Consider the following 57,671-nt stretch of genomic DNA (forward strand, 5'->3'; position numbering starts at 1 on the left):
TCTGGGTAAGCTGGACGCCGGTGGTAGAGCTGGCGGTGACCTGGTACTGGTAGGTGCCCGGTGGGGTGACGAGGACGTCGAGCTGGGTCTTGGTGCCGCCGCAGCCTGATGCCGCGGTGAGCAGGAGCGCGCAAAGGATCGTGCGGATGCGGCGGGTCTTTCTAAAGAAGAGGAGCGAGGCGGGCAGGAGGCCGAGAAGAACTCTGTCGAGCGTGTTGCTCGCTGTCGTGACGGGCGGCGTGGTGATGGTGTTGATGGTGGCGACTGCGTTCTGCGGCGCTCCGTTGAGAGGAATGCTTGAGGGTAGGAGAGAGCAGGCGGCGTTGGGGCCAGCGGTGATGGGGGTGCAGTTGAGGACGACGGTTCCGATGTAGTTGTACTGCGGGGTGAGCAGGAGGGTGTAGCTGGCGGGGCTCGCGCTGGGAACGGTGGCGGTGGCGGAGGAGGCTCCGTCGACGGTGAGGAGGAAGGTGCCGTTGGGGACGCCGTTGCCGGTGAGCGGGACTTGGATGGGTGCGGCGCTGTCGGAGCTGGCGATGGTGAGGGTGCCGTTGCGTGCGCCGAGTGCGGTGGGTGTGAAGGCGACGGTGAGTTGGCAGGAGGTGTTGGGTGCGAGCAGGGTAACGGGGCAGGGAACGGTGATGTCGTAGTCCCCGGCGATGGCGAAGTTGAGGCCGGTGACCGAGGCGGTGCCGGTGTTGGTGAGGGTGAGCGTCTGGGTGGATGAGGCTCCTACGGCGATGCTGCCGAAGTTCAGGCTACCGGGGACGATCTGAAGGTGCGACTGGATGCCGATGCCGGTGAGTGTGGCGATGAGTCCGGCGGGTGAGGCTGAGGTGGAGACGGTGACGGTGCCGGGGATCGCGCCGGTCTGGGTGGGGGTGAAGGCGACCTGGAGGGTACAGCTGGTGGAGGCAGTGATGGGGGTGCCGGGAGCGGGGCAGTCGCCGGTGGTGAGATAGCCGGAGGTGGTGGTGATGCTGTTGAAGGTGATGGGGGTGGGGCTGGTGTTGGTGATCTGGAGTGGGAGCGTGGCGGTGCTGCCGACCTGGACGCTGCCGAAGTTGAGCGAGAGCGGCGTGAGGGTGAGGGGCGATGGAGTGGCGGTGCCGAGGAGGCTGATGAAGTCGAGCGCGGTGCTGGCGTCGGAGGTGATCTGAAGGGCGCTGATGCGGGCGGAGGTGTCGTTGGCGGCGTCGGGCTGCGGGGTGAAGGTGATGTTGATGTTGCAGCTCTGCGAGGGCAGGAGGGTGCCGCAGTTGCTCTGGTAGGCGAAGTCGGGCGTGGTTTGGAGGGTGGTGATGTGGATGGTGGTGGTGCCGGTGTTGGCGAGGGTGACGGTCTGGGGTGGGGAGCTATTGCCTGCCTGGATGGCGGGGAAGGTGAGGGAGCTCTGCGAGGCGGCGTAGGAGACGAGCGGGGCGGTGCCGGGTGCGGCGGAGACGGGGGCGGCTGAGCCGGTGAGGTCGACGAGGTCGGGACCGCTGAGGGCGTCGCTCTCGATGACGAGGGTGCCGGTGTCGGTGGTGGGCTGGGGCGAGGAGGTGCTGGTGGTCTGGTTGACGGCGGTGTAGGTGAGGGTTACGGTGCAGCTTTGGTTCGGGCTGAGGGTTGCGCCGCAGGTGGTGGAGGTGACGAGGAAGGGCCACTCGCTGGTGAGGCGGCGGACGGTGAGAGGAATGGCGCCTTTGTTGGTGAGGGTGAGGGTCTGCTGGGCGGTTTGGCCGGAGGCGATCTGGCCGAAGTTGAGGGCGGGCTGGTTGGGGATGAAGCTGCCGGTGATGGCTAGGGTGGCGCTGCCGTTGCCGTAGCCTTCGAGGTAGGCGAGACCGTTGAGGGTGGCGGAGCCGTCGGTGGGTGTGGCCTGGGCGAAGATGGTGCCGGTGAGGTCGCCGTTGGTGAGGGGGAGAAAGGTGACGGAGAAGGTGCAGGAGGCGTTGGGGGCGAGGGCGGCGCAGGTCTTGGTGTCTGCTGTGAGGACGAACTGGCGGGGGAGGGCGAGGTTGAGTGAGAGGGATTTGCTGGTGAGGTTGTTGATGGTGAACTGGCGGGTTGCGCCGAGGGTGGAGGTGGGCGCGGGGCCGAAGTTGGTTTCGGCGGGAAGGATCTGGAGGCCGGCGTTCTCGGTGGTGTAGGCGCCGCTGAGAGGGACGGTGTAGGTGGTGAGGCCAGTGGTGGAGCTGGTGACAGGGATCTGGAGGGTGTCGGTGACGAGGGCGGTGGTGGGAGTGTAGGTGACGGTGATGTTGCAGGTCTGCGTGGGGGTGAGGGTGGTGCAGTTGGTGGTGGAGGTGAAGTTGGGCGTCGCGGTAGTGGGGGCGGCGATCTGGAGCGTGGAGAAGCCGGTGTTGGTGAGGGTGATGGTCTGTTGGGTGGAGGTGGGACCGGGGACGTTGTTGAAGAGGAGCGCGGTGGGGTTCAGCGAGAGGCCGGGGTCGGGTGTGCCGAATCCTGTGAGCGCGGAGGTGACAGGCGTGGAGCCGGTGGGGAGGTTGAGGACGCCGGGGCGTTGGCCGGTGGCGGTGGGGGCGAAGACGATGTTGAGGAAGCAGGAGGCGTAGGGTGCGAGAGAGCCGCTGCAGGCTGGGCCTCCGGTGGGGGCTGAGGCTTCGGTGCTGATGGTGAAGTCGCCGGTGACGGTGGGGGTGGAGAGCGTGACGGTGGAGGTGGTGAGATTGGTGAGGGTAAAGAGAGTAGGGGCGCTGGAGCTGTGGACGGGGATGCTGCCGAAGTCTTGCGTGACGGGCGCGAGGATGAGGCCGGTGAGGGGAAGGCCGGTTCCCGTGAGGGTGAGCGGAGATGGGCTGCCGCTGGTGGAGGCGAGGGTAAGCGTAGCGGTTTGCGGGCCCGCGCTGGTGGGCGTCAACTGAACGCCGAGCCAGCAGTTGCGGCAGCTTCCGGTGAAGGAGCTGGTGAAGGCGGCGGAGGAGGGTTGGCCGTGGCCGAAGCCAACGTCTTCGACGAGGATGGCCTTGAAGTCTGGGACGGAGGTGGAGGCGGTGAGGGCGGCGAAGGACGAGGTGATCTTGTACCACTGGACGGAGGGCTGGTTGAGGATGACGTCGCCGAAGTCGAGGGTGTTGTTGGGCGCGGAGAGGATGCCGGTCGCGGTGCCGCTGAGCGTAACGTAGGTGGGGCTGGTGCCGGAGCCTGCGGTGACGGAGAGCAGGCCGCTACGGATGCCGGGCTGCGAGGGCGCGAAGGTGAGGAGAACGTTGCAGGCGGTGTTGTTGCCGGGGAGCAGGGCGGGGCAGTTGGTGGTGGAGGTGAAGTCTCCGGTGAGGGCGAGGCTGAGGGCGAAGGGCTGCGCACCGATGTTGGTGATGGTGACCGATTGCGTGGTGGCGGAGGTGTTGGTGACGAGGACGGGATCGGTGAAGGTGATGGCAGTAGGAGAGACGGTGAGGTTGGGGTTGACGGACTGGCCGGTGGCGAGTGGTGGTGGGAGGGTGGTCCCGGTGATGAGGACAGCCTCGCCTTGATCGAGCGTGAGGGTGGTGGAGTCGGCGGAGGGTGCGATGGAGGAGTTGTAGTTGATCTGGAGCTGGCAGACGGTGTGAGGGCCGAGGGTGGTGGGGCAGTCGTCGGCGAGGCTGAAGGGTGCGGCGAGGGCGACCGGGGTGTGGGTGATGGAGGTCGCGGAGTTGTTGGAGAGGTAGAGGAAGCGGGGTAGACGGAGGCCGGAGTTAGCGACGGTTCCGTACTGGGTGCCGAAGTCGATCTCGCTGGCAGAGAGGCTGAGCGAGGCGGCCTGCGTGTAGGCGGAGAGGAGGACGTTGCCGGTGCCGATAGTCCATGTTGATTGGGCGGGGCCGTCGTCGGTAGAGGTAGCTGAAGCGGCGAAGCTGAGGATTATGTGACAGGTGGCTCCGGCGGCGAGAGTCTTAGAGGTAATGGAGCCGTTGGTTGGGCAGTCGTTTGAGGATTCGGAAAAAGTGTATGGAGTGAGTTGGCTGCTGGCGATTATTGAGGTAAAGGTTTGGGGTTGTTGCGAGAGATTTGTAACCGTGACGGTGCGGGCGGTGGACGGGCTGGTGGAGGTGACGATGCCGAAGTCCAGCTCTTTGGGGGAGAAGGCGATTGGGCTGGGAACGGTGGTTATCGCGGGGATGTTGATGGTTTGGGTGGTGGCGTTCGAGGTTTCGGCGGTGAGGGTGCCGGGGCCTGAGCCGGTGAGGGCGATCTCGCACTCTGCGCCTGGGTTGAGGGTGGTGGGGCAGTCGGTGGCGAGGGCGAAGCTGGGCGAGTTGAGTTGCAGGTTGATGGCGGCGACGGTGCCGAGGTTGCGGAGGGTTACATTCGGAGCGTTGTCCGTCGAGAGAGCGAGGCTGGGAGCGGCGGTGGTGGGGCTGAGCTTCGCGAGGTAGGCGGCTGAACCGGCGCAGAGGCTTCCGCTGCAAGTGCCGGAGGGAAGCACGGCGGCGCGGAGGGTGGAGAGCAGCGCAGTGGTGGGGGTGTTGTAGAGCGGGAGGTCGTAGGTCTGGGTGGCGAGGAGATTTGCGGATGCGGTCGGACTGGCGCTTCCGGCAAAGATTGGCTGGCCGGTGGGGTCGGCAGTGACTGCGGTGAGGGTGACGGGGAGGCTGGCGAAGTTGGGGTTGGTGGAGGGAAGTCCGCCGAAGCGTATTGCCTGATCGATCTGTGGCTGGGCTGTGTTCTGCTGTGTGACGCGAAGGCCGTATGCGTTGCCGATGGTGGAGAGAGACGTGAGCGGCAGGAGCGAGGCGGGGGTGGTGAGGGTGCCGGTAATCCAGACTACGCCGTCGGGCGATGGAGTGAGGGTGGATTGGGTGCCGGGTGCGAGGAGGGTGGACGAGAGAACGGAGCTGCCGTCTATAGAGATGCGAAGCAGGGTCTGGTAGCTGGTGGCGGAGGCGATGGGTGCGAGGACGGTTGCGACAGGGAACTGACCGAGGGCGATGGAGCCGGAGAGTAGAAGCGTCTGCGTGGCGGGGTCTTGCGGGGAGGGTGCGAGGGCGATGGAGGTGATGCCTGCACCGGGAATAAAAGTGGAGAAGAGGATGCCGTCGGCGGCGGGGGTGAGTTTGGTGAGGAAGCCGGAGGTGGTTCCGGCCGTGTTGGGAATGATGTTGGGGACGAGGGCGTTGAGGGTCGGGTAGCCGGAGCTGGTGGTGTATCCGGCGATGTAGGTGTTGCCGGAGCTGTCGGCGGCGATGGCCGCGGGTGCGGTGTTCGCGGCTCCGTTGAGCGACTGGCCGCTGAGATAGGTTGCGTAGAGCAGCCCAGTGCCGGAGGTGTTGAAGGCTTCGACGAAGCCGTTCTGCAGACTGCCGAATGCGGGGGCCTGGATGATGGCCGACGGCGTGACGGGAAGCGTGGAGGAGAAGATGCTGCCGCTGATGTAGACCGCGTTCGCCGTGGCAGCGATGGCGGAGGCTGCGGTACGGCTGCTGCCCGCGTAGGTGAGAAAGATTGGATTCAAGTTCTGGTCGAACTTGCCGATGAAGCTATTAGTCGATGTATCGGCGGGGCTGGGAAAGGCTGCGGCGGAGGAGGTAGCGAGTGCGCCGGAGGTAGTGGTGCCGGTGATGTAGACGTTGCCCGCGGGATCGAGCGCCATGGCGAGGCCGACGTCTCCTGCTGCGCCTAGCTGTGCCTGGGCGAGAACGGTGGAGGCGGTGGGATCTGTCTTGAGCACGCGCACACCGTCGTGCTGGTCGAGGAGGAGATAGAGGTTGCCGCTGGCGTCGGACTGAACGGCGTTGAACTGGGCGTAGAAGGTATTGGGTGACGACGATGCGCGCAGGCCTGCGAAGAGAAGCTGCTGCGGTCCTGTGACTTGGGCGCAGACGGTGTAACTGCTGAGGAGCAGAGCCGCGAGGGCGCAGAGACCGGCAACGTAACGTCGGAGAGAGAGCGATGGTGGCATGGTTTTTGGCTGCGGGCAGAGCGCTGGTACAGCCTGACCTTAACTATCCGTGGGGACGAGGCGGTTGCGGTTGGAAGATGAGGAGAAAGACGTTACGGGGGTACTATATCTTCCCGTTTCGAGATTCCATACTACCCGCTAGTTGTAGAAGGTCGTCGAGGCCGCGCGTGTGCATCTCGCGCTCAAAGGTGGCGTGGTCGGTGTACTGGATGGCCTGCATCCCGGAGGCGAGTGCGGCGTCGATGTTTTCGATCTTGTCGTCGATGAAGAGGATGTTGGCGGGCGGGGTGCGCATGCCTTCGGCGGCGTGGCGGTAGATCGCAGGTTCGGGCTTGGCGAGGTTCACGGAGTGCGACCAGGTCTGATGGTCGAAGGCCTCGATCCATTGATGACGCGCGCGGAGGCCAAGCTCCATGGCGTCGGGCATGTTGGAGAGGATGCCGGTGCGGACGCCTGCGCGCTGGAGACGCTGAACCCAGTCGAGCATCGGCGGGTTGAGGGTGGACCAGTAGTCGGTGTCGGCGTCGATGAGGGCGGTGAGCTGGTCGGGCGTGAGGACGGTGCCTCCGCTGCTTGCGGCCTTGGTCCAGAAGGCTTCGGCGTTGAGGTCGCCGCGGTCGTAGGCGTGGCGATAGGCCCAGTAGCCGTGGTGGAGATGATCTTCGGTGAGGCCGGAGATGGTGCGCATGCGGACCCAGGCGGAGGCGTCGGGCGGACCGGAGAGAACCATGCCGTAGTCGAAGAGGACTGCTGTCACTGGAATCATATGGAGATAATTGTAAGTCGCCCTGAGCGGGCGGCGATCACTTCGTGACTTACATACCCCACCGGTCGTTGCTCCCGATGGTCGCATGGAGAATGTTTCCGCCGACCATCGGGAGGCCCACGCAAAGCGGTACACACCCCACGAAGTGGGCGCTGCCCGCGTAGGGCGCTTTATCGTTAAAGACCCAGCGTGCTGTTGACCGTAGCAAGCGCGGCCTTCTCTTCTTCCGAGACAAGCACGCCGCCGAAGCCCAGGAATCCGCCCTCTTTCGTCGCCTCTGCGGTTGTCTGCGCGGTCTTGGCAAGCCACTGCTTGACCTCCGCAGTCTCCTCCGGCGTAGCCTTCTGCGCGAGCAGATCGGAGGTCCGCTTGAGGATCTCGCCTGCCGCTGCCTGGATCGCCGCGGGGCTCGCTCCCGCAGGCGGCTTCGGGATCGCCATCTTCTCGGTCAGGTCGGTGGCGAGCTCTTTCAGCAGCGGAGTCTGCGCAGTCGCGGCAGTCTGGATGATCATCTTTCCGACGGCTGCCGACTCCTGGATGATGCCGATGGGGCCGCTGGGGCTGGCGGCAACGACGAGGATGCTCGCCATCAGGGGCGCGGAGCGGAGGAGATCCCATTCGTCGACGCTGAAGTCTGTTTTGCTGCTCATAGGGATCAGCTTTCTGCCCTCGCCGGCGTGAGACGCAGGCGATGAGGGCGATTGAGATTTTGGAGTGATGAAGATGGCCCGGCGTGCAGTCGTGCAGAAGCTGAGGGTATCGAGCGGGGTGACGGGTGTCAATCGGAGAAGATAAATTTTGGAAGAATCGCTTGTGCGTTGCGGGGTCTCGTTGGATTGTTGCTCGCTGCGTTATCTCTTCAGATACGCGATGCCTGCGGCTGGGAAGTAGCTGCTAGTCTAGCCTCACTGTTGCCCATCTTCGCCTCACGAGTAGCCCCTTTGAGCTCCGCCAAAATGTCTAGACTGCATGGGCTGGATACCTTGCGCGCCGTCGCAATTGTGGCGGTGATGATCTTCCATCTGCAGTCGTTCCTTCCCAGCGCTCTTGGGCGCATTGGAGATCTCGGTTGGATGGGGGTTGATCTCTTCTTTGTGCTCAGCGGATTTCTGATCGGGTCGCAGCTACTGAAGCCGTTCGCCGATGGGCAGCGCCTGCGTCTGCGCGACTTTTATATCCGGCGAGCGTATCGCATCCTGCCGGCGTATCTGGTGGTGCTGCTCCTCTACTTCGCCGTGCCTGCGTGGCGGGAGCATGAGAGAGTCGCAGCGGCGTGGAAGTTCCTGACGTTCACAGCGAATCTCGTGATGAACTATCCGGCGGAGCTTGCCTTCTCGCATGCGTGGTCGTTGTGCGTGGAGGAGCACTTCTACCTTCTGCTTCCATGCCTGGTGCTGTGGCAGATGCGAAGGCCGGCGGCGTGGAAGACAGTGAGCCTGATTCTGTCGGTGGTGCTTTTTGGCGTGCTGCTGCGACGATGGGAGCTGCTGCATGTGGTTCGCGCACCGGGCGTGAGCGATGACGAGATGTGGGCCTTGTTTATGAAGCGAATCTACTATCCGACGTACTGCCGTCTGGATGGCCTGGTGAGCGGCGTGGCGCTGGCGTGCATTCGAACGTTTCGGCCTGTGTGGTGGGCGAAGGTATCGCGCCGTGGGAGCTCGCTTGGCGTAGCGGGACTGCTGGTTTGTGCGGCGGCGATGTGGTCGTTTGGATGGGAGTACCCAACGCCGGATCGAGCCTTCGGTGTAGTCTACGGCTTCCCGCTGATCTCGCTTGGGTTCGGACTGCTGGTAGCATCGGCGGCTTCGAGCAGCGGACCGTTGCAGCTTCCGCTGCCGGGAGCGAAGACGCTGGCAACGCTTGCGTTCAGCCTCTATCTGACGCATAAGGAGATCGCCCATCTCGATCAAACGATCTTTCCGTGGCTCACGCACGAGTCAGGATGGCGCGCTGCGGGAATCTATGCGGTGAGCTGCCTTGGCTTCGCGGCTCTGCTGTATGCATGCGTGGAACGACCGTTTCTGATCCTGCGCGATCGCCAGATGCGGAGTGCGGTGGCTCGCACTCCGAGCGTCGAGGCACGGCTCGATCCGGCTCTATAGGTTTCGTCGCGGATTCACTCATCCGGCTACGGCATTAGCATGGAAGAGTGAGCTATCGGTTTTCGCAGCGGACGGGTTGGGATGTGGGAGAGAGCGGGTTTGCGGCGGCGATCCGTGAGGCGCGGGCGGCTGGACGCGATCTGATCGACCTCACGGTGTCGAACCCTACGGTGTGCGGGTTTGCGTACGACGCGGAGGCGATTCTGGCTCCTCTCTCCAGTGCGGGAGCGCTCACATACGATCCCGATCCGCGAGGGATGCGGTCGGCGCGAGAGGCGGTGGCTGTGTACTACGCAGATCATCGCGCCGAGGTGGACCCCGACAACGTCGTGCTGACGACGAGTACAAGCGAGGGGTACGGATATCTCTTTCGGCTGCTCTGCGACGCTGGGAACGAGGTGCTGGTGGCACAGCCCAGCTATCCGCTCTTCGACTTCCTGGCGGACCTGGAGGATGTGAGGCTGCGGCCTTATCCGCTCTTCTACGACTTCGGCTGGTGGATCGACTTCGCGGAGCTGGAGCGGAGGATCGGACCAAAGACGAAGGCAATCGTGGTGGTGCATCCGAACAACCCCACGGGCCACGCTACCGGGATCGAGGAGCGGCGGAAGCTGGAAGAGATCTGCGTACGGCACAGTCTGGCGTTAATTGTGGACGAGGTGTTTCTCGACTATCCAGTGGAACTTCAGGAGTCGTCGAAGTCTGAGGCGCGGTTGGAGAGCTTTGCGGTGGGGCCGCACCCAGTGCTGACGTTTGTACTGAGCGGGATGAGCAAGATCGCGGGTCTGCCGCAGATGAAGGTCGGCTGGGTGGCGGGCTTTGGGCCGGAGGAAGCAAGGCGCGAGGCGATGGGCCGGTTGGAGGTGGTTGCGGATACGTTCCTGTCGATGAACGCTCCGGTCCAGATTGCCCTGCCGGGATGGCTGAGCGCGCGGCAGGGAATTCAGCGGCAGATCCGGGAGCGGGTGCGGGAGAATCTTCAGGCCGCATTGGACGGCGGGCTGGAGGTGCTGCGGATGGATGCGGGATGGAGCGCGATTCTTCGCCTGCCGCAGAGAGCCGAGGCTCAAGATTCGGCTGAAACGCTGCTGCGGAGTGCCGGGGTAGTGGTGCATCCGGGGTCGTTCTATGGGATCGCCGAAGGCGGGCGCGTGGTGGTCAGCCTGCTTGGACCTTCGAGTGAGTTTGCCGCTGGCGTCGATCGTCTGAAGCGTGCAACAAGTGAACCACAATAGTTAATAGTTCATGTGATGCATGTAAGGTGTTGCTTCTCGTTATCTCCGTAATCGTAACATTCTATTTGTCTTGCAGGAATGGGTTTGAAGTACGTTCCTGACCGATGGTCGTTCGGTTGCCATGGCCGGGGATGACGGTGACCTCATCGGGAAGGGTCAGCAGGCGCTCGTGGATGGAGGCTAGCAGCTTGCGTGTGTTGCCTCCGGGGAGGTCGGTGCGGCCTACGGACCCTGCGAAGAGGGTGTCGCCTGCGATCAGGAGCCCGCGTTCAGGAAGATAGAGGCAGACGGAGCCTTCCGTATGGCCGGGCGTGTGGAGGATGGAGCCCGAAAGGCCGGTGATGGCGATCAGCTTGCCGTCGTCGAGGTTGTCGTCGGGCGGTGGCACCTCGGGCACGCCGACGCCCAGCCAGTTGGCCTGCATGTCCATCATCTTTACCAGCGGCAGGTCGTTCTGGTTGTAAAGGATAGGCGCACCGGTCAACTGCTTCAGCTTCGCCGCCCCGGCAATGTGGTCGATGTGGGCATGGGTGATGACGATCTGCTTGACGGTGAGCGAGTGCTGCCGCAGCAACGCCATGATGCGGGAGATATCGTCGCCGGGATCGACCACGATGGCCTCGCGGGAGGCCTCGTCGCCGAGGATGGAGCAGTTGCACTGAAGGGGGCCTACGGTGAGGACTTCATGGATCATGGGGAGCCTTATTGGAAACGCCGTCTAGAGATCGGGTTGAGGCTTGCGTGTAGTTATCGAAAGCATGAAAAATGCGCAAGCCAGTGGCCTGCGCATTGATCGAATATAGATAGCCTACTTCTTCGCGGGTACACTCTGCGTGGTCTTGGTGCCCGAGAGAACCGAGTGGTCGCCGCTGGCGCGCGAGAGCAGGATGGTGAGGCCGATAGTCGTGAGCATGAAAACAATGGCCGAGTAGGTGGTCAGCTTGGTGAGCAAGTTAGCCGCGCCGCGTGGTCCGAAGGCGGTCTGCGAACCCTGGCCGCCGAAGGCTCCGGCGAGATCGGCCGATTTGCCCTGCTGCAGAAGTACGACGCCGATGATGAAGAGCGAGACGATAATGTGGATAACGACGAGAAGATAGATCATCGGGGTGCTGGATAGCCTCTTTCCGGGGTATAAAGTCCGGAGAAATGTGTGGTCTGGTGCGGAGGAAGGAAAGCGTACCGCTCCCTGTGCTTTGCTTCAACCTAAAGCTTAGTGTAGCACCGGGATGCGGGGAAGCCAACCGTAAGGAATCAGTTGCGCTGGGCCTCCATGATGAAGATGGCGGGACGAAGATGAGCCGAAGGGGAAAACGTGTATTCTGCGTCTGACGCTGAAAGCCTTTTTCACGGAGATCGTTCTTGTTCACTCGACGCGTTCTAGTTCCAGTACTACTTGTGATGTCGCTGCATCTGTCGGCACAGCAACCCGCTTCGCCTGTCGCGCAGCAGCCCGGTGGACCGAACTCCGGCCCAGCGCCTGCGCCTCCGCCGCTTACGGGCGATGCGTTGCAGCATCCCGGCGTGCCCGAGGGCGTGTTGTCGAAGCGGCTTACGCTGCGAAGCCAGATCTACGACGGCATGGTCAGCGACTACTGGATCTACGTTCCGTCGCAGTACGACCCGAAGAAACCTACTGCGGTGATGGTCTTTCAGGACGGCGAGGGATACATCAACCGCAAGGGCGATCATCCGGCGTTGAACGTGCTCGACAATCTGATCGCACAGGGAAAGATTCCGGTCATCATCGCAGTCTTCACGAATCCGGGCGATATCTCCGCCTCGCCGAACACGCTGACGTATAAGTTCGTCGAGGCGTATGGAAAAAAGTGGTCGCGCACGCTGAAAGACTCGATGCGTTCGACCGAATACGACACAGTGTCGGATCGTTACGGGCGCTTCCTCCACGATGAGCTTCTGCCAACCGTCGCCAAGAGTTACAGCCTTCGCACCGATGCGTACTCCCACGCCATTACCGGCTTGAGTTCGGGCGGCATCTGCGCCTTCAACGCCGCGTGGCAGAGACCGCAGGACTTCAGCCGCGTCATCTCGTGGATCGGATCATTCACCTCAATCCAATGGCAGGAAGATCCAGCGGTCGCGGACGGCGGACAGGACTATCCGGAGAAGATTCTGCGGGAAGACCACCGCAACGTTCGTGTATGGCTGCAGGACGGCAGCAACGATCAGGAGAATCCGAAGTACGGATCGTGGCCGATGGCGAACATCCGCATGGCGAACGCGCTCAAGCTGAAGGGCTATGACTTCCGCTTCTCGTTCGGCACCGGCCCGCATACAGCAGGCGTCGGAGGCGCGGAGTTTGCGGACGAGATGATGTGGCTGTGGCGAGGCTATGATCCGGCAAAGACCGCGGAGACATTTACCCAGGATGTGGACGAGGGTGCGAAGCCACCGTTCCGCGTAGGGATCGTGAACCGTTGAAATAGACGTCAACCGCTGACATAGACAGCGCGAGGAACGCCTGGCGTTGAATCTATACTGCAAAACAGAAGGTGTCTGCAACTATCTTGACCAGCAAGCGGGTATCGGAGTCTGTCTCAAACCGCAAGAGCTCCTTGTCTTAATTGCGTTCGAGCTGTTCCTCGCTGTCACCCGCCGCAGCCTTCGACGAATCCTCTCGCCGAAGTTCATCGCCTTCGTTCTTACCGGCGTACTCTACCTCGCCGTCATGCGTGTCTTCGCGCCTCGATATCAGACGGAGACGGTCCCCATCCTGCTCCATACCTATTGGGCCTTCGGCTCTATCGGCGCGATGCATCTCGCCCTTACCTACAAGGCAACCACTCTCTCGATATTCGTCACGCTCTTCGCCTGCTACGCCCTGCGCCGGCGCCTCAAGGGCCTGTACATCCTCTTCGCGCTGCTGACCTGCGCCATCGGCGCCTCCATCGCATACGACATACAAAATAAGGATTGGTACTATCATCTGCTTCCGTGCAGGCAGTTCGTTATGCTGGCGCTCTCCTGGCTGGTACTGGAGCTTGTGCTTCCGCTCTACCGCAAATATGCCGTCAACCTTCGTCTCAGCATGCTGGCTGCATCCGCGCTTGTCCTGGTAGAGTTAGTGACTCTCACCGCCAATCTCAGGGCAACCTCCGTCAGCCACGGGCCTACCCATCCCAAGACGCTCGATCTGCTCCTGTCTCAATACCCGCCGTCGACTACCGTTTATATCTTCTCCACCAGTGTCATGCCGTTCGGTACTGCCGTCTCCCACGACCTGAACTGGGGCAGCCGCTTCGCCCATCTGTGGATGCTTTCTGCAATCGTGCAGAACGAACAGCCTCCGGTTCCTCTTCCAGCCGGCTTCAAATATCTTCCGCCCGACACACTCGCCAGCCTGGCCACTCTACAGCGCACCGAATCCGCCGAAGACCTCAATCGCTGGAAGCCCGACGTCGTCATCGTAGAGCACTGCACCCCGACCCATCTCTGCCAGGGACTCGAAGACAGAAACTTCGACTTCCTGAGCTGGTTTCTTCAGAGCCCCGACTTCGCCGCCGCCTGGTCGCCCTACAAACGTCAGCCCGGGCCGCCTCTCTACGACGTCTACTTCCGCACCCACTAGCCTGATCCAACCCTCCCCGCATCGCCGCGTATCTCTCCGCTCAAGCAGCGTCCCTCCATCCACACCCCGACCCTTGCGATAATGGTTCCATGAAGCGCCGTGAGATTAAGCAGTATGAGTTCGTCCGCAAGATCGGCACTGGCGGCAGCGGCGTCGTGTATCTGGCCAACGACACCCTCCTCCAGCGCCCCGTCGTCCTTAAGCTGCTTAAGCGAGGCAACCTCACCATCCAGCAGATGCGCGCCACCCAGCTCCGCGAAGCACGCCTCGCCTCCGCCATCGACCACCCCAACGTCTGCGCCATCTACGACGTCGGCGAGGCCCCCGAAGAGAACGGCAACGGCGAAGAAGCCTACATCGTCATGCAGTACATCCCCGGCAAGAGCCTGGACAAGGTCATCTCCGAAGGCCCCGCCAGCCTTCAGCTCGTCCTCTCCGCCGGCATCCAGACCTCCGACGGCCTCTCCGCCGCCCACAATCTCGGCATCTTCCACCGCGACCTCAAGCCCGCCAACGTCATGCTCACCGACGGCGGCCTCATCAAGATCCTCGACTTCGGCCTCGCCCGCCGCCTCACCCGCGACCAGGCCGACTTCGACCCCGCCGGCCCCGCCAGCAAGCGCAACCCGCCAGCCCTCGGCGCCACCTACACCGCACGCGGCGGCACCATCGCCTACATGGCGCCCGAGCAGTTCGTCACCGGCCAGTCCAGCGTCCAGTCCGACATCTTCGCCCTCGGCCTCATCCTCTACGAACTCGCCACCGGCCGCCACCCCTTCCACCGGCCAGACGCACCCGAGTTCCAATCCATCCGCGCCATCCAGTACGCCGAACCCATCTCCATCCGCGTCATCAACCCCAGCCTTCCCGTCGAGCTCGAGTCCGTCATCTTTCGCTGCCTCGAAAAGCAGCCCTCCGCTCGCTACAGCTCCGCCGCCGACGTCCGCGAAGCCCTCAAGACCATCATGATGGCCATGCAGCTCGACTCCGTCCTGATGCCCTCCGACTCCTCCATCTCGCTTCTGCCATCGCAGGGGCGGCTCGCGCTCGACACACCCGAAGAAGAGAAGCGCACCACCGGCATCCTCTCCATGCTCGCCGAGCGATTCCGCGAGTCCGGCACCACCTCCTCGACCAAGCAGAACAGCATCGTCGTTCTACCCTTCGTCAACTTCGGCCCCGCAGACGTCGCCCCGCTCTACGGCTACGCGCTCGCCGACGCCATCGCCGCCCGCCTCACCCGCATGTCCAACCTCGTCGTCCGCCCGTCGAGCTCGTTCATGAACATCCCCACCCACCAGCTCGATCCGCTCAGCATCGGCAAAAAGCTTCTCGTCAACTTCGTCCTCGCGGGCAACTTCCTCCGCTCCGACAAAGGCTTCGATCTCAACTGGCAGCTGCTCGACGTCACCGGCCAAAGCGTCCGCGCCGGAGGCTCCATCAACGTCGCCTCGTTCGACCTCGTCAGCGTTCAGTCCGAGATCTGCAACGAGGTCTTCAGCACGCTCCAGGGCTTCGGCGACCTCCAGGGACTCAAGGAAAATCACCGCGCCGCCTCGCTCACCGAAGACCTCTCTGAGCAGTACCTCCAGGCCCGCGCCGTGCTCTCCTCCTTTATGACCCGCACCGGTAGCCGCGAAGAGCTCGACCGCGCCTGCGAGGCCTTCACCTCCGTCGTCAAGCAGGACGAAAACTACGCTCCCGCATGGACCGGCCTTGGTATCACCCACCTCCAGTACGCACGTCACGGACTCGGCGGCCAGATGCACGTCCTCGAAGCTCGCCGCGCCTTCGACAAAGCTCTCGCGCTCGATCCCGGCTCAGTCGAAGCCAATCTCTACCGCGTCTACATGCTCCTCTCGCGCGGTGAAAAAGAGTCTGCCCGCCACGGCATCGAAAACCTTCTCCAGACCGCGGGCAACGACTGGAACGTCCGTCTCGTCGCTGGCCAGACCCTCCGCATCGACGGCATGTACGACGAGGCGCTCGACCAGTTCAACGCCTCGCTCCGCATGAACCCCTCGAACGCGGCTCTCATCTACAACCATCGCGCCCGCGTCTATCAGTATCAAAACCAGATGGAGCTTGCGTCGGACGAGATCCAGAAGGGACTCACGCTCGAGCCGCGCCAGCCTCTCCTGCGTATCTCGCTCGGCTACCAGTACATGCGCACAGGCGATCTGCCCAAGGCCATCGAAACCCTCGAAAACGTCATCCGCGACGAGTCCTCTCTGCGCATCGTCTTTCCTACGATCGCCCTCTGCTACGTCCAGCTTGGCGAACGCGAAAAGGCCGCGACCTTCATCGTCGATGAGACGCTCTCGGCAGCGGAGGCAGACAGCGAGATGGCCTACCGGCTCGCTACTTACTTCGCGCTCGACGGCGACGAGTCCGAGGCGCTGCACTGGCTTCGCCGCGCCATCTACCTGGGCAACGAGAACTATCCGTGGTTCACCATCAACCCCGCCTGGCGCAAGCTCAAAGGCCACGCTGACTTCGAGCGCATCCTCGAAGACCTCAAAAAATCCTACCGCCGCAATCAGAAGAACTGGAAGCGCCTGTTAGCCCAGGTACGCGACTAGTAGGGCGCCGCAGGCGCGTCAGCCTCGATGGCAGATCGCGCCGTGCGCGCAGCACGCCCTTGCCGTTGTCTTAAAGTAAAAAAGGCCACCCGCAAAAAACGAGCAGCCCTTCACAACATCTGTAACTTACTGAGCCGCCCCAGCCCCACCCGTATTCATCGCAGTAGCCGGAGAAGCGCTCAGCGGAGTCAGAATCATGGGTGTCGTCAAGCTGAACACCAGCTTCACATCCTTTGGTAGCGTGCCCTGACGATCTTCTTTCAGCCAAAGCACCGTGCTCACACCCGCTCCAATGCCAGCACCAACGACCGCTCCCACGCCACCGCCAAGCATCGCGCCTGCCACGGCACCTGCGCCAGTCACGCCACCGGCAACCACCAGTGTCTCCTTCACGTTGTCCTTGCGCTTCAGTGTACCTTCGTCGGTCACCTTGAACTCGCTCTTACCCGTATCGATCAGTTGCGCATGAACCACATAGTGCGTTCCATCCGGCAGCAGAATATCGCGCGTCTCAAGATGTAGTGCAGCAGCGCCCGTAACCCTGTGGCCTCCGCGCACCTCCGTCACCCGGCCCTCGAGAATGGCACCAGCCGGAATGATCACACGTCCCTTGCGTTCGATCGGCTCGGTTAACTCCGCGGAGAAACTGCTTCCACGCACCGTCGTCTGGGTCGAAAGCGTCTCTCTGATCCGTGTCTTCAGCAGCGTTCCTTCGCGCAACTCGCCGTCACGCTCCGGCACCTCGGTCACAATCATCGCGTCCAGATCGTTCTCCGGCGCAACAGCGCTGGATCCCGTCGCCGAAGCACCCGCATACGGAACATAAGGCCCATACTCCACCGCCTGCGTCGAGGAGGCAGCAGAAGGCGCTGTAGCTGGAACTGTCGCAGGAGTAGTCGCACTCGGCTTCTGCGTCAGCGGACGCGGCGTCACCGGCGCTGCATCGTCCGTGCTCGAGATCACGGCAGAGTCCGGGTGCGAGACCCCACTGGTCTGCGCATACATCGGGGAAAACGCGGGAACGACAAGTACAAGAGCAGCGGCGGTAATGTGTGCCTTCATAGCAGATATCCTCATCAACGTGTATCGGAGAGCACACCGGCGCAACACCGGCGGTCCCTTATCAAAGGTTAGTTTCTCCCTCGCAGCCGCGCCGCAAATTCGCCGGCAGGGAATCGACCCTGCTAATAAGCGCTTCAACGCCCTCTTTCGCCCCAACGATTCACCTTCCTGTCAGGCAGCACGTCCAATCCCTTTGCTAAAATTCGACAGGTGAGCAAGTCCGACGCAGAACTCGTGCAATCCATCTCCGTCGCCGGTGGCCGCACCGTACCCGTAGACCGGCGTCCAAAGTTAAACGAACGGTTGAACCACCGCGTCGTCTCTCAATACCCCGCCCCATCGAACCAACCCAACTACAGGAGCAACATGACCGAGATCGTCTCTATCCACGCACGCGAAATCCTCGACTCCCGCGGTAATCCCACCGTCGAGGCCGACGTTATCCTCGACTCCGGAGCCAAAGGCCGCGCCGCCGTTCCCAGCGGTGCCTCCACCGGCGAGCACGAGGCCGTCGAGCTCCGCGATGGCGACAAAGACGTCTACATGGGCAAAGGCGTCCTCCAGGCCGTAGAAAACGTCGAGACCATACTCGGGCCTGAGTTGACCGGCATGGACGCCAGCAACCAGCGGCTCATCGACGCCACCATGATCTCCATCGACGGCACCGAGAACAAATCCAAGCTCGGAGCCAACGCCATCCTCGCCGTCTCCATGGCCGTCGCCCGCGCCAGCGCCGAAGCGTTGAAGCTCCCGCTCTACCGCTACCTCGGCGGCGTCAACGCCTGTCTGCTCCCCACGCCCATGATGAACATCCTCAACGGCGGCTCCCACGCCGACTCGAACGTCGACTTCCAGGAGTTCATGGTCATGCCCGTCGGCGCGGAGACCTTCTCCGACGCCCTCCGCTGGGGCACCGAGGTCTTTCACACCCTCAAAGGCGTTCTGAAGAAGAAGGGCTACAACACAGCCGTCGGCGACGAAGGCGGCTTCGCACCCTCGCTCAAGTCCAACGAAGAAGCCCTCGATCTCATCATCGAAGCCATCCAGCTCGCTGGCTATACCCCCGGCGAAGACATCTCCATCGCCCTCGATCCCGCCTCCAGCGAGTTCTACGACAAGGAGGCCGGCAAGTACATCTTCAAGAAGTCCGACAAGCGCCAGCTCTCCTCCGCCGAGATGACCGCCTTCTGGCAGGACTGGGTCCAGCGCTATCCCATCATCAGCATCGAAGACGGCCTCGCCGAAGACGACTGGGACGGCTGGCAGTACCTCACCCAGGCCATCGGCGACAAGGTCCAGCTCGTCGGCGACGATCTCTTCGTCACGAACACCCAGCGCCTGCAGCAGGGAATCGAGCAGAAGGTCGCCAACTCGATCCTCATCAAGGTCAACCAGATCGGCACCGTATCCGAAACCCTCGAAGCCATCGAACTGGCCCGTCGCTTCGGCTACACCAGCATCATCAGCCACCGCTCCGGCGAGACCGAAGACACCTTCATCGCCGACCTCGCCGTCGGCACCGGCGCTGGCCAGATCAAGACCGGCTCCGCCAGCCGCACCGACCGCATCGCCAAGTACAACCAGCTCCTCCGCATCGAAGAAGAGCTTGGCCAGTCCGCCGAATTCCTCGGCATCGAGTCCGTCAACTTCGGCGAATAACAAAACGTATCTCATCTAAAGACGAAGCTGCCTACAGCGTCACGTAGGCAGCTTCGTCTTGTTTAACCGCCATCAAAACCCCGAATTCCCCATAGTCAACGGCTGACTGAACAACCCACCGCGCCAAAAATCACCTTGTCACCCCGTCACACACTAGTGCTATGATGAGGGCCTCCTCAGCACGGTGGTCGATGAGGAGCCGGGCCAGGTCCTCAGCAGAGCATCTCAAACAAGGAAGGCGGCCCGCCCCGGTGGGCTGACTTGGCTAACCCCATGAGCTCTCGCACCTCCTCTCGCATCCTCTCCATCGCCCTTACCCTCCTCACCTCGATCTCCATCGCGCAAGCCCAAACCTCCTACCCACCGTCCGTCGTAGACGCCCAGATCCCAATCCCATCCACCGACGGCTTCAGCGATCCCCACGGCCTCGCCGTCGCTCCCGGCGGCATCGTCTACGTCGCCGACACCGGCAACCACCGCCTCCTCAAGATCACCCCCGCCGGCACCCAGACCACCGTCAGCTTCGGCACCTTCGGCCCCGCCGTCCAATCTCCCACCGGACTCGCTACGGACACCGTTGGCGACCTCTTCGTCACCGACACTCCCACGAACCGCGTCATCAAGCTCCCCGCCAGCGGCGGCAACGCCATCACGATCATCGGCGCACCCGCCCTCGACCGACCCACCGCCCTCGCCTCCGACACGGTCGGCAACCTCGCCATCGTCAACTCCGGCACCGCCCAGGTCATCGTGCGCCGCTACGGCGGTCCCGCCACCCCCTTCAACACCGGCGCCACCGTCCTCATCGCCCCCCAGGCCGTCGCCTTCGACAGCGCAGGCCTGCTCTACATCGCCGACGGCGGCAACGCCATCACGCCCCCATCCGTCTATCGCTTTCCAGCAATCGGCGGCACCGGCACCCCCCTCACCCCCACCGGCTACAGCCTCAAAAACGTCACCGGCCTCGCCGTCGACGCCCAGCGCAACCTCTTCATCCTCGACGGCGCCGACAACCAGCTCATCGAAGCCCCCTACACAGGCGCCACCCCATACCTCATCCCGCAGTCGAACTTCGTCTCCCCCACCGGCCTCGCCCTCGACAATCTCGGCAACCTCTACGTCTCCGACAGCGGCACCCCCTCCAGCGCCGTCACCGAGTTCGTCTACAACAACGCCGCCCACTATCCCTCCCTTCCCGTCGGCACCGCGTCATCCTCTTACACCTACAACTTCTCCTTCTACGAGCGCACCATCATCGAGGCCACCCGCGCCATCGGCGGCGGCGTCTGGAGCCAGGAGTATCACCTCCAGCCTGGCGGCACCTGCAAGCTGATGACCTACTCCCCCAGCACCAGCGCCGCTGGAGCCACCCTCCCCGCCACCTGCACCCTCAAGCTCAACTTCCAGCCCACCCTCGTCGGCGGCCTCCCCGGCGCAGCCCAGGTCCAAACCTCCAGCGGCACCATCAACCAGCTCACCTTCGGCATCGGCACCGGCGCCCAACTCGCCTTCCTCAACGCCGCCGTCTCCCTCAAAGTTCCTTCCATGTATGTCTCCAACGTCATCGACAACGCCACCGACACCAGCCTCTACTTCTGCGGTTCCGGCGGCACCTATAGGATGCCCCCGTCCGCAAGCGTCCCCACTCTCGTCACGCCCCTCTGTGGCAATCTCGCCGTCAACGGTGTCGGCGATCTCTTCCTCTACAGCGGCACGACCATCACCAGAGTCCCAGCCGACGGCAGCCCCAACACCGTGATGAACATCACCGGCCTCATTAACCCCCAGGGCTGGGCGATGGATGAAAACGGAGCCTTCTACATCACCGACCTCGGCCCCGGCAATCCAGAAGGAGACAACTACAACCCCAATGTCGCATTCCTCCTTCGCATCTCCTCCACCGGTGCCGAGAGCAAGATCCTCCCCGGCGACTTCATGTTCCCCTCCACCGTCCTCAGCGATGGTGTAGGCAACATCATCGTCCAGGACTCCGGTTACGAGATCTTCGCGGTAATCAAGGTCGGAGACGGCTCCTATACCTTCGGCTCCACCGGTCCCACCATCGGCGGCCAACTTGGCGTCGAAAACGCCAACCTCGCAGTCGACCTCAACGACACGCTCTATTTCTGGGACAACAACGCATTCGGCTTCGTTGGACTCGCCTTCTCCCCCGCCACCAGCCAACCCCTCATCCAGCAGATTATGCCAAACGAATCCTTCTTCCCCCTCTACACCGTCCCCGGCCTCACCGATAACTTCAACTGGTTCCCCTTCATCGGAACCGGCTCCATCACCATCGCCCCCAGCGGCAAGATGTACTTCTCCAACGCCGCCGGCCCCGGACTATGGCTCGTCAACCGCACCCTCGGCTCCATCCCCGAGCAGGCATTCAATCCCAACTTCCAATTCCTCGGTCGAGCCACGCAGCCCGGCTTCGTCTTCAACATCGGCAACGCACCCCTCACCTTCACCAACTCCAGCCAGATCTTCAACGTCACCGGCAACGCTGGCTCAGCCCTCACCTTTAGCACCCCATCCGGCATTGGCGCTCAGCCCTGCCAGCCCGGTGCCACCCTCCAGCCCGCTTACTACTGCGCCTTCAACGTCACCAACGCTAACGCGCCCGGCACCGGCCCCGCCGTCACCGACAATCTCCAGTTCCTCACCAACGCCCTCAACAACAACTCCGTCACCTTCCGCGTCATCGGCGTCGGCAACCCAACCCCTAAGTAGCCGCCACCATCGTCGCCACGCTGTATCGACATACTCCAAGGGTTTTGCCCGCCTTTTTGTTTGCCCCTTTGTTCTGCCTTTTTTTGTCCTTTTGGTTTGTCATCCCGTAGGGATCTGCCCTTGTTCTTGCCCTTGCTGCTGCCGTTGCCTGTCCCTTTGTTTGTCATCCCGTAGGGATCTGCTTCTGTCCTTGCCCTTGTCTTTGAGATAGAGCGAGGCTTTAGCCTCGCGTCTAACCCTGCACCACAAAGCACCCTCCGCTCTGCCGAAGGCCGGAGCGAAAGGCGAAGGCCGAAGCGACAAAATATTGCTCTTGCACTTGCCGTTGCCAGTCCTTTTTGTTCGTCATCCCGCACGGATCTGCTTCTGTCTTTGCCTGTCTTACTCAAACTGCTCCAGCCCTCTTTCCCACAGGAAATCCACACGTAAACTTGACACGGCTGATAATATTGAATAAGAGAAAACATCAAGTCCGGCGCAAGCCGGGCTTTTTCATTTAACCCATTCATCCGAAAGACCTGCCCCGGAAGTCCGGACGCAGGTCTTTTCTTTTGAAGACTTTGCACGCATTTACCGGATAGGGGACTACACCATGCAGGACGCCATACCGACCGCCACCACCCACTACCAGTGCCGCCACATTCTCACCGACGGCCATCGTTGCGCCAGCCCATGCCTTCGCGGCGAAGAATTTTGTTACTACCACCACACCACCCGCCGACCCATCCAGAATCCCCGCCAGCGCCGCAGCCGCCGCTCCACCTTCGACCTGCCCCTGCCCGAAGACCGCTCCGCCATTCAATCCTCCATCGGCGAGGTCCTCCAGCGCATCGCCTCCAACGACATCGACCTCCGCCGCGCCGGTCTCCTCCTCTACGGCCTGCAGATCGCCAGCCTCAACCTGCCCAAGGCCCACCCCCGCAGCAAGACCGTCTCCAACTCCCGCCACCGCTCCCGTATCGAATCCCCAACCGAGCACCAGACAATAGAAGAGATCGTCATCGATCCGACCTTCGGCGTCCTCGCGCCCCGCACCGAAGTCGCCGCACCGGAGCAACCCAAATCCGTCGTCGCCCTGCTGCTCGAACGTCTGGCCGCCGAGCCGCCGGAGGACGTCCAACCCCGTACGCCGTTCCAACCCCATCCAGTCCAACCCGAGCAAGCACCGGAATCGTCCATCGTTCCCACCCTCCAGGCCACCGGCGAAGACAACTCACAAGAACGAATCTTGTATCCTGACCATGCATATGCCGAAACCAATCGTACTCACCATCCTCGACGGCTGGGGATACCGCGCCGAGACTCACGGCAACGCCATCGCCCAGGCCCGCAAACCCATCTACGACAAGCTCCTCCGCGAGTACCCCAACACGCTCCTCCGCGCCAGCGAACACTTCGTCGGTCTGCCCGACGGACAGATGGGCAACTCCGAGGTCGGACATCTCAACCTCGGCGCGGGCCGCATCGTCCGCATGGACATGACCCGCATCGACACCGCGATCATGGACGGCAGCCTCTACACCGATCCCACGCTCACCCGCGCCTATGAGCTTGCCGGGCAAAAAGGTCGAGCGCTCCACCTCATCGGTCTGCTCTCCGACGGTGGCGTCCACTCGCACCAGCGCCACATCGACGCCCTCATCCGCATGGCCGCTCAGCACAAGCTCACCCGCGTCTTCATCCACGCCTTCATGGACGGGCGCGACACCATGCCCACCAGCGGTCTCGGCTACCTCGAACAGCTTCAGCAGACCCTGCGCGAAGCCGGCACCGGCGAGATCGCCTCCGTCAGCGGACGCTACTACGCCATGGACCGCGACCTCCGCTGGGAGAAGGAAAAGCAAGCCTTCGACGCCATGGTCACCGGCCATCCCGAGGGCGGCACCTACGCCGACCCCGTCGAGCGTATCAAGGAGCTCTACAACAACGGCATCACCGACGAGTTCATCCCACCCTTCACCTGCACCAAGCCGGATGGCGACCGTACCCTCGGCCTCACCCCGGTCGGTTTGATAAAAGACCACGACGTCGTCGTCAACTTCAACTACCGCGCCGACCGCGTCCGTCAGATCACCCGCGTCCTCACCCGCCGCTCCGGCCTTACCGCAGACCCCGTCGGCAGCCAGGGCCACCAGCTACCAAAGGCCGCAGAGTTGGACGCCGAGATACCCCTCAGCGCCCTTCCAAAAGATATCCACTACGTCTGCATGACCCAGTACGATAAAAACTTCAAACTCCCCATCGTTATCCCAGCCGAATCGATGGACAACCTGCTCGCCAACCTGATGTCGCAAGCCAACCTTCGCAACCTCCGCGTGGCCGAGACCGAAAAGTACGCCCACGTCACCTACTTCTTCAACGGCGGCATTGAAAAGCCCTTCCCCGGAGAGGACCGCGCACTGGTTCCATCACAGAAGGTCGCCACCTACGACCTCGCTCCCGAGATGTCCGCCGCAGGCATCGCCGACGCCGTCATCAAAGCCGTCAACGACACCGCCTTCGATGTCATCATCGTCAACTTCGCCAACGCCGACATGGTCGGCCACTCCGGCATGATGGAACCCACCATCCGCGCCGTCGAAACCGTGGACAGGGAACTGGGCCGCATCTATCAGGCCATCCAGCAGCGCGGCGGCTCCCTCCTCGTCACCGCCGACCACGGCAACGCCGAGATGCTCATCGACCCCGCCACCGGAGGCCCCCACACCGCCCACACCATCAACCCCGTCCCCTTCCTCTATATCACCGAAGAAGGCAACAAACCCACGCTGAAACAGGACGGCAGCCTCCGCGACATCTCCCCCACCATCCTATCGCTCCTCAACCTCGATCAACCGAACCAGATGACCGGAGGCAACCTCCGCACCTGACACTTCGGGACGCGCAAATTAACCTCACTGTCGCATCTTCCATCGTTGCAACATCGTCTCTCAATAAATTGTTCAACAAGGAAGATCGACATCAGCATGCATGAGTCCGTATCGCGCCGTAACTTTCTCCGCCAGAGTTTTGCATTCAGCGCACTAGCTGGTCTTGGCGGATTGCCCTCCATCGCAGCACCAGTGCCTGCCCACGCTCTACACCTTCTGATGGTAGGCGACTGGGGCTACGAGAACTTCGAGGCGCAGAGCCGCGTCGCCAAAGCCATGCAAGGCTACGTTCACGACCACAGCATCACCACGGAAGCTCTCCTGATGCTCGGCGATAACTGGTACGGTCCACTCCCCGGCGGAGCCAAAGACCAGCGGTGGCAGACGCAGTTCGAGCAGATGTATCCCAAAGACGTCTTCAACTGCCCGGCCTATGCCATCCCGGGTAACCACGACTACCAGCGCATGCCGGACAGCAAGGTTGCCGCAGAGCTGGAGTATGCCAAGACCGCCGGAAGCCGATGGACCATGCCCTCACTCTGGTACCGCTTCGAGTTCCCCGCAAAGAATCCCACCGTTACCTTCATCGCGCTCGACAGCAACATGCCCTTCCCCGATGGAACCTGGGACAAAGGTGCCAACTTCACCTTGACGCCACAGCAACAGGTCGACCAGCTCGCATGGTTGACGACAGAGCTTGAGAAACCTCTGACAACGCCATTCCTCGTAGTGATGGGCCATCACCCCATCTTCTCCAACGGTCCGCACGGCGATCACAAAACTCTGATCCGCGATTGGGAGCCGCTTCTGCGCAAGCACAAGGCTCACCTCTACCTCGCCGGCCACGACCACGACATGCAGCACCTGGAGTTCGAAGGTCACCCAACCTCCTTCGTCCTCTCAGGTGGCGGAGGAGCGGATCTCTACAACCTCAAAGTCGCTCAGGCAGAACGTGGACCCATGGCCGAGAAGGTCTATGGCTTCAGCGATCTCGAGGTCACCCCAGAAGCCCTTACCCTGCGGCATCTCGATGAGCACGGACAGGTCATCCACGCCTTCACAAAGAAGCCTGACGGAACAGTCCACATTCTCAGTTAAGCAGGCTCACGAAGCGAACTGTCACTGGCAAAGAAGCGGCCGACTAAAACTCGCGTCGCCCTTCCATAGCCCGAGTCATCGTGACCTCATCGGCGTACTCGATATCGCTGCCGGCCGGAACTCCGGTAGCAATCCGAGTCACCTTGAGGTCACCCTTGGCCTTCCGCAGTTCAACTGCAAGATAGCCGGCCGTAGCTTCACCCTCAGTCGTCGGCGAAGTCGCGAGTATCACCTCGTCGACCTCGCCCAACCGTGTCAATAGATTCGCAATACGCAACTGCTCCGGCCCAACGCCGCCGATAGGAGAAAGCGTCCCATGCAACACATGATAAGCACCGTTGTAGCTCCGCGTCTTCTCGATCGTCGCAATGTTGGTCGGTTCTTCGATCACGCACACCACACGCTGATTCCTCACCGGATTCGTGCAGTAGCCGCAAGGATCCACATCCGTGATGTTGTTGCAGATGGAGCAGAGCCGCAGATGCAGCTTTACCTCGCGAATCGCCAGCGACAGCGCATCCGCGTCCTCACCCGGAGACCGCAGCACATGAAACGCCAGCCTCTGAGCACTCTTGGTGCCGATGCCGGGCAGCTTCTTCAGTTCCTCAATCAGCCGTGCCATCGGCTCTGCAAACCGGCTCGGATTTGTACCGAAAGAAACTGCCACTTAGTCCAACCCTGGCAGATCCGGCAGACCCATCATCCCCGCCACACTCGACTTCATCGCATCATCCGCTCTGCGACCCGCCTCATTCACTGCCGCAGCGATCAAATCTTCCAGCAACTCCAGATCGCTCGCCGAACTTCCCATCGCTGTCGGCTCTATCTTCACCCGCAACACTTCCTTCTTCCCATTCATCCGGACGGTCACCACGCCGCCGCCGCTCGAAGCCTCCACCACAGTCGCAGCGAGCTTCTTCTCCATCTGCTCCTGCATCAGCTTCGCCTGCCCCATCATCTCTTTCATCTTGCCCAGATCAGAAAAATCCATCGTCACCCTCGCTTAGTCGCCGTCCCGCAGATCGATCACACTTCGAATCTCAGCATTGAACAGCGTCTGCGCTCGCTGCACAATCGGATGCTCCATCGCCTTCGCCTGTGCACTCCCACTTCTTGGCGCTCTAGCCTTCTTGTCCGTCTTCTCTTTCTTTACTCCCGGCAGCAACACAAGCTTCAACGCACCTGCTCCAGCGTCTCGCAGAGCAGCCTTAACGATCTTCTCTGCTTCGCCGTTTACAACCATCGGAAGCATCGTCTTCGATAGCTCAGTCTGCACCCTGAGCTCGCTGCCCGCCACTGTCCACTCTGCGTCAGCCAGCGCATCTGCGGCTGTATCCTGATTCTTCGCGCTGGTCAATGCGTTCACAGATGCCTGCTTGAACGCCTCGGAAGAATGTAACGAAGGAGGTTGCAGATCCGCAACGCTTTCGTCTTCTACTCTATCTTCCGCAACCGCGTCTGCAACAACTGCAAACGGCTCAATCTCGGGCTCCGCAATCATTGCTGCTACCGCCGGAAGAACGGCTGCGGCCTCGGCCAGATCGCCTGCATCTACAAGCGCTGCTCCCATTGCATCGCCGCTGGTCAATATCATCTCTGCTGGCGTGGCCAACGGTGCTGGCACGTTTACTGCTGCGGGTATAGGCATCGGAGCAGCGGCGACTGGCGGTGCGATTGGTGTAGGGGCGGAAGGCTTCTCGTCGAACCGCCTGCGATTTCTGTCCTGTTCAAACGGAGAGAAAGCAGGTTTCGCACTTATGATCGGCGCAGTTGGCTCTGGAGGCTTTATCGTCGCTGCGACGTTTTGTATGGCAGGCGCTGCAGCCCTGGCCGCTGTTCCGGCTATCCGCGGCTGACCTGAGCCACTTGCAACGGGGAACTGACTCAAGATCTCTTCAATCGGCAACAGGCGTCGCAGATGCACAAGCTTCAGCAGCCCAAGTTCGAAGTGGAAGCGCTGCTCCTGCCGATATCCAAGTTCATCGAACGTCCTTAGCATCACCTGCAGAAACCGCGTTAGTTCCTCTTCGTTGAAGAGCGACGCCGACCGTCCTGCACGCCTCTGTTCATCTGCGGAGATTTGCAGGAGTTCGCCCGCAACGCCATCGGCTCCAGCACCGTCTACGCCGATGCCAGCGATCTTCGCGATCACCGTGTTGCGGAGATAGCGCACAAACTGCCGTGCAAGTTGCGCTGGGGAGTTTCCGGAGTCGAGCAACTGATTCGCAACCGTGATAACCTCGGCGCTGCGGTTTCCGTCTACCGCTTCGAGAATCCTCTCGAAGACGGCGTTCGGGACGGTTCCCATCAGCTCCCGAATCTGGCCCGCATCCAGACGGGCACGCCCATCTTCTACTGGAGCGCTTGCGATCGCCTGGTCCATGATCGACAGCGCATCCCGCATCGAACCATCGCCTGCCTCGGCCAGCAGACTCAGCGCCGCCTCGTCCGCATCTACACCCTCGTGCTCTGCGATTCCACGCAGCTCGCCGAGAATGTCCACCAGCTTTACTGCGTGAAAGCTGAAGTGTTGGCAACGCGACCGGACCGTCTGTGGGATATCTTCCGGCTGCGTCGTCGCCATCATGAAGACGATATGGTCTGGTGGTTCTTCGAGCGTCTTCAGAAGTGCGTTGAAGGCTGCATCGGTGATCTGGTGTGCTTCGTCAAGAATGTAGATCTTGTACTTGTCTCGCGCAGGCCGGTAGCGCGCCGCATCTCGCAGCTCGCGGATCTCGTCGATGCCGCGGTTGGTTGCGGCGTCGATCTCGATGACGTCTACTGCATTGCCAGCTTTGATCTCGGTGCAGCTCTCGCATACCTCGCAGGGCTCAGCCGTGGGACGCACTTCCGAGCCGATCGTGTTCCGGCAGTTCAGCGCCATCGCCAGGATGCGGGCGATGGTCGTCTTCCCGATGCCGCGATGGCCGCTGAAGATGTAGCCGTGGGCTATGCGACCCTGGGTCAGGGCGTTCATCAACGTCACGGTCACGTGGTCCTGTCCCGCGACATCCGCGAAACGCTGTGGCCGGTATTTCCTTGCAAGAACCTGATATGCCATAAAGAAAGAGAGGATAAAACCGGAGCGCGGATAAGCCGCGGCCAGCCACCGCAAGCTTCATTGTATCGCCTATCGGCGAACGTCTCTGCAGGCGACTTTAGTGCTGCAGAGCCTTTGCTTTGGCGCGGGCTTTCCTGGCGCGGCGCTTTACCTCGGCCTCGCTGAACATGGTTCCTCTGCACTTCGGCGCTCCGCAGTAACAGTCTTCGTCGCTGTCGTCGCTGTCGTGGAGGTTGTACTCGTAGGTGAGCTCCTCGCCGGCTGCGATGTTGCGGACAGCGGTGACGAAGATCCGTCCGCCGATGTCTTCGCTCTCGCAGTTTGGATCGCAGGAGTGATTGATGAACATCGCAGTTCCGAAGCCATCAATGACCATTCCGTCGTCTCCACAACTGAAGAGATACGTGATGAAGCGGTCCTTATACCGTTCATTTGCTTCGTCTTTGGTAAAGCGAGGTCCGTCGTACTCACAGACGCGCGAACCTTTTTTGATGGCTTGCGTGGTGTAGCAGCCCGCGGCGTGAATCGCGGAAGAACGAATGATCAGTCCATCAAGCATAGTCAGATAGGATCCATCGAAATAAAATAGCGGCAGGGAATCAGCCCGGGTCTGCTGACTATAACAAAGTGGCGGGCGACAGCGTCAAACGGTGGTACGGGTACTCTGGAGAAGATGGCAGTTCACCTTACATATCGCGTAGTGCTGACGGCGTTGGTGCTATCGGCGGGAGCGTGCGTGGCTCAGTCGACGCCCGCGCCTGCTCCTCCTCCTTGTCCGGCTGCGGGGCAGAGCAGCGATAAGAGCCAGCCGTGCACTCCGCCAGCAGCGACCGGCACGAAGCCGTCGGCGGCGCAGCAGTTCCCGTTCCCTGGTGCAGCGAACAAGCCGGCGGCTGCTCCTGATGCTCCAAGTGCTGCGCCAGATTCGCCGGCTCCGAGCTCGGGGTCTACGACTCCGTCTTCGGCGGCGGCTGAGCATCCGTTTCCTACAGCGCCTCCGCCGAAGCTGCCGTGGGATGATTCGAGCAGCAGCAGTTCCAGCTCGAGCAGAGGGGACGATCCGTCTGCCGATGCGCCGGACGATCCTGCCGCGGTGTCGAAGGGCGATCCGCCTGAGGGAACTTCTGTTCACCGGAAGCTGCCCAAGGTGCAGCGGGTGCAGACGGACGATGAGCGCGTGGATGAAGATCTCCGGGTTGCGAAGTTTTATATGCGTGACGATAACCTGCCGGGGGCCTATCTGCGGGCGAAGGATGCGGTGAAGGTTCAGCCGGACTACTCCGCCGGGCACTTCGCTCTGGGCGAGATCGCGCAGAAGATGAAGAAGAAGGACGAGGCGGTTGCTGAGTACCAGACTTATCTCAAGCTCGATCCGGCGGGCGAGAAGGCCAAGGCTGCACGCCTGGCACTTGAACAACTGCAGTAGCCCAATTTTTCAGATTGCAATAGAAGAGTAGCCGGAGCGGGGGTAAGGCGTGTAAGTTTGGTGCTGCCTATGGACCTGACCCTGCACCGGCTCGAGCGCGAGATTGCATCCTGCTTACACGGGCTGGACGCTGACCGGACCCAGCTTCGTCCGCCGTCGCGTCCGGGCAAGTGGAGCATCCAGCAGATCGTGGAGCATCTGCTGCTGAGCTACTCCGGCGCGGAGATGGCGCTTAACGCTCGCCTGGTGAAGGGGAGACCGACGCAGGCGAAGCCGAACCTGATGCAGCGGATGGGGCAGTACACCGTGGTTCGGCTGGGCTACTTTCCTACCGGGCGACAGGCTCCGGCGCTGGTGATGCCTGCGGAGACGGTGCATCCACTGTCCGGCGACGAGCTTGCGGAGGCGGCGAAGGACCATCTTGCGCGGCTGGATGTGCTTTGCGTCGAGGCCGAGGGGCTGTTCGGGGGCGACTGCCAGTGCGCGTCTCATATGTCGCTGGGTCCGCTTAGCGTGGATCAGTGGCGAAGGTTTCAGCTCATCCATGGAGAGCATCATCTGAAGCAGATTGTGGCGATTCGGCGCGCTCATCGGGTTTAGCTTTTGCCCCTGTCCCCGGCATAAAGTGTGCAAAGTCTTCAAAGCAGACACTTTAGGTCTGGACCTCAGGTTGTATGCGGGTGGTAAAGTCCTTTCTTTTATGGGGTTGGAGGCAAAGTCTTCCATTTGAATGAGTTATGGCTTGAATAGCTAATTGGGTATCTCCTTTGTTTTCTTTTATCTCTAAGTACTATTCTAATGAATTGGGTGAAACTAATGCGTCACTGTGGGTTATGTAAAATTTGGTCTGCAAGTAGTTATTTTTACAGGGGTTATTGGTTTGCGATGGCCGGTTTGGGGTGATTTGGGGCTTGACAGTGTTTTGGATGGTCTAGTGCATTTTTGCGAGGAGAGAGGCTGGGGAGCCTAGGTTTGACGGTAGGGTCGTAGAGATGGCAGAGACAGCAGATCCCTCCGCTTCGCTGCGGGATGACAAACAAAAGGACAACTGCAAAGGCAGCAATAATGGCAAAGCCAACGACAACCGCAGATCCCTATGGGATAACAACAAAGGGCGGGCAACGACAACCGAAGCAACAAAGGCAAAGGCAAAAGCAACGACTGACGCAGATCCCCTACGGGGATGACAAACAAGAGCACAGGCAACAGCAGCAGCAAAAGCAACAACGACAACAAAGACGTCAATGGCGATGTCGTGTGGCTAGTCGTCTTCTTCCATGTCGTCGCCGGTGGGGGTGACCAGGATGGGGGGTTCTTCTTCGAGTTCGTCTTCTACGCGGAGGTAGCGGCGCATGTAGCGCAGGGGCTCTTCGGCGGCGGCGAGTTCTTTGAGGTGGTAGAGCCAGGCGTCCTCGCGGGTGCGGCGGCGGGTGTAGGCCTTGCGGCTGACGGTGCCGATGGTGCCGTCCTTCATTCTGCGGGTGAAGGTCTGGTTGGGGACGAGGAAGGTCATGGTCTCGCCGGGCTTCCAGAAGCAGCTGGCGAACTCGTGGGAGAAGAGAAGCGCGTAGTAGCGTCTTTCGGCGGCGAGGGTCTCGACTGCCTGGCGGGCGTTCTGCCAGGGAAGCCCCAGCTTGTTGACGTACCACCTGCGAAACTCGAAGCCGTTGCTGCGGGCCTGGCCTACTAACAAGTGAAGTAACTCAAACCGTGTCATAGCGTTCCGTTAAGCCTGAAAGAAGGATGCTGCAATGCCGGAGCAGAGAGCGCTGCGGCGTATAGTCGATCGTGCGTTCTCTTCCGAGGCTTCCCCTGAGGTTCCAAGGAGATGAAGATGCCACGATCGAACATAATAGAAGTCACGTGAAGACATAGTATCTGCATCCTTATCGGAACGTAAGAGCGTCTTACGGGTATGGCTGTCCTATGAGAGGACACCGGACGGATGAGCTATTTTGCCTGCGACGGGATGTAGCTTGGCGAACAAAATGCACGATTACCGATAGATCTATGCAGTCTGAACCTCGGAGAACGACGATAAAACGCAGCCTGAGTCTCTTTCTTCTTCTTTTTGTAGCGTTTTTGCCGTTGGCGTCCGCGGAGGGGCAGAGGTTCGACTCTGCGGCCCATACCGATCCGGTGAACCTGACGCCGGAGACACGCGAGGCCTTTGAACGGTTCTATGTGCTTGACTATGAGGCTGCGCTGGCGCGTTTTGAGGCGGTGCAGCGGGCGCATCCGCAGAGCGCGATTGCGATTGGCAATGTGCTGCTGACGGTGGTCTTTCGGGAGCTGTACCGGCAGGATCTTTTGGATACGACGTACTACGCTCATGACTCGTTTCTGACGTCGAAGCGCAATGTGCCGGTGCCGCAGGCGATCCGCGACCGGGTCGAGTCGCTGACGAACGCTGCGGTTGCGCTGGCGGATCAGCAGATCAAGACGAATCCGAATGATGCGAATGCTTATTTCGCTCGCGGGTATGCGCGTGGGATGCATGCTGCCTTTATTACGCTGGTGGACCATAGCTACGTTGCGGCTGCGCGGCAGGGGTTGGCTTCGCGGAACGACAGCGAGGCTACGCTGAAGATAGATCCTGAGTATGCGGATGCGAAGATGGCGATGGGGATCCAGCAGTTTGCGGTGGCCAGCCTGCCGCGTCTGGTGCGGATGCTGGTGGGGATTGCGGGGGTGGGGGGCAATAAAGAGAAGGGGCTGGATCTTTTGCGGGAGTCGGCTGCGCATGGGATTGTCACTCCGATTGAGTCGAGGACGGCGCTGTCGCTCTTTCTGCGGCATGATGGGCGGTATCAAGAGGCGATTGTGGTGCAGAAGGGGCTGGCCGATCAGTTTCCGCGCGACTATCTGTTTCGGCTGGAGGTGGCGAATCTGACCAAGGATTCGGGCAATGGGCCGGGGGCGATTGCGTTGTATCGCGGGATTCTGGCGGATGCGCAGAGGCCGGGGTACTTCGTCGATGCTCGGCTGCATATGACTTATTTTGGGCTGGCGGACACGGAGCGGGGGCAGAACCAGATTGCAGAGGCGGCGCAGAACTATGTGAAGGCGGCTGCGCAGCCTACGTGCAGCGACTGGATTCGGCGGCGGGCGCAGTTGAATGCGGGCGAGATGTTCGACCTGATGCAGAATCGGGCGGAGGCGATGAAGCAGTATGAGCTGGCGGCGGCGGGGGGTGGGGATCAGTCGCAGGCTGATGCGGCGCACCGATATATGAAGACGCCTTATGCGGGGAAGTAGGGTGGCTGTTCGCTGCGGTTTTGCTGTTGTTTGGCTTATGGTGTGTGGCAAAATAGAAGCTTTGGAGGCGTGCTATGTTCTGTCCTCAATGCGGTAACTCAGTCAGTCCCTCCTCCCGGTTTTGTCCTGCGTGCGGAGCGTCGATCGCTGCGTCGGCTGTTCCGCCTCCACCACCTCCGCCGAATGCTTATCCGGGTTCTTATCCTGGCTCCTATCCGGGCTCGAATGGGGATCCTTATGCTGGATCGGGGCAGATTACACGGCCGCGCAATAACCGTATGATCGCCGGGGTGTGCGCGGGGTTTGCGCTGCACTTTGGGTGGGATCTGAATCTTGTTCGCATACTGACGGCGCTGTTTATTGTGCTGACGGGTATTGGGGCGATCGTTTATATCGCGGCGTGGGTGATTCTGCCCGAGGCTCCGTATGCGCTGCCGGTGAAGAGCTCGTAACTTCTGTCGGTGACATGCGGATTTTGCATGTTGTCTGGGTGTTTGTTTGCTGAGAGCGAAGAGGTTTGTTTCGCTTAGAAAGATCTTCTTTGCCTACGAAAAAAGCTGTTGTATCTGGAAAGACTGCTGCGCCGAAGGTGAGCGCACGCCCGTTTGCGTATCGTAACCGTGGGTTGCACTGCGATGGCGTGAGTATGGCGGCGCTGGCCGAGGAGCATGGTACGCCGTTGTATGTTTACTCCGCGGGCCAGATTGCGCAGCGGTTTCGGTTCTTCGACGAGGCGTTTGCGGAGCGCGCGCATACGATCTGCTATGCGGTGAAGGCGAACTCGTCGCTGGCGATTCTGCGGATGCTGGCGAAGCTGGGTGCGGGCTTCGATATTGTTTCAGGCGGGGAGTTGGAGCGGGTGCGGAGGGCGCACAAGCCGGCGCTGGGGCGGGTGGTCTTTTCGGGCGTGGGCAAGCAGGTGTGGGAGATCGATGCTGCGCTGGAGGCGGGGATTCTGCTGTTTAATGTGGAGTCGGAGGCGGAGGTTTATCTGCTGGCGGAGCGTGCGGAGGCGCTGGGGAGGGTGGCGCGATTTGCGCTGCGGGTAAATCCGGATGTATTTGCGGAGACGCATCCGTATATCTCGACGGGGTTGAGCGAGCATAAGTTTGGGATCGACATTAAGGCGGCGCGGGGGATCTATCGGAGGGCGGCGAAGCTGAAGTGGCTGGATGCGGCGGGGGTGTCGGTGCATATCGGGTCGCAGATTCGGAAGGTGGATCCGTTTGCAGCGGCGCTGGCGCGGGTGACGAGTTTGATTGCGGAGCTGCGCAGGGATGGGCACGATATTCGGTACGTGGATGCGGGTGGTGGGTTGGGGATCGACTATGGGGTGGACGCGCTTGACGAAGCTGGGGCGTTTGACGCGGAGCACCAGGTGAGGAAGTATGCGGCGGCTTTGGGCAAGGGGCTGGCGGGGGAGGGTGCGCATCTGCTGCTGGAGCCGGGGCGGTTTATCGTGGCGCAGGCGGGGGCTCTGCTGACGCGGGTGCTGTATGTGAAGAAGAATGGTGCGAAGACTTTTGTGATTACAGATGCGGGGATGAATGATCTGATTCGGCCTGCGCTTTATCATGCGCATCACGAGATCGTTCCGGTGAAGGAGCCGGGTGCGGCGCGCAGGGGTGAGGTAGATGTGGTGGGGCCGGTGTGTGAGTCGGGGGATTTTTTTGCACGGGACAGGGAGATGAGTGCGGTGAAGCCAGGGGAGCTGGTGGCTCTGCTGGATGCGGGGGCGTATGGGATGTCGCAGGCTTCGAACTACAACACGAGGGCTCGGGCGGCGGAGGTCCTGGTGGATGGGGACGAGGTGCGGCTGGTGCGGCGGCGGGAGACGATGCGGGATCTGATGGCGCAGGAGATTTTGTAGGGCTATCGATCAAAAGGAGCCAGACGCGGAGGGCGTCGTGGCTCCTTTTGTGGTTCAGATTGAGCGAATCGGTTTGAGTTTAGTGGTCGCCGTTGGCGTGGAAGAGCTGGCGAACGGTAGCGAGGAAGTGGGCGGAAGAAGCGGGTGGGGGAACTCCGCCGGAGAGGATGGTCTCATAGGAGACGTCCTTGCCGCCGTAGTAGGTCTTGGTGTCGTCAGTGTTCTGATGAACGACGTCGCCAGTGAGATCGAGGCCTGCGAAGACGCCCTTGCTGCGGGAGTAGGTGAGGAAGGCGGCGTTCGCGGCGTCGGTGGTGGAGGCCTGCGAGTTACGTCCGACGGGACCGGCGGCTACGGCGGCGTCCGCACCGAGCTTGAGCTTGTCGTGGAGGAGGCGCTCAAAGGCGTCGTGGGTGGTGCCGATGAGAACGAGGTCAGTGGACTGTCCACCGACCTGAAGGCCGAAGCTGGCTCCGGTGAGCTGGATGAAGGCAGGTGCGCTCCAGCCGTGGCCGGTGCGGCAGGTGACCACGCCCTGGCCGTACTGTCCGCCTACGATGAATGCACCTTTTTTGAAGCCGGGGATGACGGCGACGCATGTGGCTTTGGCGGCGATATCGTCGGGGATACCTTTGTCGGGTGTGGCCATGAGTTCGTGGAGGACGGCGTGAGCGGCATCGATACGCTGATCAAGCTTTGCCGTGTCCGTGGCGGCATATGAGGCGGCTGTCATGCTAAGCGTCAGAGCTGCAGTGGTGCAGACCGTCTGAACAAATCTTTTCATCATCGTTATTCTCCCTTTTGTGCCGCAAAAGATCTTTTGGCTTCTCTTATGCGATGCGGGATGAGCGGGTTAAGTTTGTCTGGCGATAGAAATGTGCGTTGAATCTTCCGGGATAAGAAGGGTTTGGCAGGCGTGTCTGTCTTTACTTCCGGTGGAGTGGAGACGAGTTTGTAGCGTGTCGAGTTCGCAAGGAGAGGTTGCTTGCCTGTGATGTATTTTGTTGCTGCGATTAGACGGGCTCCTGTTGCGGATGTTTCTTTTGGGTGTTGGGGAGAAGTCCGGTGAGCAGACCGATGGCGGGAAGGTAGGCGCAGACGTGGTAGACGTAGACGATGCTGGTCATGTCGGCGAGTTTGCCGAGGACGGCTGCGCCGATGCCGCCCATGCCGAAGGCGAATCCGAAGAAGAGTCCGGAGATCATGCCGACTCTGCCGGGAACCAGCTCCTGCGCGTAGACGAGGATGGCGGAGAAGGCGGACGCGATGACGAAACCGATGATGACGCTGAGGATGCCGGTCCAGAAGAGGTTGGCGTGGGGCAGGATCAGGGTGAAGGGTAGGGCGCCGAGGATGGAGCACCAGATGACGGACTTGCGGCCGACGCGGTCGCCGATGGGGCCACCGATGAGGGTTCCGGCGGCTACTGCGGCGAGGAAGGCGAAGAGATGGAGCTGCGAGCTTTGGACGGAGACGTGGAACTTCGAGATGAGGTAGAAGGTGTAATAGCTGGTGAGGCTGGCGAGGTAGAAGTATTTGGAGAAGACCAGCGCGATGAGAACAGCGATGGCTGCGGCCACTTTTCCTGGCGGCAGGGTGGAGGACTCTTCTGCGTGCTTTGCGGGGTTGTTTCGCAGGTGGCTGAGACGGTCTTTGTACCAGCGGCTGACTCGCATGAGGACGACGATGCCGAGGAGGGCCGCGATGGAGAACCAGGCGGAGCTGATCTGTCCGTGGGGAAGGACGATGAGGGCGGCGAGCAGGGGGCCGATGGCGGAGCCGGTGTTTCCGCCGACCTGAAAGAAGGATTGGGCGAAGCCGTGTTTGCCGCCGGAGGCCATGCGGGAGACGCGGGAGGACTCGGGGTGGAAGACGGCGGAGCCTATGCCGATGAGGGTTGCGGCGGTGAGCAGGATGGTGAAGGTGGGGGCGACGGCGAGCAGGAGGAGGCCGATGAGGGTGAAGACCATGCCGATGGGGAGGGAGTAGGGCATGGGGCGCTTGTCGGTGAAGTGGCCGATGAAGGGCTGGAGGAGCGAGGCGGTGATCTGGTAGGTGAGGGTGATGAGGCCGATCTGGGTGAAGTTGAGGTGGAAGGATGTCTTGAGGATGGGATAGATGGAGGGCAGCAGCGACTGCACCATGTCGTTGAGGAGATGACAGAAGCTGACGGCGGCGAGGACGCGGAAGAGGGTCTTGGCTTCGGTGGCGGCGGTACTTGTTCCGGGATTCGTGACAGTTTGCGTGCTCACTTTTGAGGTTCTCCGCAGGGGGTGTTCTTTATATGGTAGATCTTTATCGTAGATCAGGCTTGAATGGAGTCCGGTGCGGTTCAGGAACCTTTGTGACGGTCGTTGCGTAGACGAGAGCACAAAGATGATGAGGTCTCGATGAACGAATCAGCGATCTTCAACCTGCTTATGGGGGCGTGGACTGTCTCGGAGATCCTGATTCTGATAGTGACGCGGACGCGACGAGGAGGGGGCAGGGTTCGGGACCGCGGCTCGCTACTGATTCTGTGGCCAACGATTGTGCTCTCGATCACCGCAGGTTTTTGGATTGGCGAAAGGTATCCGCATAACATGTTTGTCCACGCAGCTTGGTTGATGAGTGTGTGCCTGGGGCTGTTTGTGTTGGGGCTTGCCATCCGGTGGGCGGCGATTGCTACGCTGGGCAGGGCATTCAGTGCGAATGTGGCGATCCGCGATTCACAGACGGTGCATAAGACTGGGTTGTTCGCACTGGTTCGGCACCCGTCGTATTCGGGAATGATGCTCATCTTTGTCGCAATCGGACTGGCTACGCGTAACTGGATCGGGCTGGGGGTGGTTGTGGTGCCGACGATGGCTGCGCTGCTCTATCGCATCCATGTAGAGGAGGCGGCGCTGGTGGAGGCGTTTGGGAGTGAGTACGTGAGCTACAGCAAGGTTACGAAGCGACTGATCCCTGGGGTGTATTGAAGGTCGATAACGCGTGAGATTGCTGATGAGCATATGAAAGCCCACGTCCCAGTAGCGGGGCATGGGCTTTTCTTTTGTATCTTCGACTAGCAGTTACCAGCCGCGGGTTTGCATGAGGTCGCGCTCTTCGATGGCGGCAGCGGCGAGGCCCTTCATGGAACCGATGACGGCTTCGCTGGCTTCGGCGACGACTTTGGGGTCGTTGAAGTGGGTGGTGGCGATGACGATGGCGCGGGCGCGGCTGACGGCCTCTTCGCGCTCCTTCGGATTTCTAAATTGACCGGCTTCGCTGGACTTACACAGTCCAACTTCCGCATCTTCTTTCGTCCAGAGTTCGACGTCGAGCGGGGTGGCGCGCTCCTTCATGAAGATGCCGGAGCCTACGAAGACGGTCTCGGCGCCGAGCTGCATCATGAGGGCTGCGTCGGCGGGGGTGGCGATGCCGCCTGCGCTGAAGTTGGGGACGGGGAGCTTGCCAGCTTTGGCGACCATTCTTACTAATTCGTACGGGGCGCCGTGGACTTTGGCGGCGTTGTAGAGCTCTTCGTCTCCTAAGACGGTGAGGGCTTTGATCTCGCGGACGATCTGGCGCATGTGCTGGACGGCGTGGACGACGTCTCCGGTGCCGGGTTCGCCTTTGGTGCGGATCATGGCTGCGCCTTCTGCGATGCGACGGAGGGCTTCGCCGAGGTTGCGCGCGCCGCAGACGAAGGGGGTGGTAAAGGCGTGCTTGTCGATGTGGTAGACCTCATCGGCGGGGGTGAGGACTTCGGACTCGTCGATGAAGTCGACGCCGAGATGTTGCAGGACCTGGGCTTCGGCGAAGTGGCCGATGCGGGCCTTGGCCATGACGGGGATGGAGACGGCGGCGATGATCTGCTTGATGAGCTTGGGGCTGGCCATGCGGGCGACGCCGCCTTCGGCGCGGATCATGGCGGGGACGCGCTCGAGTGCCATGACGGAGATGGCACCGGCCTCTTCGGCGATGCGGGCCTGCTCGACGTTCATGACGTCCATGATGACGCCGCCTTTGAGCATCTCGGCGAGGCCGAGCTTGAGGCGGAGGGTGGACGAGCCGAAGCTGCCGTTATGGGTGTGGTCTGCCATGATTTCTCCTTGCACGCGGCAACGGGTGCGCTGTTGGGGCGAATGTCCGTGGATTTTTTAGTTTAGCAGCTTTGGGCGATGGTGATGCACTAGAGATAGACGGAGCAGCCTCTGGCTTCCAGATCTGCTATCCAGACGGGCGTCTGCAGCGTGGTGACCCATCGCAGGTCGAGCTTTTCCAGTCGAGGGAGCGTTGCGATGGCGGAGGGCAGGTGGGTGAGGGGATTGCCGCGGAGGTCGATTTGACGCAGCTCGTGCATGGATTCGACGGAGTCCGGCAGAGTGGTCAGGCGGTTGTTCCGGAGATGAAGTTCGCGCAGATGAGAGAGTTGCCCTAACGAGGATGGCAGGGATTGGAGATGATTGTCGGAGAGGCGAAGCTCGAGCAAGCCGTACATGCTGGAGACACACTCTGGAAGGGACTCGAAGGCATTTTCGCTGATGTTGAGATAGCGCAGGCGCGTCAGGTTTTCAAAGGAAGACGGCAGTGAAGTGAGGCGGTTGTCGTGAAGATAGAGGAAGTCGGTGAGGTTGGGAAGGGTGCCGATTTGGTGGGGCACCTGAGTCAACTGATTGTGTCCGAGGTCGAGCATGCGCAGCTTCGTCAGACGGCCTATTTCGTCGGATAGCTCCAACAGGTTGTTGTCAGCGAGAATGAGGGTTTCGAGTTGGGTTTGTTCCCATACCGAGTCCGGGACGTGGCCAATCTGCTTCTTCCAGAGATTCAGGTTCGATGATGTCGAGGAGTTTGCGGGGGCTGGCATTCTGTCGATCTTACGTCCAGCTTTGGCTGTTGACGAGGTGGGATCGGGCGGTTGAGATTTGGCTGGAAATTCAACTGCGATTTACCTGCGATGTGGGGTAGGGAGGTCAAGCTGCGCTTACGGGGCGGTGTGTAGCCCTATTGTGTGAGGCCAAGGACGGAGGCGCGCGATGAATGCTGAACTGACGATTGTGATTCCTGCGAAGAATGAGGTGGAGATGCTGCCGAGACTGCTGGAGTCGCTGTGCCGGCAGGACTATGGGCGCATGGCGGAGACGCGGGTACTGGTGGCGGATGCGGGTTCGACGGATGGGACGGTGGAGGCGGCGCTGGGATTTCGTGGGCGTCTGGCGGTGGAGGTGGTGAAGGGCGGGCTGCCTTCGGTGGGGAGGAATGCCGGGGCAAAGCTGGCGATGACGAAGTATGTGCTGTTCATGGATGCGGATGTGGAGCTGCCGGAGCCTACGCTGCTGCGACGGGCGCTGTGGAGGATGGAGCGGCGGGAGCTACATCTGGCGACGACGAATATTGCGTGCCGCGAGGGTAGCTTTTTCGACGATGTGTTGTATGCGGGGAATAACTTTATGCAGCGGATTGGGTCGTTTTCGAAGCCGTTTGCTACGGGGATGTTTATGCTGTTCGACCGCGAGGTGTTCTGGGCTCTGGGGGGGTTCAATGAGCGGGCGCTGTTTGCGGAGGACTATCTGCTGTCGAAGGGTGTGGCGCGGCAGAGGTTTCGTATTGTGCGGGGACGGCTGTTGACGACCAACCGTCGATTTCAGAAGCTGGGGCACTGGCGGATGGTGTGGATGTTCTTCAAGACGATGATGCATACCTGGGACGACGGCTATTTTCTGGAGGACCAGGGGTATTGGGGTGAGGCTGGATAGATTGGCGCGGTTGGGATGAAGACGGTCGCGCTCTCGCGCGATGCCCACATCTCAGAGTCGAGATATGGGCACCCGACGATTTATGACTAGTCTTCGGGTTGGGTGAGGCCGGCGAGGGCGAGGAGCTTTTCGTCGATGGCGATGAAGAGGCCTTTGCTGCGGGCGAGGACGGTACCGTCGGGGTGTTGCAGTTCGGCCTGGTGGAAGAGTTTGCGGCCTGGGGTGCCGTCGGCCTTGTGGGGGCGGTTGAGGTGACGGCTGATGAGGACGAGCGGCTGGTAGAGCGGTGCGGGGCGGAGGTAGTCGACCTCCATGTGGCGGGTCATGGCGAGGACGTTGAGGGGACGGTTGAGCTTGCTCATGGCCTCGTCGAGGAGGGCGGCGACGATGCCTCCGTGGATGTGGCCGGGAGGGCCTTCGTGCATGCGGTCGAGCCTGACGTGAGCGGTGGCGGTGATGGCGTTGGGGTCGGAGGAATCGGTGGTGAAGGTGAGATGGAGGCCCTGGGGATTGGCGGGGCCGCAGCCGAAGCAGTGGTTGGCGCGCTCGTCGATGGTGGGGTTGCCGTCCATGGAGATGGGGGTGTGGCGGGCGTCGGGATTAGGGGAGGGTCTTGTCATTCTCATCGGCATCTGCGTTGCAGACTCGTCCTTCGGACGGTAGCACAGATGGGCGGGAATGAATAGTCATTCAGTGGGGTTGGCGTCCGGGTGCGACCGCTTGTTATTTGGCGGTGGGCTCTCCGACGAAGACGAGGCAGTCGTTCGGGTCGGAGATGTGGAACTCGGTCATACCGTACTCGCGGTCGAAGAGGTCTTTGATTCGGTAGCGATCCTTGAAGGTTTTTACGTGATTCCACAGGGGATGAATGCCGGAGACTTCGATATAGATCTCGGTGTGTCCGCGGACGGATTTCATTACGTCTTCAGAGGCGGCTTTCTGAAAGTGGATGGTTTGGGTGTCTCGTTCCATGATGGCGTACTCGGGTGACTTCATGATGGGTTTGAAGCCGAGGACGTCCTGATAGAAGGCGAGGGTTTGTTCGATGTCGGCTACTGCAAGCATCGGGCTGATTCTCTTGGCTACAGTTGCGTCCGGCATTCTTACCTCCACATTGGTGAACTGAGCTGGAGATATGGTGCCACGGAGCGGATTTGCTCGTCGCGAGTTGAACGACTTTTCATCCAGATGAAGCCGTTCAGGTGGTGCAGGCTTCGATGATTCCGGGGCCGAATTTTTCTATTTTTTCGAGACCGAGGCCGGGGACGGATTTGAGCTGGGTGAGATTTCGCGGGTGGGCGAGGACGATGCTGCGGAGGGTGGTGGAGGCGAGGACGAAGAAGAGAGGAAGGCCGAGTTTTTCTGACTCGGATTTGCGCCATTCGCGGAGGCGATTGTCCAGGGCCTGCTGCGCGGGGGTTAGGTCTTCGGCGGGGTCGGGGGTGTTGGTGCGGGGGCGATGGAAGGTTTCGGTGGAATGAGAGCTTACCCCAGGGGCTAAAGCCGCACTCTCTTCGCTGGCTGAGAGACCCAAGGCTAAAGCCTTGGGGTACCTAGAGGCAACGACGTTTCGGCTGGGTCGTGCTGTGTCGTTGAGAGAAGCTGCTGTGCTGTTGCGAGAGGTAGCTGTTGTTCTGGTCGTTGAGGTCTGCAGTGGCTTGTGAATTGATAGCGGCTCTTTTGGTTGGGATGAAGGCGCTGAGGGTAGGGCTTCGGAGCGGCAGAGAGCGATGATGGAGGCGCCGTGAGTGTCGGCGATGCGGGGGCCGATGCCGGAGACTTGCAGGAGCGCGGGGATGGTGGTGGGGCGGGCGAGGACAATGGCGTTAAGGGCTGCGTCGGGGAAGACCATGAAGGCGGGTTTGCCAGTCTTGGCGGCTTCGGCTTTGCGCCACTCGCGGAGGTTGGACTCGAGAGTTTTCTGGGCGGGGGTGTAGGAGGCGGTGGTCTGATCGCGTTCAGCTTTGAGGGAGGCTTTGCTAGGGCGGGCGCCGGTGCTGGGGATTCGGGTGCCGGTGCGAGAGCGGGAGGAGGAGGCGTTTGCGGAGATGTCTTTGAGGAGGAGGTCGGGTGGGAGTGGGCCGGTGAGGGTGCGGCCTTCGTGGGTAAGGGAGGCTTTTTTGTAGGAGACGACGTTGCCTTCGGGGTTGGTCCACTGGTCTGAATGGAGCGTTATCAGTCCTGCTCGTGTTAAAGCATCGAGGAGGGCGTCGAAGCCTTTGCGGTCGGCGGCGGGGGTGTTACGAAGAGCGCCGGTGGAGAGTTCGGTGTGGAGCCTGCCGGTTGCGCGGGATTGTCCATCGAGGGCGCGAAGGACGACGCGGAGTTGGCGGTCTTCTTCCTGGGTTGGGGTGCGGAAGGTTTGGGCGGTGGCGTTTTGCGGGGCGCAGAAGTCGCAGTGGCCGCAGGGGCGGAGGCCGTCGGCGGTGTCGCCGAAGTGCTGGATGAGTGCGGCCATGCGGCACTGGGAGGATTCGGCGAACTGGACCATGCGGTCGATCTGGGAGCGGCGGAGGGTGATCTGGTCGTCATAGCCTTTGCGCCATGCGGCACTGCGGGGAGCGTCTTCGGCGGCGCGGACGTTGCCCGCCATGTCGATGGTGGCTGCGCCCTGGGCGATGAGTTTTTCGACTGCCTTGTCGAAGGTCTCGGCGTCCATACGGAGGCGCTGACGGAGGAGGTCGGGCATCTGGAAGTCGGGGGTGAGGACGGCGGCGACGCGGGCGAGCTCTGTGATGGCGGGGTAGTCGCGCTCGAGGAAGAAGTCGTGCATCTTGCGGTCGGCGAAGGAGTGGAGGAGGACGGTGCGGGAGGGCTGGCCGTCGCGTCCGGCGCGGCCGATCTCCTGGTAGTACTGCTCGACGGAGCCGGGGAGGGCGGTGTGAACGACGGTGCGGACGTCGGCTTTGTCGATGCCCATGCCGAAGGCGATGGTGGCGACGACGACTTCTAGCTTTCCTGTGAGGAAGTGGCGCTGGACGCGTTCGCGTGTGGCGGGGTCGAGGCCTGCGTGGTATGCGGCGGCGCTTCCGCCTAGTGTTGCGGCGAGGTCTTCGGCGGCCTTGCGCGAGGGGGCGTAGACGATGGCGGGACGGTTGGACTTTTCTTTGAGGAGGGTCGCGGTGAACTCATTGCGGCGGGGTTTGGAGAGCTCGACGACCTCGATGGCGAGATTGTGGCGACGGAAGCCGTGGATGAAGAGTGCGGGGTTGGAGAGCTGGAGCTGGGTTGCGATGTCCTTCTGGACGGTGGGTGTGGCGGTGGCGGTTAGGGCGATGACGGGCGCGGGGCGGAGGGCTGGGAGGAAGTCGCCGAGGGTGCGGTAGTCGGGGCGAAAGTCGTGTCCCCAGGCGGAGATGCAGTGGGCCTCGTCGATGGCGATGAGAGAGGGTTTTTTGCGGGCGAGCATCTCGGGGAAGCCGGGGACGCGCATGCGCTCGGGAGCGATGAAGAGGAACTGGAGGGTGCCGTCGAGATAGTCGCGGCAGGCTTGACGGGCTTCGTCGCGGGAGAGGCCTGAGTGGATGCGGGCGACGCGGAGGCCGGCGGCGGAGAGCTTGGTGGCCTGGTCGTCCATGAGGGCGATGAGGGGGCTGATGACGAGAGCGGTGCCGCCGCGGGCGATGGCGGGGAGCTGGTAGCAGAGGGACTTTCCTGCGCCGGTGGGCATGACGAGCAGGACGTCGCGGCCGTCGGTGGCGGCGCGGCAGACGGCCTCCTGGTTGGCACGAAAGGTGGGGAATCCGAAGGTCTGGTGGAGCAGGGTGTCGAGGTTCATCAGTTGGTTTGAGTTTCGCATAATGTTCGCGTGCGAGGTAGATGGCTGAGAGGGAACGCGAACGGAGGGATCTTGCGGAGCTGACATGGCGGGGTATTCACGCCCGGATTTATGGCGGGGCAACGGTGCTTATATTGGGTGCGGCGTGGCTTCTCTGTCTGCGGAGGGGCCGAGGTGTGACCTGCTGAGAGACCAGTGGCGGTCTGCGGTTGTTCTTCTTTCGGCGGATTATCTTGCCGGGTTTGGCGACTGCCTGGCCGGCAAGATTGGGGATGTAGGAGGAACGATCAGGATGTGAGAGCTGCTACCGGCGTAGTCGAGGTGCCCTGATTTGTCTGGGTGCCTGATGTTGGGGCGGAGGCTGGTGGGGCGACGGGAATATCCAGGTAGCCGTCGACTATGGCGGGGGAGATGCTGAGGCTGGTGGCGATCTGTGAGACGGATTCGCCTTGCTGGACGAGAAGTTGAACCTGCGCTGCCTGGGAGAGCTTTACGGTGTCGGTTTTGGGGGTGGATTGCGAGGGTGCGGGTTCGGCAGGTATGGGGAAGGTGGCTTGCGGGGTCGATGTCGAGCCAGAGATGGAAACAGTCATGGGATCTCCTTTTCTATACAGACACAAGATCGGCAGAGAGGAGTGCGACGTTTGTTGTGTGTCGGATCAGGACAGTGGTTGATGGTTTCGCGTTAGGTGGGTTAGCGAGATAGGCATGTCTTTGCTGAAGGGCATGGGTGCTGCAAGCCGTATGTAGTTAACGGTGACGACCGACGGCCAGCGCGGGCTCGGCACGTCAGCCTTCTCATTTTCTCGTTCGCGGTCACTTTTGATTCACGTCGAGTCGAGGCTACTAAAATGCCAGGACCACGCCGAAGATGTTTCCCTGAAAGGAGTAGTTGCGGCTGAACTTGGTTCCAAACTGGGGCCGGTAGCCTTCGAGCCCGTCCCTGGTGACCTTGGGGGCGGAGATGAGGCAGTCGGCCTCGGGGCTTTTGAGTTTGCTCTTCCATCCGCCGGCGATCATGTTGCAGAGTTCGCCGATGGCGTCGTCGGCCATGGGGTCGTGAGGTGCGGATGGTGTGCCGAGCAACGCTTCTGCAGTGATAGATGCGGTTGCGGGGCTGGCGTATAAGAGGCACTCGCCATCGACGGCTCCGGTGAACTGAATCCTGGCAACGATCCGTCCGACAACGGTGTCGACCTCGCCCTCCATGGGATCGCAGCTGCGCTCCAGCATCATTTCGAAGACTTCGGAGACCGCTGAGTCGAGCCGGCTTACTGCTTCATCCTGCGCGTTTGCCACTATGTCCTCTTTCCGTAACTAAATTTGTGTTTGGTCGTTTAAATCGTGCGAGTTGGACTAGGCTGCACGTAAGAGCGGCAGTACCCGGACCTTTACCTGCTCGGCGGTGAAGGGTTTGCAGATGTAGCCCTGCGCCCCGGCGGCAATGGCGCGCATGACAAAGGTCTCGTTGCCTTCGGTGGTGATCATGACAACCGGGACGCCTTGCGCGAGGTTTTCCTGGCGTCTTATCTCAAGGAACTGCAGCCCGTCCATGATCGGCATATTGATATCGCTGAGAATCAAAGCGAGGGGATTGGACTGATTGTCGCGAAGGATCTGTAAGGCCTCCTCCCCGTTTGAAGCCTGCAGGACCTCGGTTAACTCGAGGCCAGCCTGGTGCAGCGCGCGTTCGATTACCTTTCTCATGACAGCCGAATCATCAATTATTAGAGCTCGCAACCGACCCTCCCGGTGTAAATCTGGTCTGAATGCTGTATCGGCGGGCTGAGAACAATCTTGAGGACCGCGCCTTAGCATCTTCTAACCCGTCGGGTTCTTACTTCGGCCATGAACCTGCATAAGTCCGTGGCATGGATAGCGGACTCTACGCAGCATATACAGGACTGCTGGCACGGACGCAGGCGCTCGATACAGCGGCCAACAACCTTGCGAACGCGGGGACGGCGGGTTTTCGTGCTCAGCGCGACTACTTCAGCGGGGTGCTTGCCGGCGGGGTCGATGAAGATCCGGAGACGGCATCGCAGGTGGGCCAGTCCGTGAATGGGTTTGGGGTTCTGGGCGGAAATAGGCTGGACATGGGACAGGGCGAGTTGAAGGCGACAGGCAATCCGCTGGATCTAGGGCTGGAGGGCCAGGGCTTTTTTGCCGTGCAGACGGCCAGAGGCACTCGCTATACGAGAGACGGCAGCTTTCTGCGATCTTCTACCGGAGTTCTGCAGACGCGGGAGGGAGAGCCGGTTCTCGATGCGAATCAGAAGCCTATCAAGATTCCAAGCGGGAGCGTCTATGTGTCCGCCGATGGAAGCGTTTCGGTGTCTACGGCCGACGGAAGCGTGATCGTGGGAAAGGTGGGCGTGTTTGACTTTGCGGATAAAAGCGGTTTGACGGCGGAGGGTGCGAATCGCTTCTCTGCAAACGGCGCCAAACCCGTTGCGGGCACTGCGGCTGTGGAGCAGGGATCGGTAGAGGGTGCGAACGAGGATGCTGTGCAGGGAACGATGCAGCTTGTGCTGGTGCAGCGGCAGGCGGAGATGATGCAGAAGGCGTTGAGCGTCTTCAACAACGAGTTCGACAAGACAGCGTCCGAAGATCTGCCTCGCGTTTGAGGCCATAACAAGAGCTCCGTTCTCGATGGAGCAAAAGGGAGCAAGAGATGATTCGAGCTTTATATACGGCAGCAAGCGGAATGAGTGCACAGCAGACCAATCTGGACACGATTGCAAATAACCTCGCGAACTCCGCGACTACAGGCTTTCATCAGCGACAGGTGCAGTTTGAAGACATGATCTATCAGAACCTGATCACTCCGGGCTCGGCAGAGACCCAGCAGACGACCTCCTCCGGGCTGCAGGTGGGGCTTGGAACGAAGTCTGCGGCGAGCGAGGTGGTGATGACGCAGGGGGACTTCAATCAGACGAACGGACAGTTCGATCTGGCGATTCAGGGCTCGGGATTCTTTCAGGTGTCGATGCCTGACGGCAGCATCGCTTATACGAGAGCTGGGAACTTTCATCCGAATAATCAGGGCACGCTTGTGACGTCGGACGGCAATACGATTCTGCCGGCGATCACAATCCCATCGAATGCAACCTCGATCACGATCTCGCAGTATGGAATTATCACGGCTGCGATTCCTGGACAGACCAATCCCGCGCAGCTTGGAACGATGCAGCTGGCGACGTTTGCCAATCCGGGCGGACTGAACTCGGTCGGAAGCAATCTTATGCAGCAGACGGCATCGTCGGGAACGCCGATTACGGATACTCCGGGTGGAACGACGGGGATGGGTACGCTGCAGCAGGGATATCTCGAGAACTCGAATGTGGACGTGGTCTCGGAGTTTGTGCAGATGATTCTGGCGCAGCGTGCGTATGAGAGCAACTCCAAGGTGATCCACGTGGCTGACGATATGTACTCACAGATCAATGGACTCGTTCGGTAGGAGCGATATGCGCAATGTTCTCTTTTTTCGCCTCCGGCTTGTCTCACTACGCTTCCGGTTGGCCTCAACGATCATCGTCGCTGTCCTGTATGGGCTAATTTTTTCGAGTGCGGCACATGCAATCTGCTACAGCACACCCTATGCGGCGATGGGTGCGATCGATTCTTCCTCTGGCTCTTCGTCGAGTTTGGCGGAGTATGGGTACCGGGTGATTCGGATCGAGACGGACCCGATACTGCATCAGCGGTGGGCGACGATTGGACGCTGCGGTCATCCGGAGTGGCCGTCGGTTGCGCTTTTGATTCAAGGGCCGAATCCACTTACGCCAGTCGGGAACCGGGCGGGTAGCGGACTCGCTCGAGGGGTGCCTGTGGTGCGGGCGGGAGAGACCGTTCAGCTATGGAGGCAGGAGGAACTGTTGCGGATCGAGGTTGCGGGCGTTTCGGAGGACAACGGCGGCGTGGGCAGCACTATTCGGGTGCGTTTGCTGCATGGAAATCCGGATGAACCTGCGGCGCAAGCGGAGTTTACCGGCGTCGTTCGGGGGGTGTCGAGTGTGGAGATACAGCCGTGAGTGAACGACTGCCGATAAAGGGTATGACTCTGGATGAAGGAGGCGAGGATGGCAGCTACAGCGATGAGATCGTCTGAGAGAACGGGACTTGCGGGATATGCCACGAGCGTTGTGATGATGCTTCTGCTTGCGACTTCTCTTCTACACGCGCAGACGAACATGATTCATAAGTTGATCGATCCGAAGCCGAGTGTCGCGGCTGCATCGTTGTCTTCTTATCTGGACAGAGTGCGGGCGGATAACTCCAATCTTCAGCCGGTGCCTGGATCTATCTGGGCTGACAGTGGACGATTGACGCGCATGAACACTGACGTGCGCGCGATGCGGCCACACGATCTGATCTCCGTTGTGGTTTCGGAGAGCCTTGCGGCATCGACGGATGGGACGGTGAAGAACTCACGAGCATCCAATGCAAGTTCGGGACTATCAGGTCTGATCGGTACGTTGCATGCGGGGAATGCTCTACAGAACCTGATCAATCAGACATCGGCCTCCGGTTTGAACGCGCAGGGAACAAGTGCGACGAACTCAAGCCTGAGTACGACGTTTGGCGGACAGGTGATCGAGGTGCTGCCGAACGGCATGCTGGTGATCGAAGCGGCGAGACAGGTGGAGTTCAGCCAACAGACGCAGACGATCATGCTGCGAGGCCTGGTTCGGCCAGAGGACATCTCTCAACAGAACCAGGTGCTGTCGACGGCGATCTCCAGCCTGGAGCTCGAGGTGCGGGGTAAGGGAATCATCAACGACTACACGCATCGCCAGAATCCTCTGGTTCGATTGCTGCAAAACATACTGGTGTTCTAGAAGGGTAACTATGCGTGTCGTAACGGTGGGATGGAATTCATTAGAACGGACGATGCGATGGAACGCAGGTAAGGGCGGTGGTTATCTCGCCTGTGTGGCTGTTGTATTGTTTGCGATGTCAGGCAGCGCCTATGCGACGGATAGTGCAAGCGGTCCGAGACAGGCGCGGGTCAAGGACATCGCCACAATTGAGGGGATTCGAGACAATCAATTGGTTGGGTACGGCATCGTCGTAGGTCTTGCGGGGACGGGCGATAGTCAACAGACTACATTTCCGGCTCAGACGCTGGCATCCACGCTGCTTCGTATGGGGGTCAGTGTTCCGGCGGCTGCGATTCGCGTGCAGAATCTGGCGGCTGTGTTTGTGGCGGCGACGCTGCCGCCCTTTGCGCGGCCGGGTACGAAGCTCGATATCACGGTCTCTTCGGCGGGCGATGCGAGGAGCCTTGAGGGCGGACTGTTGCTGATGACTCCTCTTTATGGAGCGGACGGAAAGATCTATGCCCAGGCGCAGGGGCCGCTGGTAGTGGGCGGATATTCGATCAGCGTGAATGGGAATACGAGACAGGTCAACCATCCGAATACGGCGCGAGTTCCGTTCGGCGCTATGGTAGAGCGGGCCGTGCCACTTGACCTGCAGGGGAAGACGCAGTTTTCGCTGCTGTTGAACGACGCAGACTTTCGCAGTGCGGAGGCTATGGCCCAGGCGATCAATCGAACGCTGGGACGTCCGGCTGCACATGTGCTGGACAGTCGGAGGATCGATCTTGCGGTCGCGAATGGAGAGGAGATCCCTGAGCTGCTTGCAGAGGTGGAGTCGATTGAGGTTCCGGTCTTTCCTCGAGCTAAGGTGGTGGTGAATGAGCGTACGGGGACGGTGGTGATCGGCGGAACGGTGGTTTTGCAACCGGTGTCCATCTTGCACGGTGGATTGGCGGTGAATGTGGTCAGCGAGTTTCAGGTCTCGCAGCCGGGTCCGTTCTCGTCCACGGGTACGACGCAGGTGGTGCAGCAGACGAGGGTCGATGCGCAGGATAGGCCCGTTGACCGCATTGAGCTGAAGCAGGGTGCGACCGTCGATGACCTGGTGCGGAGCTTGCAGAGGATCGGCGCGACGGCGCGGGATGTGATCTCGATTCTTCAGGCGATGAAGTCTGCCGGAGCGCTGGAAGCAGAGATTGAGGTGTTATGAGGATCAGTTCAGAGATGCCCGGAGTGTCTACGTCTGTGGCTGAGGCGCAGAAGCAGGCCAAACTCACCGACGCGGCGCAGCAGTTTGAAGCGACGATGCTGCAGGAGTTGTTGAAGCCAATGCAGCATAGCAGTGAGGAGCAGTGGGGCGGAGAGGAGCAGAGTGAAGATGGCGCCTCCGACACGATCAGCAGTTACGGGACGGAGGCTATGGCGAAGGCTATCTCGAAGGCGGGAGGGTTTGGAATTGCAAAACAGGTGGTGGCGCAGGTTACACGGGAGAATCAGCGAACTATGGAAAAGAAGACGTCTGGGTACTAAAGTTTGCGGACCGAGTGCCGATACATTCAAGTAGACGGAGGCTCACCATGAGTTTTGCAAGTGGAATCGGCGGTCTGCAACAGGCGATGAACTCGATCGCATCATCGGAGACCAAGCCAGCGACGCGGCCTGAGGTATCTGACGGTGGAGTAGGTGAAGGAGATGTTTCTGTTACGGGCGCAGGCCAGGTGGATCAGGCAAATCTGAGCTCTGCCGGAGGTCTGGTTGCACAGGCGCTGGAAGGCTCGGATGTACGGTCTGAAAAGGTCAGTTCTCTCCAGCAGGCGATTGCCTCTGGCAACTACAACGTGCCGTCGGCAGATGTGGCGGACAAGATGGTGCAGTCTTTATTGGATTAACTCTATGACGACTCAAAGTAATCTGGCTCTCATTCTCGATGAGACCATTACCGCTCTCAGCAACTTTGATCTGGCCAGGCTCCAAGCCCTGGAACAGAGCACGATCGAACTGGCGGGCTCCGGTCTGCGGTGCAAGGCAGAAGAGATGAACGTGCTTCGCGCAAAGAAGGACGTTCTTGAACTTGTGCTTCGAAGCTGTGAGCCGAACCTTAACGTACTGAAGCGTCTGCATACCAAAAGCATGAGGGAATCATGGGCTCAATAGCATCGATGATGGATATCGCTCAACAGGCGCTGATGGCCGATCAGGAGGCGCTGAACGTTACTGCGAACAATGTGGCGAACCAGAACACGGTCGGTTATACCCGTGAGGTGGTGAACTTTCAGTCGACGGATGCTGTGACGCTGAGTGGGAGCACCTTTGGCTCCGGCGTTACGGCGAGCGCAACGTCGCAGCGGGACCGGGTGCTCGAGCAGCAGGTGCAGCAGCAAACCCAGACGCAGTCACAGTCTAGCGCGGTGCAGTCGGCACTGCAACAGGTCGAGAATATCTTCAGCTTAAGTTCGTCGACGGAGTCGGCGAGTTCGACGACGCTGGGGACGGATTTGAACTCGTTCTTCAGCGCTCTCTCCTCGTTGACGAGCAACCCTTCCGAGACGTCGGCGCGACAGGCGGTGTTGTCGGCGGCGACGACGCTGGCGGGCGACTTCAACTCAGCTTCGAGCCAACTGGCACAGGAGTCTTCCAATCTCAACCAGCAGGTGGTAAGCGACGTCAGCCAGGTGAACGCACTGACATCTACGATCGCGTCACTGAATGGGCAGATCAGCAGCCTTAGTCCAAATACGGACGCGGGTACGCTCGAGGACCAGCGTCAGACGGCGATTGCGCAGTTATCCCAACTGGTGGGGCTCGATCAGATTTCGACGCAACAGAACGGCATTACGCTAACGACCAGCAGTGGAGCGGTGCTGGTGAGCGGGGATCAGTCGTTTGCGATGAGTACGACACAGGTAGGCGGAACGACACATGTGCTGGCTGGAGTCGGCAGTCAGGATGTGACCTCGAATCTTACCGGGGGCGATCTCGGCGGCACACTGCAAGTGAGGGATCAGGACTTGCCCTCGTATGCCAGTTCGCTCGATAGCCTGGCGTATGGCCTTGCGACACAGGTGAACCAGCAGAATGAGCAGGGAGTCGATGGGAATGGCAATCCGGGTGCGGCGCTCTTCACGATTCCGTCCAGTCAAAGTGGTGCTGCCGGATTGATTGCGGTAGCGACGACCGATCCGCAGGCGGTGGCGGCGGCCGGGACGGGAGAGGGATCGGCGGGGAACACAAATGCTACGGCACTGGCTGGTCTCTCCAGCACCGATGTCGTAGGCAGCCAGACGGCATCACAGTTTCTGGCATCGTTCTTCGGTCAGGTAGGAAGCGATGCGTCGGCGGCGACTACAAACAACTCCGCTCAGCAGGCTACGCTCACGCAACTGACGACTCAGAGGGATTCGTTCTCTGGTGTGTCGCTGGATCAAGAGGCGTCAAACCTGACGCAGTATCAACGGTCGTACCAGGCGGCATCGCAGGTGTTTACGATCGCCAGCACGATCATGGCAAGCGCGATCAACCTTGGTATAGAGACTACCGTGACCTAGAGCGCAGCACTACGTTTGAGCAAAATCAGCGCTGGAAGAACAGGAGAGTAGCAATGCTAGTCGATCCAAATTACATCAACAATCTGACCTCCGCACTGGATCAGTCCACCAATCTGACGGACACGCTGACCTCTGAGCTGGCGAGCGGATTGCGCGTAGCTTCTCTGCAGGACGATCCAGTTGCGGTCGCACAGAGCCTGCTCCTGGGAAGTTCGATTGCGAACGAGGACACCTTTGTGACGACGGCTTCCGGCGAGAGCTCGCAGATGCAGGTAGCGGACTCCGCTCTCGGCGAGGCGGTCAGCCAGATCACCTCCGCTCTGTCTATTGCGGTGGAAGGAAATGGCGGTACGCTGAACTCGAGTAACACCACGAGCATCGCACAGCAGTTGAGTGGAATTCGCGACCAGGTACTCTCGCTGGCCAATACAAGCTATCAGGGCCAGTATCTCTTTGGAGGGAGCCAGGGATCGGTTCCTCCATTTACGATCGATAGCTCTACGAATCCTGCAACGGTAAACTACGGCGGCGATTCCAGCGTGCAGTATGTGCAGACTCCGAGTGGGCAACAGATTCAGACCAATCTGCCGGGGGCTGCTGTATTTGGTTCGGGGAGTTCCGGCGTGCTTGGCGCCTTGAACAAGTTGATATCCGACTTCTCCAGTAGTTCTCCTGCGAGCGCCACGGTCACGGCGGATACCTCTGCATTGACGACTGCTCTTGGGCAGCTATCGGATCAGCGCAGCACGCTCGATAGTGCGATGAGCCGCATGCAATCGACTAGCACGTATGTTCAGACAGAGGCGAGTCAACTGGTCGTGGCGCAGAGCAGTCTGGTTGCTTCCGATCCGGCTTCGGTGGCGACGCAGTTGTCGAGTGCGGAGACCCAACATCAGGCGTTGCTTAGCGTGATCAATACGCTGGGAAGCAGCCGGGATCTATTTAGCCTCATGTCGTAGAAGCAGCTATGAGCCGCCGCAGCGGAGTGCATATACTCGATAGTGGCGGCTCATGATGATGGAAGAACTCAGATTTCTGTGGAACGCGACTCGCGGTAACCGGCTGAGGCCGTGGCGAAGTGCGTATCTTCGATGGCGGCTGGAGACGTACTCGGGTCAGCGCGCGGAGACGGTGCGTGCACGCGATTTCTGGAATCTGTTTTGGAAAGAGAAGAGACAGTTGCTTCGGTTTCTTCGCTGGACACGTGAGATTCGGGGTTATGCTCACTCTGCCATAGAAGACTAAAGCTGGGGCGGCTGATTGGGTGCGCATCTGCGGATGTCTTGATTTTGTCATCGGGCGGTTGCGCCATTCAAAAAATGAGATGGATTCGCTATGATCTCTTCATGAGCGATTGGATCAAGCTGAAGGCAGAAGACGGACACGAACTGAGTGCATATGTTGCGCGCCCTACGGGAGAAGCAATCGGAGCACTGGTTCTGGTGCAGGAGATTTTTGGGGTTAACGCCCACATCCGGAGTGTTGCGGATGGTTACGCGAAGGATGGCTTTCTGGTCGTTGCGCCAGCGATCTTCGACCGGTTCGAACGTGGCGTCGAGCTGAAGTATGGAGGCGAGGATCAGGCGCGCGCCTACGATTTTTATCACAGACTGAAGCCGGAGACGACCCTGCTGGATGTGGCTGCGGCGTATGGCGCGGCGAAGGAAGCGGGTAAGGGAATCGGCGTCGTCGGCTTTTGCTATGGCGGTTTGACGAGCTGGCTGGTTGCGACCCGTGGAGAGACGTTGAAGATGCAGCCGTCGTGCTGCGTGGGTTACTACGCTGGCGGTATTGGATCGGTGGCAACGGAAGAGCCGAGCTGTCCGGTGATGCTGCACTTTGGGGCGAACGATACCCATATTGGGTCGGATCAGGTCGAGGCGGTTCGGTCGGCGCATCCTGAGGTCGAGATCTTCGTCTATGAAGGCGCGGGTCATGCATTCAACCGCGACGTAGATCCAACGAGTTACGCTCCTGAGGTCGCAAAGCTCGCTCGCGAGAGAACGTTGAAGTTCCTGAAGACGCACATCGCCTAAGTATTGGATCTAAGTATCTGGAGGAACTGGCATTTCGGTCGAACCGTTATTGCCGTGTTCCTCCAGCGGTGCTATCCTTATGTAGACACTACGAGAGTGGACTAGAAGATTAGGAGTAGAAACAGCTGTGTTGGCATCCGCTAAAAAGACTGACATTATTGCAAAGTTCCGTACGCACGACTCAGATACCGGGAGTCCAGAGGTTCAGATCGCTATCCTGAGCGAGCGCATTGGCGAACTAACGGAACACTTCAAGGCACACAAGAAGGATCACGGTTCGCGCCGCGGACTTTTGATGCTCGTGAGCAAGCGTCGCCGCCTGCTCGATTACCTGAAGAAGTGCGACGCAGACCGTTATCGCGAGGTCATCGGCAAACTCGGAATTCGCAAGTAACCGCATCGCATCTCCGGAGACATCGTTCAAACTATGGGAGCATATACGTCCCGTCTTCAGTCGGCTGCAAACTTCGTGCAGGGTCGAGTAAGACCTTGTCAGTGGGGTTGCTGACGATGGCAGATGAGGGCGTTACTCCCATGATTTTTGACTTCGATAGATGCGAGTCGATCGAAGACATATTACAGCGCAGCTTGCTGACGGACCAGTAACCGTCAAGGCGAGTTGCGCTTTTTCGCGCCCGGCTACGGATGACGCGATCAAGTTTAATTGAGTGAAAAAGAGAGAAGAGAGGCAACATGAAACAGGACGTAATAGTTGAGCTTGCCGGCGGCAAGCAGATCAAGTTTGAAACGGGGCGCATGGCCAAGCAGGCCTCAGGCGCGGCGCTTACCTCGAGTGGCGATAATGTAGTTCTTGCGACGGCTGTGGCTTCACCGGACCCGAAGGAAGGCATTGATTTCTTCCCACTCACTGTCGAATATCGTGAGTTTACCTATGCGGGTGGACGTATTCCCGGCGGCTTTATCAAGCGTGAGGGCCGTCCCAGCGAGAAGGAGATTCTGACGAGCCGTCAGATCGACCGTCCTATCCGTCCGCTGTTTCCTGAAGCGTTCCGGAATGAGACCCAGGTCGTCGCTTTCGTCTACTCTGCTGATAAGGAGAACGATCCTGATGTGCTTGGCATCAATGGCGCAAGCTGCGCCTTGGCTTTGAGCGACATTCCTTTCCATGGTCCGGTGGGCGCGGTTCGAATCGGACTGGTGGAAGATCAGTTCATCGTCAACCCGACGTACGCAGAGCGGGCGAAGAGCCAGTTGAACATCATGGTCGTCGGCACAAAAGATGGCATTGTGATGATTGAGTCCGGCGCGAAGCAGATCGCTGAAGGCCGTGTCGTCGACGCGATTGAGTTTGCGCATGAGCAGATCAAGAAGATCTGTGCTGCGATTGAAGATCTGGTCAGCCGCGCGGGTAAGACGAAGCGTTCGGTGAATGCGATCGAGATCGATCATGCGTATCTGAACGAGTTGACCTCTAAGGTCGGTCCTCAGTTGAAGGATGCGCTCGATACGGAGAAGCATCCGAAGTTCGAGAGCTACGCGTTGGTTAAGGCGATCAAGGATGAACTCAAGAAGGGTCTTCCTGAGGGCGACTCGACTGCGGCAAAGAAGCTTGGTCAGTACTATGAGCTGTTGCGCGAGAAGATCTTCCGCGATCAGGTGTTGAATGACCGGATTCGTCCAGATCATCGTGCCTTCGATAAGATTCGCGACCTCACCATTGAGGTCGGCGTTCTTCCCCGTGTGCATGGTTCTGCGCTGTTTACACGCGGCGAGACTCAGGCGCTGGTGAGCGCGACGTTGGGTACCACGGATGATGCTCAGCGGCTTGAGAGCTATGAGGGCGAGCAGAAGCGGCGCTTCATGCTGCACTACAACTTCCCGCCGTTCTCGGTTGGCGAAGTGGGGCGCATGACGGGCGTTGGCCGGCGCGAGATCGGTCACGGTGCGTTGGCGTATCGTGCGATTGAGGCGGTTCTGCCGGCTGAGGATGAGTCTCCGTACACGCTGCGCGTGGTCTCGGATATTCTCGAGTCGAACGGTTCGTCCTCGATGGCGACGGTTTGCGGCGCTTCGCTTGCACTGATGCAGGCTGGTATTCCCCTGAAGGGGTCGGTTGCCGGTGTTGCGATGGGTCTGGTGAAGGATGGCGATAAGTACGCGATCCTGACAGATATCGCTGGCGCGGAAGATCACTACGGCGATATGGACTTCAAGGTCGCCGGTACGCGTGAGGGAATCACTGCGCTCCAGATGGATATCAAGATCATGGGGATTACGCCGCAGATCATGCGGGAGGCTCTAGAGCAGGCTCGTCAGGGTAGGCTCTTCCTCCTGGATACGATGGATGGCGTGATCTCTGGCGCGAACCAGGAGAAGTCGCAGTTCGCTCCACGCATTCACACGATACAGATTCCTACCGACAAGATCCGCGACCTGATCGGACCTGGCGGAAAGGTAATTCGCGGCATCATCGATGCAACGGGCGTGAAGATCGATGTCGATGACACCGGACGCGTGAATGTGGCTTCAAGCGATGCGGATGGTCTGGCGCGTGCGATCCAGATGATCAGCGATCTTACGGCTGTTCCAGAGATCGGAAAGACC

The 57,671-nt window shown here is 60.6% G+C and carries 51 protein-coding genes (2 of these 51 only partly in view); 29 read left to right on the forward strand and 22 right to left on the reverse strand.

Translation table 11 applies throughout. From position 1 onward, the window contains the following. The 3 genes from GSQ82_RS08530 to GSQ82_RS08540 all read right to left on the reverse strand — a co-directional run. Positions 1–5,890: the 5' portion of a choice-of-anchor D domain-containing protein gene (locus tag GSQ82_RS08530; RefSeq protein ID WP_158791857.1), read on the reverse strand. The gene continues 35 nt to the left of window position 1, outside the view; 5,890 of the gene's 5,925 nt are visible here — the first part of the coding sequence; it begins with the start codon at positions 5,888–5,890; the stop codon falls past the left edge of the window. A gap of 103 nt (positions 5,891–5,993) precedes the next feature. After that, on the reverse strand, positions 5,994–6,656 hold the full coding sequence (locus GSQ82_RS08535; RefSeq protein WP_158791858.1) for an HAD family phosphatase: 663 nt from the start codon (positions 6,654–6,656) through the stop codon (positions 5,994–5,996). A gap of 176 nt (positions 6,657–6,832) precedes the next feature. Further along, a complete protein-coding gene (locus GSQ82_RS08540) occupies positions 6,833–7,306 on the reverse strand; it encodes a hypothetical protein (RefSeq protein WP_158791859.1) in 474 nt (157 codons plus the stop codon). Positions 7,307–7,612: 306 nt separating this feature from the next. Between GSQ82_RS08540 and GSQ82_RS08545 the strand changes: the two genes are divergently transcribed. Next, positions 7,613–8,761 (forward strand): acyltransferase, encoded by a 1,149-nt coding sequence (locus GSQ82_RS08545; protein ID WP_158791860.1) that lies wholly within the window; start codon positions 7,613–7,615, stop codon positions 8,759–8,761. Between the two features lie 47 nt (positions 8,762–8,808). Continuing rightward, a complete protein-coding gene (locus GSQ82_RS08550) occupies positions 8,809–9,996 on the forward strand; it encodes a pyridoxal phosphate-dependent aminotransferase (protein WP_158791861.1) in 1,188 nt (395 codons plus the stop codon). Between the two features lie 61 nt (positions 9,997–10,057). Here the strand turns inward: GSQ82_RS08550 and GSQ82_RS08555 are convergent, their stop codons facing one another. Next, the gene (locus GSQ82_RS08555; RefSeq protein ID WP_158791862.1) at positions 10,058–10,690 is read right to left on the reverse strand and encodes an MBL fold metallo-hydrolase; all 633 of its coding nucleotides are present in this window, start codon (positions 10,688–10,690) and stop codon (positions 10,058–10,060) included. A gap of 114 nt (positions 10,691–10,804) precedes the next feature. Next, positions 10,805–11,098, reverse strand: coding sequence for a preprotein translocase subunit SecG (gene secG, locus GSQ82_RS08560; RefSeq protein WP_158791863.1), 294 nt, complete (start codon positions 11,096–11,098; stop codon positions 10,805–10,807). Positions 11,099–11,355: 257 nt separating this feature from the next. On the opposite strand from secG, the gene GSQ82_RS08565 reads away from it, so the two are divergent. The 3 genes from GSQ82_RS08565 (at position 11,356) to GSQ82_RS08575 (ending at position 16,164) form a co-directional block, all read left to right on the forward strand. Beyond that, positions 11,356–12,435 (forward strand): esterase family protein, encoded by a 1,080-nt coding sequence (locus GSQ82_RS08565; protein WP_158791864.1) that lies wholly within the window; start codon positions 11,356–11,358, stop codon positions 12,433–12,435. Between the two features lie 46 nt (positions 12,436–12,481). Then, complete coding sequence (locus GSQ82_RS08570) at positions 12,482–13,582, forward strand: hypothetical protein (protein WP_158791865.1); 1,101 nt, start codon at positions 12,482–12,484, stop codon at positions 13,580–13,582. Positions 13,583–13,671: 89 nt separating this feature from the next. Continuing rightward, positions 13,672–16,164: a serine/threonine-protein kinase gene (locus GSQ82_RS08575; protein WP_158791866.1), complete on the forward strand. Its 2,493-nt coding sequence runs from the start codon at positions 13,672–13,674 to the stop codon at positions 16,162–16,164. 126 nt (positions 16,165–16,290) lie between these two features. Here GSQ82_RS08575 and GSQ82_RS08580 read toward each other — a convergent pair whose 3' ends face one another. After that, positions 16,291–17,226 carry a hypothetical protein gene (locus GSQ82_RS08580; RefSeq protein WP_158791867.1) on the reverse strand — a complete coding sequence of 312 codons (936 nt, stop codon included), beginning with the start codon at positions 17,224–17,226 and terminating at the stop codon, positions 16,291–16,293. A gap of 366 nt (positions 17,227–17,592) precedes the next feature. On the opposite strand from GSQ82_RS08580, the gene eno reads away from it, so the two are divergent. Together eno and GSQ82_RS08590 are read left to right on the forward strand one after the other, a co-directional pair. Further along, positions 17,593–18,885, forward strand: coding sequence for a phosphopyruvate hydratase (eno, locus tag GSQ82_RS08585; RefSeq protein ID WP_158792194.1), 1,293 nt, complete (start codon positions 17,593–17,595; stop codon positions 18,883–18,885). Positions 18,886–19,158: 273 nt separating this feature from the next. Then, complete coding sequence (locus GSQ82_RS08590) at positions 19,159–21,618, forward strand: hypothetical protein (protein ID WP_158791868.1); 2,460 nt, start codon at positions 19,159–19,161, stop codon at positions 21,616–21,618. 505 nt (positions 21,619–22,123) lie between these two features. On the opposite strand, the gene GSQ82_RS08595 is transcribed toward GSQ82_RS08590, so the two are convergent. Next, the gene (locus GSQ82_RS08595) at positions 22,124–22,780 is read right to left on the reverse strand and encodes a hypothetical protein (RefSeq protein ID WP_158791869.1); all 657 of its coding nucleotides are present in this window, start codon (positions 22,778–22,780) and stop codon (positions 22,124–22,126) included. 85 nt (positions 22,781–22,865) lie between these two features. Between GSQ82_RS08595 and gpmI the strand changes: the two genes are divergently transcribed. Continuing rightward, positions 22,866–24,488: a 2,3-bisphosphoglycerate-independent phosphoglycerate mutase gene (gene gpmI / locus GSQ82_RS08600; RefSeq protein ID WP_158791870.1), complete on the forward strand. Its 1,623-nt coding sequence runs from the start codon at positions 22,866–22,868 to the stop codon at positions 24,486–24,488. Between the two features lie 96 nt (positions 24,489–24,584). Continuing rightward, positions 24,585–25,586 (forward strand): metallophosphoesterase, encoded by a 1,002-nt coding sequence (locus GSQ82_RS08605; RefSeq protein WP_158791871.1) that lies wholly within the window; start codon positions 24,585–24,587, stop codon positions 25,584–25,586. A gap of 43 nt (positions 25,587–25,629) precedes the next feature. On the opposite strand, the gene recR is transcribed toward GSQ82_RS08605, so the two are convergent. The 4 genes from recR to GSQ82_RS08625 all read right to left on the reverse strand — a co-directional run bounded on the left by recR (position 25,630) and on the right by GSQ82_RS08625 (position 29,206). Further along, positions 25,630–26,208: a recombination mediator RecR gene (gene recR, locus GSQ82_RS08610; protein WP_158791872.1), complete on the reverse strand. Its 579-nt coding sequence runs from the start codon at positions 26,206–26,208 to the stop codon at positions 25,630–25,632. 45 nt (positions 26,209–26,253) lie between these two features. Beyond that, positions 26,254–26,577, reverse strand: coding sequence for a YbaB/EbfC family nucleoid-associated protein (locus tag GSQ82_RS08615; protein ID WP_158791873.1), 324 nt, complete (start codon positions 26,575–26,577; stop codon positions 26,254–26,256). Between the two features lie 12 nt (positions 26,578–26,589). Continuing rightward, positions 26,590–28,647: a DNA polymerase III subunit gamma/tau gene (gene dnaX / locus GSQ82_RS08620; RefSeq protein ID WP_158791874.1), complete on the reverse strand. Its 2,058-nt coding sequence runs from the start codon at positions 28,645–28,647 to the stop codon at positions 26,590–26,592. A gap of 97 nt (positions 28,648–28,744) precedes the next feature. Next, the gene (locus GSQ82_RS08625; RefSeq protein ID WP_158791875.1) at positions 28,745–29,206 is read right to left on the reverse strand and encodes an SET domain-containing protein; all 462 of its coding nucleotides are present in this window, start codon (positions 29,204–29,206) and stop codon (positions 28,745–28,747) included. 114 nt (positions 29,207–29,320) lie between these two features. Between GSQ82_RS08625 and GSQ82_RS08630 the strand changes: the two genes are divergently transcribed. Beyond that, positions 29,321–30,073, forward strand: a complete 753-nt coding sequence (locus GSQ82_RS08630) for a hypothetical protein (RefSeq protein WP_158791876.1) — start codon at positions 29,321–29,323, stop codon at positions 30,071–30,073. Between the two features lie 69 nt (positions 30,074–30,142). Beyond that, the gene (locus tag GSQ82_RS08635; RefSeq protein ID WP_158791877.1) at positions 30,143–30,673 is read left to right on the forward strand and encodes a DUF1569 domain-containing protein; all 531 of its coding nucleotides are present in this window, start codon (positions 30,143–30,145) and stop codon (positions 30,671–30,673) included. A gap of 661 nt (positions 30,674–31,334) precedes the next feature. On the opposite strand, the gene GSQ82_RS08640 is transcribed toward GSQ82_RS08635, so the two are convergent. Then, positions 31,335–31,790, reverse strand: coding sequence for a hypothetical protein (locus GSQ82_RS08640; RefSeq protein WP_158791878.1), 456 nt, complete (start codon positions 31,788–31,790; stop codon positions 31,335–31,337). Positions 31,791–32,083: 293 nt separating this feature from the next. On the opposite strand from GSQ82_RS08640, the gene GSQ82_RS08645 reads away from it, so the two are divergent. The 3 genes from GSQ82_RS08645 to lysA all read left to right on the forward strand — a co-directional run bounded on the left by GSQ82_RS08645 (position 32,084) and on the right by lysA (position 35,201). After that, the gene (locus GSQ82_RS08645) at positions 32,084–33,331 is read left to right on the forward strand and encodes a hypothetical protein (protein WP_254061512.1); all 1,248 of its coding nucleotides are present in this window, start codon (positions 32,084–32,086) and stop codon (positions 33,329–33,331) included. 74 nt (positions 33,332–33,405) lie between these two features. Then, positions 33,406–33,783, forward strand: a complete 378-nt coding sequence (locus GSQ82_RS08650) for a PspC domain-containing protein (protein WP_158791879.1) — start codon at positions 33,406–33,408, stop codon at positions 33,781–33,783. A gap of 89 nt (positions 33,784–33,872) precedes the next feature. Beyond that, positions 33,873–35,201: a diaminopimelate decarboxylase gene (lysA, locus tag GSQ82_RS08655; protein WP_158791880.1), complete on the forward strand. Its 1,329-nt coding sequence runs from the start codon at positions 33,873–33,875 to the stop codon at positions 35,199–35,201. Between the two features lie 79 nt (positions 35,202–35,280). On the opposite strand, the gene GSQ82_RS08660 is transcribed toward lysA, so the two are convergent. Both GSQ82_RS08660 and GSQ82_RS08665 read right to left on the reverse strand, forming a co-directional pair. After that, positions 35,281–35,988 carry a lipid-binding SYLF domain-containing protein gene (locus GSQ82_RS08660; protein WP_254061513.1) on the reverse strand — a complete coding sequence of 236 codons (708 nt, stop codon included), beginning with the start codon at positions 35,986–35,988 and terminating at the stop codon, positions 35,281–35,283. Positions 35,989–36,214: 226 nt separating this feature from the next. Continuing rightward, positions 36,215–37,453 carry an MFS transporter gene (locus GSQ82_RS08665; RefSeq protein ID WP_158791881.1) on the reverse strand — a complete coding sequence of 413 codons (1,239 nt, stop codon included), beginning with the start codon at positions 37,451–37,453 and terminating at the stop codon, positions 36,215–36,217. A gap of 138 nt (positions 37,454–37,591) precedes the next feature. Here GSQ82_RS08665 and GSQ82_RS08670 point away from each other — a divergent pair, with 138 nt between their 5' ends. Further along, on the forward strand, positions 37,592–38,161 hold the full coding sequence (locus GSQ82_RS08670) for an isoprenylcysteine carboxylmethyltransferase family protein (protein WP_158791882.1): 570 nt from the start codon (positions 37,592–37,594) through the stop codon (positions 38,159–38,161). 93 nt (positions 38,162–38,254) lie between these two features. Here the strand turns inward: GSQ82_RS08670 and pdxS are convergent, their stop codons facing one another. Next, on the reverse strand, positions 38,255–39,268 hold the full coding sequence (gene pdxS, locus GSQ82_RS08675) for a pyridoxal 5'-phosphate synthase lyase subunit PdxS (protein WP_158791883.1): 1,014 nt from the start codon (positions 39,266–39,268) through the stop codon (positions 38,255–38,257). Positions 39,269–39,357: 89 nt separating this feature from the next. Beyond that, on the reverse strand, positions 39,358–40,032 hold the full coding sequence (locus GSQ82_RS08680; RefSeq protein WP_158791884.1) for a leucine-rich repeat domain-containing protein: 675 nt from the start codon (positions 40,030–40,032) through the stop codon (positions 39,358–39,360). Positions 40,033–40,201: 169 nt separating this feature from the next. Between GSQ82_RS08680 and GSQ82_RS08685 the strand changes: the two genes are divergently transcribed. Then, entirely contained in the window at positions 40,202–40,921 is a 720-nt protein-coding gene (locus tag GSQ82_RS08685) for a glycosyltransferase (protein ID WP_158791885.1), read from the forward strand. An 86-nt stretch (positions 40,922–41,007) separates the two neighbouring features. Here GSQ82_RS08685 and GSQ82_RS08690 read toward each other — a convergent pair whose 3' ends face one another. From GSQ82_RS08690 to GSQ82_RS08715, 6 genes are all read right to left on the reverse strand, one after another. Continuing rightward, positions 41,008–41,547: a PaaI family thioesterase gene (locus GSQ82_RS08690; RefSeq protein WP_254061514.1), complete on the reverse strand. Its 540-nt coding sequence runs from the start codon at positions 41,545–41,547 to the stop codon at positions 41,008–41,010. Between the two features lie 97 nt (positions 41,548–41,644). After that, positions 41,645–42,022, reverse strand: a complete 378-nt coding sequence (locus GSQ82_RS08695; protein WP_158791886.1) for a VOC family protein — start codon at positions 42,020–42,022, stop codon at positions 41,645–41,647. Between the two features lie 97 nt (positions 42,023–42,119). Continuing rightward, the gene (locus GSQ82_RS08700; RefSeq protein ID WP_254061515.1) at positions 42,120–44,720 is read right to left on the reverse strand and encodes a RecQ family ATP-dependent DNA helicase; all 2,601 of its coding nucleotides are present in this window, start codon (positions 44,718–44,720) and stop codon (positions 42,120–42,122) included. Positions 44,721–44,986: 266 nt separating this feature from the next. Then, positions 44,987–45,292, reverse strand: coding sequence for a hypothetical protein (locus GSQ82_RS08705; RefSeq protein WP_158791887.1), 306 nt, complete (start codon positions 45,290–45,292; stop codon positions 44,987–44,989). A gap of 253 nt (positions 45,293–45,545) precedes the next feature. Continuing rightward, the gene (locus tag GSQ82_RS08710) at positions 45,546–45,998 is read right to left on the reverse strand and encodes a chemotaxis protein CheX (protein WP_158791888.1); all 453 of its coding nucleotides are present in this window, start codon (positions 45,996–45,998) and stop codon (positions 45,546–45,548) included. Positions 45,999–46,055: 57 nt separating this feature from the next. Next, on the reverse strand, positions 46,056–46,439 hold the full coding sequence (locus GSQ82_RS08715) for a PleD family two-component system response regulator (protein ID WP_158791889.1): 384 nt from the start codon (positions 46,437–46,439) through the stop codon (positions 46,056–46,058). A gap of 131 nt (positions 46,440–46,570) precedes the next feature. On the opposite strand from GSQ82_RS08715, the gene GSQ82_RS08720 reads away from it, so the two are divergent. The 13 genes from GSQ82_RS08720 to pnp all read left to right on the forward strand — a co-directional run. Continuing rightward, on the forward strand, positions 46,571–47,326 hold the full coding sequence (locus GSQ82_RS08720; RefSeq protein ID WP_158791890.1) for a flagellar hook-basal body protein: 756 nt from the start codon (positions 46,571–46,573) through the stop codon (positions 47,324–47,326). A gap of 47 nt (positions 47,327–47,373) precedes the next feature. Next, positions 47,374–48,162 (forward strand): flagellar basal-body rod protein FlgG, encoded by a 789-nt coding sequence (flgG, locus tag GSQ82_RS08725; RefSeq protein ID WP_158791891.1) that lies wholly within the window; start codon positions 47,374–47,376, stop codon positions 48,160–48,162. A 7-nt stretch (positions 48,163–48,169) separates the two neighbouring features. After that, the gene (locus GSQ82_RS08730) at positions 48,170–48,736 is read left to right on the forward strand and encodes a flagella basal body P-ring formation protein FlgA (protein WP_158791892.1); all 567 of its coding nucleotides are present in this window, start codon (positions 48,170–48,172) and stop codon (positions 48,734–48,736) included. 48 nt (positions 48,737–48,784) lie between these two features. Then, positions 48,785–49,543, forward strand: a complete 759-nt coding sequence (locus GSQ82_RS08735; RefSeq protein WP_254061517.1) for a flagellar basal body L-ring protein FlgH — start codon at positions 48,785–48,787, stop codon at positions 49,541–49,543. Positions 49,544–49,658: 115 nt separating this feature from the next. Continuing rightward, complete coding sequence (locus GSQ82_RS08740; RefSeq protein WP_254061566.1) at positions 49,659–50,735, forward strand: flagellar basal body P-ring protein FlgI; 1,077 nt, start codon at positions 49,659–49,661, stop codon at positions 50,733–50,735. Then, positions 50,732–51,055 (forward strand): hypothetical protein, encoded by a 324-nt coding sequence (locus GSQ82_RS08745; protein WP_158791893.1) that lies wholly within the window; start codon positions 50,732–50,734, stop codon positions 51,053–51,055. The genes GSQ82_RS08740 and GSQ82_RS08745 overlap by 4 nt, the downstream gene beginning before the upstream one ends. A 47-nt stretch (positions 51,056–51,102) precedes the next feature. Continuing rightward, on the forward strand, positions 51,103–51,414 hold the full coding sequence (gene flgM, locus GSQ82_RS08750; protein ID WP_158791894.1) for a flagellar biosynthesis anti-sigma factor FlgM: 312 nt from the start codon (positions 51,103–51,105) through the stop codon (positions 51,412–51,414). Between the two features lie 4 nt (positions 51,415–51,418). Further along, on the forward strand, positions 51,419–51,679 hold the full coding sequence (locus tag GSQ82_RS08755; RefSeq protein WP_158791895.1) for a hypothetical protein: 261 nt from the start codon (positions 51,419–51,421) through the stop codon (positions 51,677–51,679). Then, positions 51,667–53,070: a flagellar hook-associated protein FlgK gene (gene flgK / locus GSQ82_RS08760; RefSeq protein WP_158791896.1), complete on the forward strand. Its 1,404-nt coding sequence runs from the start codon at positions 51,667–51,669 to the stop codon at positions 53,068–53,070. Before GSQ82_RS08755 ends, flgK begins: the two co-directional genes overlap by 13 nt. A 53-nt stretch (positions 53,071–53,123) precedes the next feature. Beyond that, the gene (locus GSQ82_RS08765; protein WP_158791897.1) at positions 53,124–54,029 is read left to right on the forward strand and encodes a flagellin; all 906 of its coding nucleotides are present in this window, start codon (positions 53,124–53,126) and stop codon (positions 54,027–54,029) included. A 387-nt stretch (positions 54,030–54,416) separates the two neighbouring features. Continuing rightward, the gene (locus tag GSQ82_RS08770) at positions 54,417–55,106 is read left to right on the forward strand and encodes a dienelactone hydrolase family protein (RefSeq protein ID WP_158791898.1); all 690 of its coding nucleotides are present in this window, start codon (positions 54,417–54,419) and stop codon (positions 55,104–55,106) included. A 127-nt stretch (positions 55,107–55,233) separates the two neighbouring features. Further along, entirely contained in the window at positions 55,234–55,500 is a 267-nt protein-coding gene (gene rpsO / locus GSQ82_RS08775; RefSeq protein ID WP_158791899.1) for a 30S ribosomal protein S15, read from the forward strand. Between the two features lie 299 nt (positions 55,501–55,799). Then, positions 55,800–57,671, forward strand: the 5' portion of a protein-coding gene (gene pnp / locus GSQ82_RS08780) for a polyribonucleotide nucleotidyltransferase (protein WP_158791900.1). It continues 555 nt past the right edge of the window; 1,872 of the gene's 2,427 nt are visible here — the first part of the coding sequence; the start codon lies at positions 55,800–55,802; its stop codon lies beyond the right edge, outside the window.

It is taken from the genome of Granulicella sp. L60 (assembly GCF_009765825.1).
In the GTDB taxonomy this organism is placed as follows: domain Bacteria; phylum Acidobacteriota; class Terriglobia; order Terriglobales; family Acidobacteriaceae; genus Edaphobacter.

Coding starts and splice junctions, on each gene's coding strand:
- GSQ82_RS08535 (WP_158791858.1), bottom strand. CDS start 6,656: ATGATTCCAGTGACAGCAGTCCTCTTCGACTACGGCATGGTTCTCTCC.
- GSQ82_RS08540 (WP_158791859.1), bottom strand. CDS start 7,306: ATGAGCAGCAAAACAGACTTCAGCGTCGACGAATGGGATCTCCTCCGC.
- GSQ82_RS08545 (WP_158791860.1), top strand. CDS start 7,613: ATGTCTAGACTGCATGGGCTGGATACCTTGCGCGCCGTCGCAATTGTG.
- GSQ82_RS08555 (WP_158791862.1), bottom strand. CDS start 10,690: ATGATCCATGAAGTCCTCACCGTAGGCCCCCTTCAGTGCAACTGCTCC.
- secG (WP_158791863.1), bottom strand. CDS start 11,098: ATGATCTATCTTCTCGTCGTTATCCACATTATCGTCTCGCTCTTCATC.
- GSQ82_RS08575 (WP_158791866.1), top strand. CDS start 13,672: ATGAAGCGCCGTGAGATTAAGCAGTATGAGTTCGTCCGCAAGATCGGC.
- GSQ82_RS08580 (WP_158791867.1), bottom strand. CDS start 17,226: ATGAAGGCACACATTACCGCCGCTGCTCTTGTACTTGTCGTTCCCGCG.
- eno (WP_158792194.1), top strand. CDS start 17,593: ATGACCGAGATCGTCTCTATCCACGCACGCGAAATCCTCGACTCCCGC.
- GSQ82_RS08590 (WP_158791868.1), top strand. CDS start 19,159: ATGAGCTCTCGCACCTCCTCTCGCATCCTCTCCATCGCCCTTACCCTC.
- gpmI (WP_158791870.1), top strand. CDS start 22,866: ATGCCGAAACCAATCGTACTCACCATCCTCGACGGCTGGGGATACCGC.
- GSQ82_RS08605 (WP_158791871.1), top strand. CDS start 24,585: ATGCATGAGTCCGTATCGCGCCGTAACTTTCTCCGCCAGAGTTTTGCA.
- recR (WP_158791872.1), bottom strand. CDS start 26,208: ATGGCACGGCTGATTGAGGAACTGAAGAAGCTGCCCGGCATCGGCACC.
- GSQ82_RS08615 (WP_158791873.1), bottom strand. CDS start 26,577: ATGGATTTTTCTGATCTGGGCAAGATGAAAGAGATGATGGGGCAGGCG.
- dnaX (WP_158791874.1), bottom strand. CDS start 28,647: ATGGCATATCAGGTTCTTGCAAGGAAATACCGGCCACAGCGTTTCGCG.
- GSQ82_RS08625 (WP_158791875.1), bottom strand. CDS start 29,206: ATGCTTGATGGACTGATCATTCGTTCTTCCGCGATTCACGCCGCGGGC.
- GSQ82_RS08630 (WP_158791876.1), top strand. CDS start 29,321: ATGGCAGTTCACCTTACATATCGCGTAGTGCTGACGGCGTTGGTGCTA.
- GSQ82_RS08635 (WP_158791877.1), top strand. CDS start 30,143: ATGGACCTGACCCTGCACCGGCTCGAGCGCGAGATTGCATCCTGCTTA.
- GSQ82_RS08640 (WP_158791878.1), bottom strand. CDS start 31,790: ATGACACGGTTTGAGTTACTTCACTTGTTAGTAGGCCAGGCCCGCAGC.
- GSQ82_RS08645 (WP_254061512.1), top strand. CDS start 32,084: ATGCAGTCTGAACCTCGGAGAACGACGATAAAACGCAGCCTGAGTCTC.
- GSQ82_RS08650 (WP_158791879.1), top strand. CDS start 33,406: ATGTTCTGTCCTCAATGCGGTAACTCAGTCAGTCCCTCCTCCCGGTTT.
- GSQ82_RS08660 (WP_254061513.1), bottom strand. CDS start 35,988: ATGATGAAAAGATTTGTTCAGACGGTCTGCACCACTGCAGCTCTGACG.
- GSQ82_RS08670 (WP_158791882.1), top strand. CDS start 37,592: ATGAACGAATCAGCGATCTTCAACCTGCTTATGGGGGCGTGGACTGTC.
- pdxS (WP_158791883.1), bottom strand. CDS start 39,268: ATGGCAGACCACACCCATAACGGCAGCTTCGGCTCGTCCACCCTCCGC.
- GSQ82_RS08680 (WP_158791884.1), bottom strand. CDS start 40,032: ATGCCAGCCCCCGCAAACTCCTCGACATCATCGAACCTGAATCTCTGG.
- GSQ82_RS08685 (WP_158791885.1), top strand. CDS start 40,202: ATGAATGCTGAACTGACGATTGTGATTCCTGCGAAGAATGAGGTGGAG.
- GSQ82_RS08690 (WP_254061514.1), bottom strand. CDS start 41,547: ATGAGAATGACAAGACCCTCCCCTAATCCCGACGCCCGCCACACCCCC.
- GSQ82_RS08695 (WP_158791886.1), bottom strand. CDS start 42,022: ATGCCGGACGCAACTGTAGCCAAGAGAATCAGCCCGATGCTTGCAGTA.
- GSQ82_RS08700 (WP_254061515.1), bottom strand. CDS start 44,720: ATGCGAAACTCAAACCAACTGATGAACCTCGACACCCTGCTCCACCAG.
- GSQ82_RS08705 (WP_158791887.1), bottom strand. CDS start 45,292: ATGACTGTTTCCATCTCTGGCTCGACATCGACCCCGCAAGCCACCTTC.
- GSQ82_RS08720 (WP_158791890.1), top strand. CDS start 46,571: ATGGATAGCGGACTCTACGCAGCATATACAGGACTGCTGGCACGGACG.
- flgG (WP_158791891.1), top strand. CDS start 47,374: ATGATTCGAGCTTTATATACGGCAGCAAGCGGAATGAGTGCACAGCAG.
- GSQ82_RS08730 (WP_158791892.1), top strand. CDS start 48,170: ATGCGCAATGTTCTCTTTTTTCGCCTCCGGCTTGTCTCACTACGCTTC.
- GSQ82_RS08735 (WP_254061517.1), top strand. CDS start 48,785: ATGGCAGCTACAGCGATGAGATCGTCTGAGAGAACGGGACTTGCGGGA.
- GSQ82_RS08740 (WP_254061566.1), top strand. CDS start 49,659: ATGTCAGGCAGCGCCTATGCGACGGATAGTGCAAGCGGTCCGAGACAG.
- GSQ82_RS08745 (WP_158791893.1), top strand. CDS start 50,732: ATGAGGATCAGTTCAGAGATGCCCGGAGTGTCTACGTCTGTGGCTGAG.
- flgM (WP_158791894.1), top strand. CDS start 51,103: ATGAGTTTTGCAAGTGGAATCGGCGGTCTGCAACAGGCGATGAACTCG.
- GSQ82_RS08755 (WP_158791895.1), top strand. CDS start 51,419: ATGACGACTCAAAGTAATCTGGCTCTCATTCTCGATGAGACCATTACC.
- flgK (WP_158791896.1), top strand. CDS start 51,667: ATGGGCTCAATAGCATCGATGATGGATATCGCTCAACAGGCGCTGATG.
- GSQ82_RS08765 (WP_158791897.1), top strand. CDS start 53,124: ATGCTAGTCGATCCAAATTACATCAACAATCTGACCTCCGCACTGGAT.
- GSQ82_RS08770 (WP_158791898.1), top strand. CDS start 54,417: ATGAGCGATTGGATCAAGCTGAAGGCAGAAGACGGACACGAACTGAGT.